This window comes from Halorubrum sodomense, from assembly GCF_900111935.1.
Classification (GTDB): domain Archaea; phylum Halobacteriota; class Halobacteria; order Halobacteriales; family Haloferacaceae; genus Halorubrum; species Halorubrum sodomense.
This window is the reverse complement of record NZ_FOYN01000004.1, coordinates 56,044-113,714: the sequence shown is the minus strand read 5'-3', so window position 1 is coordinate 113,714 and position 57,671 is coordinate 56,044. Positions and strand designations below refer to the sequence as shown.

The window sequence follows — 57,671 nt, the reverse complement described above, 5'->3', positions numbered from 1 at the left end:
ACTCACTGGTCGACGTGATGTAGATTTCTTTCCGTTGTCGCTTTGCACGAATGTGCTGAGGAAGATTCCTCAGATAAGTGTCATCAATCTCATAGCTAGAGAACGTCTCGTCAAAGGATGCAACAATACGGCCCCGCTGCGTAGAGAGAGTGAAGTAATCGCTTTCATACGCCTCCAACCACCGGTCACGGCCAATATCATACTCCCACTCGGCTGGCTTCCGTGGGAAATAGTCTGGCACGTCGTGAGCTGACTCGTTGAACAGTTCTAAAAATACTTCTCGAACTGGGGCAAGTAGGTCGTCCCGGCTGGAGTCTTCGTCACGGAGGTCGGTTACGTCAAATGGCGTTGCGAGGAAGCGATGCGCGAACCACTTGAACAGAGGATTCTCCTTCTCGATTATCTCACGAGCACGGAGGCGCGCTTCCGAAGTCCCTTCGAACATCATTTTGAAGTGAACCATCTTGGCCCGGTTCATAAACCAGTCCTTGGGCTTGTTCTCGTTGCTGGTCAGGACGAACGTCGGGAACCGGTTGTTCTCCCACTCGTCCCAGTAGTTGCGGAGTCCACCTAGCGAGTCGAACTTCTGTCGTTCAACGTCGTCAAGGACGACTGGGAAAGAAGACTGGGGCTCCCGGGCAGCATCTGGCAGTCCAGCCCCGATTCTATCGCCGTCAATCGGCTGTGTGACCGTGTTATCCGAAATGAGCCGCATCGCAAACTCGATGAAAGTGCCCTTCCCGGCGTTCGATTCCCCGTGAATGTAGAGGAACGGCAGGCTCTTTTCGACGCCGTTCACTTCACCGGCACCGAACGCACGGGCGAATCGGTTCACGAACGGTGCGTAGAAGAAGTACAATAATGCCTCGAACATATGAGCTTGCGCGGCTTCCGTGTCATCGGTCTTGGCGTAGTTCTCAACGGTCTGGAAGTAGGCCTTGAGGTTTGAGAGTGCTTCATCGAGGACATCTTGGCTGGGGACGGGTTCTGAAAGTTGGATGTGAGAGCCTTCCGGTGTAAGCATCCGAACCCGGTCCTCCTCAACGACCATCTTTGGGAAGTCGTAGTACGTGTTCACCGCCTGTCCGTATTCGCTAAGGGGTGTCCGAATCGACGTACCGGTTATCTGGGCATCGTAGCTCTGGAAGGCATCTTCCAATTCATCACGCGTCTTCTCCTCGTACTTAGCGAGGTCTTCAGAGATTGTGACGTCCGAGTCAACGTCGGGGTCAAGGTCAGTGATGGCCTCGGTGAACTCCTCGTGGACCTGCCGGGTTTCGTTTCTATCTGGACTGTCGTTGACGGCTACCCACCGCTCGATGATGTCATCTTCATCTTCTTCTGGGTCGGCCTCATCAAGTGCCTGCGTCAACGAGTCGGTGAAGGGCTCGTCGTCACACTCCTCCAAATGTGTGTGATACGCGTCGATTGCTTCCTCGAATCTTGAACTACCAATCTCGGTGTGGAACTCGTCGACCAGATTGATTTGGTAGTAGCTTGACCACGCCGTCTCGGTAAAATTCGGTGACCCGTTGAGGATGGTAGCCTCTCCGTCTGGATACTCGATGATGTAGAGTTTCGAATGGAGGTCCCGGTCTGGAGCGAGGAATATCCGCAGGTCTCCTTCCTGTTTGAACTGCTCCAACTTCCGTGCAACTCCGACTGACTTGATTTCTTCCCGAAAGTCTGTCTTCTCCCCGACGACCACCTCCATCTCGTCCACGTTGTACTCCTCAAACAGTTCAAGCAGAACCTTCGGCGAGGTACAGTACGTAACCGCCCGGACGCGGACAGCGTCGGTGAAGTATTTCTCGAACGACTCATAGCTACGAATCAGTTGAAACGCGGAGAGGTCATCTGATGCGGTAGTGTCGCTCATGTCTCTCATCACCCCCTATACAGAGAAACGTCCCTGATGACCGGAACGGGCTGGCTGTCAGTCATGGTTCACCGTACAGTACCCCAACGTCCTGATTTCGGTCGGGCGAACCCCGGGAGACTCGATGACGCCCTGCCCCTGTTCGAACTTGATTACGTCGTCCTCGTACCCGGCAGGAACCGAGGAGAGGTCTGCGTCGCTCTCCATCTCCAGATACAGACCGGTTCTGGTCTGCCCGAGAATCTCCCCGTCAATATCACTCGGGTCCTGCGTAATCATACACAGTCCCAGACCGTACTTGCGGCCGCGCTTGGCGATGCGGCGAAATCGAGAGACGACCTCACGTTCGTGTAGAGAGTCCGCTCCGCTCAGGTACTCGTGAGCTTCGTCAACCACAAGCATGAGGGGAGTTTCGTCGACGTTCGGGTCAGGGTCGTTCCCGCCGAGCTTGTTTTGTACGATGTACGAGAGGAGTGCCATCACAACGAGCGTGCCACGGTCTGCTTCCTCGCCACCGATGAGATGTCTCGTCGGGATGACGGTAACGCGACCGGGCCTGAACAGCTCGTTCGTGATTTCGGTCATCTGGTGGGTGCCGGAGTCGAACACCTGATGGAACACACCGCTGTCGACGCGGCTCATCATCGCATCCCACGACTGGGAAGCTATGTTGTGTTGGGCTTGTAGTTGGTCCCCGTTGTTACGGAGGAAGCGGAGATACTCTTCGTAGGAGGGATTGGACGCACCGGGACCGTCGAAGTACGTCCCGATACACTCCTTGATAGCGTTCTCCGTGGCACTAGGTGGTTTGTAGCCCATCACCAGCTCTGGACGGTTCTCGACCAACTCGAAGGGGATTCCAAACTCGCGTGCTCCGTCGATTGCTGGTGTGGAAATCCCGTCAGCAACAGGGACGTAGGTCTGAAGGTCGTGGGAGCCGCAATTCGGCGTGTCGATGCCTCCAACCTCAATGCCGCGACTTTCCAAGTCGGACCATACGTCGTCTGAGAGGTCGGGGTCATCGCCCAGCCCGCTGTATTCGTTCTCTGGGTCGATGACGACGATACCGAGGGGCCGCTCACGCGTTTCGGCATCACCGTCATCAGTCCGAACTTCGACTTCGTAGCCTGTGTCCGTCGCCAGTTGGCGTAGGATGTTTTTTGTGGTGAATGTCTTCCCGGCGTCGGTCGCCCCTGCAATCAGCATATGTGTCCAGATGGCCGGCGTACCCTGTACCGTCGGCAGACGGTAAGCGAGCGGGTCGTCTGGCGGATGGGGCTCGCCGCTGACAGCGAGGTCTCCGATGTAGGGCCCTTCAGCCGGCAGATTCAGTCCGGTACGGAGGAACGCCTCATCACTCGCCTCGTACACCAGCGTGAACGGCTTGAGAACTCGGTCAACTGTTGTCCGAGTCAGGTCATCTGGGTCCGTGCCCTCAACGATAGCGATTGGGTCAACGTCTGCCACCTGTACGTACTGTCGCTCGTCGATGGTCGTATCCTGAATCCCCCGTCGGACATCCGACTTATCGTCGATGTCTGCTCTCTGTTCGTACCCAATGCGGGTCACTTCTCCCAGTAACTCTGAATGCGGGTCATCGGGACGATTCGGGTACGGGACTTGGATAAAGTCGCCCAGTCGGAGTTCGTCTCTGGTGTCACTCCGGATGTAGCTGTGAATCGTACTGTCGCCGCGGCTGATGTCCAGTCCTTCACTGGCCGTGATGTGCCCCAGCGGAGTTCCATCCGCCGTTGTGGGCATCGCGTTGTCTGTTGACTCCGGCGTAGTCGGGATACTCTCGCCGGCCTCGCTGTCGAGGACATTCTCGATTCGGTCTTCGAAGTCGTCGAATTCGTCTGAGTCACTCATGATTATGCGTAATGGGTGTCGTTGGAGTCGAAGTCGAAATCGAACCGTTCGTCGCGGTTGTAGTCTTGTACCGGTTCAGTGATGTCCAGAACATCTGTGAGGTAGTCCCGAACGTCGTTGGGAACCCGGGCAAGTTCGTCGGCCCGGTCAACGACCATCGGGGCACCGTTGGCCTCAGCGATGGCACCAAGCGCAAACATCTGCATCTCTGCGCGCTTCGAGGGGGTATCGACTTGGCCGTATGGTGCCTCCACACGGAAGACGATACCTCGTGGGAGTCGGACGAAAAAGAACGCCCGTCTGAAGTCAGCCGGCTCGTACCCAGCGGGAATGTCGAACCCGCCAAGTGGCTCAACCTGTTCGCCTCGGGCTCCGGGGTCGCGGTGCGTCCGAACCAGCCACGAAGTAAATGAGAATTGCCGCGGCTCATCGTGGTACAGCACATCGGCGAGGAACTGCGAGTCCTCAGCCCATGGGAGGAGCGGAGGGTTTTCGCTCGTCCGAACCTTTTGTCGGAGAGCATCGACCACCCGACTCGTGCTAATGGTTTTGACGATACCGACCACCGGTAGGTCACGCTCCATTAGGGTCCCAATCGCATTCACCCGAGACTGAATCGCCTTCGCAGCCGTTCCCAGCTGTTCTGTCTCAACCAGTTGACTCGTCGACCGTTGTTGATTGATTGCCCGTGCGAACTGTACGTTCGGGAGGACTGACATAGGGTAGAGACTCCCATCCAAGAAGAGCGGACCGTCGATTCGGTCGGCTACGCGCTCGCTGTGTCGGCACTCTGCCGGGACTCGGGCCGTGGCTCCGACCCAGCGACGCAGTTCCCGGGGTGAGACAGTCGCTCGAACGGTTTCGAGTTCGACCATCACGTCGCCGGCCTGTAACTCCTGCTCCGAGAACTCTACCCCGTCAATATCACAGTAGACCGCTCCGACGATTGACCGCTCGGCCTCAATCGCTGTGTCACCATCACCGAGCATCGCACAGATGGCGGTCGCAGCACTCGTGATGAGCCCGTTTTGGAAGTCTTGTGGGCGCACCGTACTGGCGTCTATCCCGTACCAACTATCGAAGCGTCCACGGTACTGGACCAGCTCTGACTCCGAGCGGCGGTAGACTTCGGGCGAATCAAGTACAGTGATTTCCCCACCGTCTGTCCCTATCCATTCACGGAAGATGTCGCGAGCACTCTGTCCATCTTCCTCATCGGCGACGGTCTCGGCGATGTGTTCGAATATCGCCTCAAGAGCCTCGAAGTCTGAGTGTCCGACCATTAGTCATCACCCGCGGCTTCGTCACAGTGACTACTGGTGTAGTCAGGGTTGAGGGTCGACGTGTCGGTCGCTTCATCTTTCGTCACTTCTATCTCGTGTGGTGCGTCGTGGACGAGGCCATTTCGGTGGCTGACGACGATGACCTGCGGAACATCCCACGTCTGTATGTTCTCGATGACGCCCTCGATTTGGTCGACGTGCGTGTCATCGAGGTGGCTCGTTGGCTCGTCGAGCACCAACGGCGGGAGACCTTCACCCCCTTCGGCGTGTTGGTCGGCCAAGACGTGGTAGACCGCGGCCCGGAGCGCGATGGTTGCGAGAACAGATTCCCCACCGCTGGCCTTCTTTGGGTCACGGGTCGTGTCATCGGCTCGGATTAGCTCCAAACTGTAGTCCTCGCCGATACGGAGGCCGTTGTACGACTCACTCTGGTAGAGGTCGCCGAAGATGTCGTTCGCGTACTTGTTGAGTCGGCCCAGCACCCGGTTCCGCATCTCGGTCTGGACCTCTTCGTAGGTCGCTTCGACCCCAGTGAGCTCGTTCTCGATATCCTCGGCCCATTCCGCCTTCTCGTCGAGCGACTGGATGGTTGCGCGCCTCTCACGCAGGTCTTCGAGGTTTTGCTCGACTCGTTCCTGCTTCCGGTCTTTTTCTCGAATCTCCTCCCGGACATTTGCGCGTTCAGTCTCGACCTGTTGCCTCAGTTTCTCGGCTTTCGCGTTCTGCTCCTGTAGCTCATCAAGAGAAGTCCCCTCGGTTACCTCCTCTGCGTCGGTGAGGTCGTCCTGAAAACTCGCAACGTCTGATTGCAGGTCGTCTATCTGCCCTTCCCGGGTCTCGATGGCTTCCCGCTGGGTCTCTTTCTCTCCCTCACGGTCGCTAATGGATTCGTGACACTCGACTGCTTTGTCAGCTATTCGTTCGTTTGCCTCCTTAGATTCGAGCGTCGTCTCAGCTTTCTCGTGGTCGTCGATTGCGCCTTCCAGTTCTTCACGGGCTTCAGACAGCTCGTCATGTTTTTCACCGACGGCGTCTGCCGCCTCGCTAATCTCTTCGACCACATCGTCCGCCGCCTCCTCGGCATTATGGAGCTCCTCCCTTCTATTCTGAAGCTTCTCCGCGGCTCCCTCTGCGCGCTCAACAGCTTCGGCGACCGATTCCCCAGTCCGCAACTGTTGACGGACTGTGTCGAGTTCCTCCCGAACTCCGGTGAGTTGCTCGGCTAGTTCGTCCCTGTCCCTCTTCCGCTCTTCTAGCTCACTCTCGTATGCCTCAATGTCAGCTGTGACACCGGCAAGCGCACGGAAGCTGGCGGCGGTCAGGAGGCACTCAGTCAGCTCGTCGAGTGTAGTGAGTTGTGACCGGGCGTCTTCTTGTGCCTTCGAGGCGGAATCAGTCGCTTGCTCGCTTTCTTCGACGACGCGGCGGAGGTCATCGAGCGCATCGGAGTAGTCGTGTGTTGCTCCGATATCTCCGCCATCGATGGGCCACTCGCCGCCTTCCAGAGCTTCGAGGTCTTCTATGCGCGTTTCGGCCCGAGCCTGCTCGATACACCCTGACAGCTCGTCATCGAACGCATCAGCCAGTTCGTCGAGGACCTCGCTACGTGTTTCTGGGAGTTCTCCGGTGAGGGTACTGTCGAGGGTCTCAGGAGCAACGTCTATATCGAATCCGTCACCGAGGTCGTCAGCGCGACTGAGTGCCTCCTCAAACGCTGTTTCCGGGTCGTCAACGTCGGTATCGAGCCGTTCCCGGATAGTCTGACGCTCCTCACGGGCAGTCTCCAGCTCACGTTCGATGCGCGCGATGTCCGTCTCGGCCTGCTCTTGCTTCTGTTCCAGTTCGTTCTCCTCCAGTTCGAGGTCTTGCCGTCGCTTATCGAGTGACTCCCGTTTAGCGTCCACAGCGTCGCCGATGTCTTCGACCTCCGATATCGCCGTGTCGAGGAACTCACCAGCGGCTTCATCACGCTCGGCCTCCCGTTCAGATAGCTCATCTTTCGCCTGTTCGGCTTCGTCTCGTGCGTCGGCGACCGTGTCGAGCTTCTGCTTGTGGTCAAGACAGGCGGTCCGAAGCTCATCTCGGTGGCTATCGAGTTCCTCCTCTAGGCGGGAGACTTCATTCCGGGCTTGGTCGACAGCCGCCGCCTTTCTCTCGACCGCTGCCGCGGCCTCTTCCCGAGCCGTCTCGAACTCGTTGAGTGCTTCGGCCGCTTCACTCTCGTCGGTCAGGTCGTATTCGGGGACGTCTTCGTTAAGCTCCTGTAGTCGCTCTCGTTTCCTCTCGATGACCTCCTCGCACTCGTTGATGGTAGCCTGACAGTCATCTATCTCCCCGCGAAGCTCCCTGATACGCTCCTTCTTGTCCCGAATTTTGTCTTCCAACTCTCCCTGTCGCTCCTTGGCCTCACGGTACTCGTCGATACGTTGGTCGAGTTTCTGAACCTGCTCTTGGGCATCTGCCACGGCCTCGTCGAGTTCGCCCTCTCGTTCCTGTAGGTCGCCAATAGTCTCTTGAAGCGACTGAAGTTCGCTCTGTAATTCGCTTTCGTCGACATCGCTAATCTCGTCCGAGAGCTGTCGCCGTCGCGCCTGTAGGTCTTCTTGGAAGTCCTCGATGGGCGATGTGACGTCACCAAGTCTGTCAGCATACGTCTCCGGCGCATCAAGTCCGAGGAGGTTGTCCAGAATGGACTCACGCTGGCTGTCCGTGGCTTCGATGAGCCGCGTGAGTCGGGCTTGCTGGGCGTACGTACTGTTCGCGTACGCCTCTGCGTCCATATCGAGTAAATCCTCTATGACATCTCGGACGTCACTCGGACCACTATATTCGGTGTCGAGTGCTGGACTGCTCAGAGTCGTGCGGTTGGACCGTGTCCGTCCGACGGGTCCGTCGTCACCTTCCTGTTTGGCAATCACCCACGTCACGGTGTATGGGTCCCCCTCGTAGCGGAAGGTGAGTTCAACCTCAGCCTCCTCCTCGCCGTCCTTGATGAAGTCAAGGAGTTCGTACCCGGTCCCAATCTCAGACTTCGCCTGCCCCTGAAACAGAGCCATATAGATAGCGCGGATAAGCGTCGTCTTCCCCGCCCCGTTGTCGCCGTGAACGAGCGTGAGGCCGTCCTCGAACTCGATAGCCGCTTGGTCGTACGATTGGAAGTTCTTGAGTCGAAGCTTCTCGAATTTCATGTCTGACCCTCCTCGAAGTAGCTGTCTCCCTCGAATTCATCCCTGACGAGGTCACCCAGCAAGTCTGCTGCTTCCCCCTCGACTTTGGTCGGACCGGTGTCGAGGTCCCGAGCGACTCGTTCGAGAGACGCCGCCGGACCACTCAGATTCAGTTCATCGACGGCTCCTGCGATGGCCGGGTCGACCGATATGTCGGCACCTCCCTCTGCTATCTCGTCCTCGAAGTCAGGGGTCGCCCGTTCATCGGTGACCTTGGCCTTGACGACGTTCTTGTCGCGGAGATACTCGATGACCTGTCTCTTGGTGACGCTGTTATCCTCTCCATCGAGGTCAACGAAGGTCACAGTTCCCTCAACCGGTCCAGAATCGGCGACGCGTTCTTCGACCAGCTCGAATCCATCGCCACGTCCGAAGTCGACCTCAACCCCGACGAACGGCCGTGTGTCCAAGACGACGCGGTCACGCTGGAATTCGGTCTCGGCATCAACGTCGAATGTCAGGAGGTCCACCGACCGGTTGGGACGTTCGTCTCGCTTGTTCCGCTCCGTGGACCCCGGATACCAAACTGGGATGCCGTTACAATTGGCACTCTGTCGTTCGTGGACATCTCCGAGTGCCACGCCATCGATATCGATTCCGAATCGGTCGATGGCGGGCTCAAGCTCATACGCGTGCGGGTACGAGTCCTCTGGTGGCGAAAAGAACTCGTGCATCGCGACGACTCGAAGAAGTGACTCATCAGTCGGCTCTGCGAGCGAGAACTCTGCCGTCTCCCACTCCCGGTCGCGCACAGCGTCGATACCATAGAGGGCAACGTCCTCCAGCTCGGTGGGTTCACGTTCGAGTCGTTCCGCGAGCCCAGCAGACTCGTAAACCTCAACGAAGTCGATTCCTCGCCGCTGCTCGTGGTCTCCGACGATGATGTAGAATGGTATATCGGCTTCAGCGAGTTCGGCGAGTGCCTGCTGGCAGTAGAATATGTCATCGAAACTCGTCCGCTGGTCATCAAACAGGTCACCCGTGTGAAGGACGGCATCGACGGGCCCAACATCATGGTCAGGATGCTGACCCGTAGCAATGTCGATGACTTGCTGAAACGCTGCGAAAAAGTCTCGACGTCGTTGTTCGCTACGATACTGTTGATACCCAAGGTGGGTATCGCTGACGTGGAGGACACGGGTCGTCATCTAACCACCTCTCCAACACGAACCGACAGGGCATCGGGGGATACCATGGCTCGTGACATCGTAACTCACAATTCCACAGCCTTTTACTTAATTCTTGTGCTAAGGACACACTGGTGTCCCTAACATATTCTGTAGCGGGGCTGGAGAGTAGAAAGAGAAACAAATAGCTGCGTATTGAGGTCCTCAATCAGAAATGGTAAGGCCACGGGTGAGGATATCGCACATATTCAGACACCAGCGTCGAGATAATTATGAGCGCGTTAGACGACCTCCAACAGAACCACAATCCGTGGTGGGAGTCAGGAACGGCTGAGAGCGCAGAACCGTACGTGTCGAGACAGCGTTCTGATTTCACATATAAGCGGGACGCGGTGCTTGAAAACCGTTTCGTGGCGTACGCGGGGCCTGCCGGTATCGGGAAGACGACGATTATACACCAAATTATTGATAGCCTCGTTTCTGAGCACGACACGCATCCACGAAACGTCCTATACCTGCCACTGGGGAATCCACAGTATCAGATTGGCTCTGGAGTGATAGCAGAGTCCATCGAAGAGTTTACGACGTATGTACGGGCAGAACAGGGGAAAGAAGATGAGGCATACGTGTTCATTGACGATGTACACGCCAGCCCCGATTGGGCACGGCAAGTCGCTTCCGCACTCGATTCATACTCGGACCTGACAGTCGCCGTCTCCTTACCAACCATCGACCAAGCCGACTTCGGCTTGCTCGAAGAGTTTCAGCCCGAGGCCGAGGATTTTGACGAAATCATCCTTCCGCAGAAGTTCTACGACTCTATCCGGAACGACTCCGCCCCGGACGAGTTACTCGAAGTGGGCGACACGCGATACGACGTCCGGCAATCGCTAAAACGAGCAACTACCGACGGTGACCCTGCGGAACTTTCGAGTTCATTATCCGATTTGTCCAAGAGCCTTGAGGGGGCCGAGCGCGATATCAAGCGACGAGTTCGACACTATATCACGAGAGGAGGGCGGGCGGAAAATCAAGCGTCAGAAGTGGCCCGTAACTTGGAGCTGACCGTCTACCGAGATATCCCACGGTTCCAGCAGTTCGAGCAGCGAAGCGACTTACACGCGCTGTGCGCAATCAGTGCCACCTCACCGGGTGAGACATTCCAGCTCACGGAGCTTAGCGACCGACTGGACTGCGACCGTCGCACACTCCAGCGATATCTCGATGTCCTCCGTGATTTCTTCATCGTAACGCCAGCGTATCAGTACAAGCACCAGCGACGGCGGACAGTCCGTCTACAACCACGTGACCCACAGTACATCGTCGCACTATCTGAAATCTCTCCGGATTCGATACTGGATGTGGAGGACGAGCGTCGACTTGTAACGGTCAGTATTTTCGACCACCTCAAGCGGCTTTCATACTACTATAACGGAGGCGATGAACCGGTTCCGTACTGGGAGAAAACAGCGGCGACTGTAGACCATATCGTCTCGACGGAGGGAGCTCCTCTGCCGTTCGCCCTTGCGTTCACTCGAAGCGAGGAAGACGCTAAACAATCGCTGCGTCGATTTATGCAAGAGTTTGATGCCGAACATGGCGTCGTCATAACCCGGGACACGGACTGGAGTGTTACAGAGGATTTCAGCGTTATTCCATTATGGTTGCTACTCACTATTTGTTGAACGAACAATCGATTTCCCTTCTCACCAGATGTGAAACAGTTTGAGACAACTAGTTTAACTCCAACCAATCACGAACGGTCCTCTTCGCCTCGGAGACGCTGAGTAGGGACGTTCCTTCCGGTAAATCAGCAGGCCCATCGTCATCAACAGCCGGTAAGACCACAGTCGCTTCGTCGGTTGCCTCGTATGTTGACTCTGCCACAACACGTTCAGACCCCTCCTTCTCACCGTATCCACAGACAAAGACGATATCACCACTACTAGCTTGGGCCGTGGTAGAAACAAGCGCATCAAAGAGTGGGTCACCCGGAAGCAGCAGACGGATAGATGGGAATTCCTCCGCAACTGGAGGGTCAAACGTAACCACCACGTCATCTCCATTCCGGAGCTCAGCCTGCGCAGTCGCAGTTGCGCTTTCGGGGATTTCAACGTCTATCTCCTCAGGCCCCTCCAGAACGTACGCACCTCTAGCTGTTCCGGGATACTCATCAGCCCGGTCGTGGTTCCGTAGCGCAGTGAATTCCCAGCCAGCTGCGTCTAATTCTCGGCTCTGTGTGAGAAGAGTCTCCATTAGTTCAAGACTCACGGTTGGCTCATATGGACGGTTACGCTGGCCGACACCCTCTAAGGCTGGATGGTGAGTATCACCCCAACCAATCAGTCCTGAATTACGTATGAGCGATTCTCGCGTTACCTCTTCTTCCTCATCCTCGTCAAGGCCTGCATTTTCCGCTTCTCTTTGAGCCGCCTCGGCGCGCTCCTCGGCTTGTTCAGTTATCTGTTCGCCCGTATCTCCGAAGTTATCGTCCATGACCGCGGTCTTGATGTCGCTTTCAAGACTGTTAAGAACGGGACGCATCGGCCCAACAACGTCCTCGAAGAGGTCAAGCCGCTTCTCTAACTCTTCGTAGATGTCACCGTCGACGCTATCCTCGTAGGCGTAGTTGATGATTTTGACTACTGGATTGGTCTGTCCGATTCGGTCGATACGACCGATACGCTGCTCAACGCGCATCGGATTCCACGGCAAGTCGTAGTTGATGAGGGCGTCTGCTGTCTGAAGATTTAGCCCTTCACTCGCGCTGTCCGTACAGATTAGGATATTCGTCCCACCCGTGCTGGTGAATTCCTGCTTGATTGTTTCTTTCCCAACTATTTCCCACGAGTTAGTCTCAGCGTCGTACCGACTTCCACCCGACCCGCTGTAGGTGCCGACATTCGGGTGTGTATCGGTCAGTGTGTGTCGAATGTGGTCAAGGGTATCCTGATACTGAGTGAAGATGACAATGTTGTCACGAGCGTCCTGTCGGAGGCTCTTGATGTCGTTCCGCAGGTGGACAATCTTCGGGTCGGTGATTGCACGGTTTAGTTCGTCAATGAAGTCACGGAGTTCTTCGAGCTCACGGCTTACGATGCTCAGGTCCCCGGTCGGCCGGTACGCGTCAAGCGATGTCTGCCCGACGACCTCGTCAATCGTCGCTTCAGTTACTCCCGTATCCTGACTGAGCTGCGAAACCTCCTCGGTCATATCCTCAACTTCTTCGTCCAGTTTGTCGATGCGGCGGCCGAGGCTCTCCTTGATAGCGTAGAGACTGCTCGTGAGCCTCTGACGGTAGGTCGTCATCACGAATCCAAGTGCGAGCTTCTCTTTTCCGGTGAGAGCCTTCTGCGATGCCTCGTAGGTGTCGTCGATGTAGTCTTCGACCCGGTCGTACAGCGGCTTTGCCTCTCCGAGGTCGATTCGCTTCGTCTCGACTGACCGCTTTGGGACGGTGTCTTCTAACAGACCCAGTTCCTTACACTGTTCCAAGACCGACCGAGTGTTCCGGAAGATGCGGGACTGGACGGGTGTCGCCCATTCGGCCGCCTCAACGAGTGCTTCCCAGCCTTCGACGCCACAGTCGAACGCAAGACGGCGGGGGTTGTCGAACCGCGAGGATGTCTCTCTGAGTCCAACCAACTTTTCAAGCGACTTGCGCTGTTTCAGTCCAAGCGAGTCGGTGCTGTCCACGACCTCCTGTGCTCGGCCGTCGTAGCCGAGATGGGCGTCGATGTGGTCGTGGAGCATCTCGGCGAACGTTTCGATGCGGCTCTGAGCGAGCTGCTTTCCTTCCTTGTCATCGCTGAGCTCCAGTTCTTTCCGGACAGAATCAAGAACTGTCTGTTCGGCAAGGGCCGACCCCGGAGAGCCCGTGTCCACTTCATCGAGGCTCTCTTCAAGCACTCGGCGCGTTTCGAAGAACTCCTCGAACTGTTCTTTGTCGTCCCACGATTCAGGGAGGTCGACCAACCGAAGTAGGTCGTACAGCTCTCCCACGTTCAGCTGCATCGGGGTCGCTGTGAGAGCGTAGAGACATTCCGAGACCGATTCGACTCTAGTGAGTAGGTCGTATAGCTGTGTCTCCTCTCGTGCGCTGTGGGCCTCGTCGACGACCGTGAGGTCCCAGAGTGTGTCATCGCGCTTAGGAGCGACGTGGGGCTGGTTGTTCTCCCGACGAGCGGTATGCCACGACTGGATAATGACGCTCGGCTCGTCGCGGTCACGGACGTACCCTCCAATAGGGGTATTGCTCCACGTATCAGCTTGCCGCCAGCCATCCAGCTTGACTCGATGGTCGCTTGGACCACCGAATGGCCCGACGAGATAGTCCCCGTCGTACGCCCTGTCGTGGTAGTAAGCGTGGATATTGAATCGGTTGAGCAGCTCGTCCTGCCACTGCTGTACCAATCCAGCCGGGACGAGCAGGAGCGCATTCTCAACCTGACCGGTGTGTACGAGTCGAGAGAGCGTCAATCCGATTTCGATGGTCTTCCCCAGTCCGACCTCGTCACAGAATAGGAGATTGTTCGGGTAGATGGAAACTGCCGTGTCGGAAATCGTCCGCTGATGGGGCCATATCTGTTCGAGCGTACTGATATCTTCGGCAAGGTGTAGTCCACCCGGGGTGCGCCCGGCGGCGGCGACAACTTCCCCAGCGGCAGTTTCCGAGACTATCGCTTCGGGTGAGTGTTCGCGAACGCGTTCGACGTGTTGGTCGAGGTCGCGGTCTGTTTCCGTCCAGTCGATGATATCTTGCTGGGCAGCCTCGTCGAGCTCGTACACATCGACAGAGGGGTGAGAATCCTCCCAGAGCCGCTGGAAGGTGTTAACATCTTCTTCGACGTACTTGCGCTCGCCGTCCATCCACGAGCGGTGGACCTTGAACCGCTCGTAGTTGTGTTGCCACGCACTCAACGTCTCGTTGACGCTACCCTCAAAAGATAGCTTGTTCGGCTCCTCAGCATCGTCGATTCCGATACCAAGCTTCGGGTGGAATATCCCGCCACCGGGAGCAGGGTCACCGACTCGGATTTCGAGGTCTCCCCGGTCAAGTAGCGTTCCAATGATGGCGAGTTGGGACTCGACCCACGGTGAGAGTGGTTCGTCGCTGTCGGGGAACAGGGCACCTTTTTCGCGTTCCTGTAGGTCGGCTCCAGCGATGACACGTACTTGACCCTCGGTTTCTAATAGTGAGTCGACGCCTTCGAGAGCATTGGCGAGACTGCGGAGGCTCAAGTAGCCTGCGAGACGGTCATACCGAACAACCTCACTAAGGAAGGGTCGATAGAACGCGTCCATCAACGTCTCGTCGCGGCCGAAGCCACTCTCATACACCGGTCGCCACGAGACATCGTGGAGTGTCATTCTGCGTGGTCACCAAGAGAGGTCTGTCGGTCAACGCCTGACATATCGATGTGGTCGACGTTGATGTCGAGGTACTCACCTGTTTCGCCGGAGATGAGATTGACGAGCGTTTCGTACATATCGTTCTCTTCGGGGAGAACCTCAAGTAGTGCGGTTACGGCGACCTCGAATGCGTCGTCAGATTTGAGATTCCGCTCGGTCAGCCAGTCCCACGCTGCCCTCGCGCCCTCTCGCTCGTAGACGTGGATAGCGGAGTGTACAGCATCAATTGTATACGTGAATCTGGTATCCGTCGGGTCAACCGGGTACTTTCTCGAAGAGGGATTGTCGACTGAGTCGTCCCTGAGCAGAACTATATCTTGAACCCGGTCATCGTAGTCCTTTAGCTGAATATCGCCGCGGCTCTTCCCCCAGATTTTGGTCGGCTGTTTTATATCGTTAATGTCCACACCAGCAGCCACACCCAGCTGATTTCCTTCGTCATATGGGAAGGTATCATTCTCGTAGATGAGCCATGCGAGAATGTACCAGCGTGTCAAGGTGTCCAAATTGTCTATCCCTCGGGTGTTAAGGAAGGTTTTAGCGATGACTTCTGTGACCGCTTCTCTTGCTTCAGAGAGTGCCTCCCGGGGGCGAACCGGCTCACCTTTCTTATCAACGACCGGATACTCTTGTGCGAATTTCTGGAGAGTCGGACCATACGCGGCAATCGCCATGTCGGTTTTAGAGATATTATACCCAGATTCGATGATACTCCGTGCTTCTTGCTCCGCCACCTCCGCAATGTCTCGCTTAATATCCTCCCATAACGTGGATTCTGACCCTCTACCTACAGCCTGCTTCCGCCCTACGAGGAATATTGAACTGTCTGCGCTTGCTTTGCCTTGCATTCCGACTCTATCTGATTGCTCGGTTTTTATTGGGTGGGTTGCCGAGATTGTGAATCCAGCTTCAATAAATGCAGTCGTGAGCGTATCCCAAGCATCCATGTCTCGGTGGGTGAACATCACGGTTATTACTCCTGTATCCGAGAGAAGAGAGTTCACCTCCTCGAAAATTGAGGTCATCTTTTTCTCGTAATCTTGTTTTGCTAACTCTGATTGGGATTTCTCATCACCCGCTATCTCATTGAAGCGAGAAGGATTAGCAACAGCTTCGTCATCCTTGTTTGTCAGTCTTGAAGAGAACATGTCCGAATGAATATCCTTGAGATACTCCTTCTGAAGAACATAGAAAACATCGGAGAGTTCAGCATACATTATGCTACTGTAGTATGGGGGGTCCACAACTGCCACATCAACCGAATCTTCATCCCACCTCTCTGAAAGTTGGGCTGCATCCATCTGTGCTATTTCAGCAGGGTTAGAGCCCTCAACATATGAGGCGAGGTCCTCATACGACTCCAACACCTGTTCAATTCGTTGTAAATAACCTCTTCTTGGCGCAGAAAGATTATTATCTGTGAACATTTTCTTTGGAGAGAAATTATTGTCTGTGAATATTTTATCAGGACAGCCAATTTCGTCATACCACTGACTGAGCCGCGTATTAAAACTCAAAGCACGGCTTGAAGCTAAAGCAAGGAGAGTCAGGATGGCATCGGCTACTCTGGAGTCGTATTGGTCGCGTACTTCTGATTTATATTTATCAAATGACTGTAAATACTCATAATGAACAACGAGTTGCCGGGGAGTGAATATGTCCCTCCACTCGTTCATTCCATGTCTCGGTAGCCGCTCCGTCTCCTGTCCCTCTGGAATTGGTTCCGAGAGGAAGTCCATCATCCCAAAGTCTGTCTCAACGCGCTCCGCTGCCTTCTCCATTCCGCGCATATCAACCTCCGACCCTGCACGGAATTTCCACTCTCCCTGACCGTCTTCGTAGTTCACTCCATATACGCTGTACTCGAACTCTCCGTCCTTGATTTTCTCTCGAACCTCGTCGCTCTCAGTCACGACCCCACAGTGTGGACACTCAGCACTCCCGCGCGTGACCGGACCGTCCTGAGGGTCATAGTCACTATCCGTATTTTGAACCTTTACGTGTTCATAGTGAACTTCGCCTGAATCATAGATTGGCTTCACCGCATCACCGCCGTTACTTGTCTTGTTCAACCACCACTTCATCACGAGCGGAATGTCCCCTTCGCATGAATCACACTTGATGAGATAGGTTACCGACGAATTCAGAATCTCATGGTCGGAGTTCTCAGTTGGGTAGTATTCCTCAATATTGCTCTTAGCTTCCGCGTGTATCTTCTCTTTCCACGTTTTGACCTCACTCTCAAGGGAGCCAATTTCAGGAGCGTACTCCAATGCCACTTTCATAATGAGCGAGGCAACAGGATTTAGCTCGCTAGCCTTCGCCGGAAGACCGTACCTGACTGCCTCAAACGGGATGATTCCTCTACCAGCAGTTGGGTCCAGAACCGTTGGGAGTTCTCCTCCCCATGCCTCCGCCACTTGTTTGTGAAGTTGTTCTAACTCTGTAGTCGTCGGAGATTGCGTGTTTGGATTCGGATATCCGTAATGGTCGTCAAGTCCGCCGCTCCCTTTGGGTTCGGAGAACTTTCTCTCGACGTATTCGGCTCGCCCGGACTGGAGCTCCTTTGGGCCGATTTGCATTAATTTCAATAATTCGTCGTCATCAACCTCGGCGGGCAGGACAGACCCAAGTACAGAGAGTCTGGAAGCAGGCGTGGGCCGCGCAGCGAACCATTTGTGAAGGCTTCGGAGAGAGTGATACCGGCGAGCCTTCATGTCTTTCTGACTCTCTATGTCAATGGCAGTCAACGGAAGCTTCCTCTCAATTACCACCTTGTCTGGGGAGTCTTGTTCCGTCGTCTCGGTCTCATCAGTGACTTTCTCGCTCATGGATTAGTAGTTACTCGATATTGTCGGCAAGCAGCGTTCGTAGTGCCTTCACTCCGTTTGGGGAGGTCGGAGACCGTGCCTTGGCGTGCCAGTAGTAGCACTCTCCGAGGCTCATCTGTGAGATACCATCGGCGATTGCCCGCAGGCGGTCGCGCCGTTGGACGTGCTTCATCGCCCGGAACGCTATTGACAACCGCACGCCAGCGGCTTCCGGGAGGGAGAGGCTCGCCGGCGCACCCGTACAGACGGTCTCAGGCTCCAGCCCAGCTTCGCGAAGCGTCGACTGGATGAGATAGCTCACCTCGTTGAACCGCTTCCCACGGAGTGTGGCGATTTTGATTGCACACCAATTTGCCCAGTCGTGCCCGAGCTTGTCACCGTTGAGGTCAGCGGGAGTCTCTCCCCCGACGATGGCTTCGCCTAGCTCGACGGTCGTCACCTGAGTCGATTTGTGAACTTGGTCGAACCGCTCCTGTCGTGCCGTGGCGATTTCTTTCGGTGCGAGTTCGTACAGTGTGATTTCCGCTCGGTCGTCCACGCGGTTCCGAGTGAGGATGAACGTCGGCCGGTCGCCGTAGACACCGCTTGTGAATGCGAACGACTCACCCTCGATGAAGCCCTGACCCTTGCTCATAGTTACGAGTCTCCTTGGTCGCGGGTTCGTATTTCAACCTCCGTTTCCATCGTTACCGTGAACGCATTGTCCACGGCGAGCAAGTCGTCAAGGGCCTCGAAAGTCTCCCCGTAGAGCATCGGGTCGTCTAACTCGTTGAATTCGATACTGAAGTCTGCCTCGGCCGTCCGCTCACCGTTTGGCGTGGAGAAATCTTCTGGTTCCATGTTGAATCGGAAGTGGTCAGCGAACGCTGACGGGTCACCCCGGTAAGTGATATCCACCGTCGACCTGCCCTCATCGTAAGCGGTGTAGTCGAAGTTGACGAGCGTGTGGTCTGCGAACTCGTCGGAGTCACCCAGCTTATTCGCCGTGAACCACGCGCCCTTCCATCCGTCAGCACCCTCTATCCGAATCCAAACGCCCTCAACTGTCGTTATTATCTCGTCGGGGTGCCCCGAGTATTCTGACCGAGCTTGTTCAATGGCCGTGTCGATGTCCGCTCGCATCTCCTTCAGAGCCCGAGGCACGTGATATGGAGATGAGGTTGACGCACTCGCCGACATTGGAAGTGGGCCGTCGTCGTCCGGGCATGGAAGGTGGTCTTGATACGCAGGCTGGCTGGCGAAGGTCTCTCCACATTCGTCGCAAGTTACTTTCTCGGGCGAATCACACTCGTGCTCGTCGTACGCCTCCTGCGAGTCGAAGGTCTGACCACAATCAGAACAGGTAATCGTCGTGTCCCAGTCGACATCGACCTCCTCAATGAGTCCTTCAAGCGAGTCGTACACGCGGTGGGACTTGGCCAGCTTCACGTCTCGGTAGCCGAGCCCGGTCTTGAGGTTGTTCGCTTCGCTGAGGTCGTTGCTGTGAGCATGGATGGTCGTACCCTCGCTGTAATACCCCGTATTGGTCTCCCCATTCCAATACGCGTATTCGCCTTCGGAGACCATCCGAGCTATCGTCTTCCGCAGCGGGATTGGAGAGAGCAGTATCTCGACATCGTGGACGTTTCCAGAGTCGTCCTTCACGCTCGTTCGTTTGCCGAACTGCTCTTCGAGGGCCCGCGTGGTCATCGAGTCGGCTCCTTTGTTCCAGAGCGTCTTCTCGAACCACTCGACACCATAGGCTCCCTCACCCTCTGGGATGATTTTCCCGGATTCTTCCAGCTTGTCGATGACAGCCTGATGGATGGTCGTGTCTGTGGTAATCCGACGATGAGCTAACCCACCGTCGCTGGGATAGTACAGGTGGGTATACGCCTTTTTGATGTCTTGGTCGAGCGTTCCTTTGGATTTATCGAGACGCTCAATCAGCTCATCCTGCTGTCTCTCATTCAGGTCGAACTCCTCGCCGAGCTTAGTCTGTATGTGCTTGATAGCAGCCACACGCTTTGCAGTGCGCTCGGCATCGCGTATCGCGTCACCGGTAGCAGCGAGGAATACGATGTTATTCTTGTACACGCGCGGGGAGAACTGTCCGCCACTAGATGATGCGGTGTTCTCGTGAAGCGTCTGGATGACACTGGGAACGTCTTCCGGGTCATGAACGCTCACCGTATCGAAGTCCATGACGCAGAGGTGAGCTTCGTCCGCCACGTCGGGAACGTTGTGTGGCTCTTCGGGACCGACGATGACGTTGAGGGTTCCTTCTCCCAACGCGGATTCAAGTGCCTCCTCCAGATGCCGACGGGCTAGTCCCTCTTTCAGCCGGTCGACGACCGAGTCGATGGTCTTGGTGAGATTTGCTTCCGATTTGAATTGGATTTTCTCACCAGCGTCACCGTGGAGGAAGAAGCACGCCGACTGCCGACCTCCACCGAGAAGGTTGGTCAATGCGTCGTCGTAGTGCGCGAGCTCCACGTCGAGATGAGCAACGGCATGTCGGATTGGACGACGTGTTGTCCCACGTCCGTCTGCCCCCTTGACGATGCTTTTCCAGAGGATAGTGGTCGTCAGATGAGTACCAAGAGGTGGGTGTCCCTTCGTTGTCCACTTTCGGTCTTCCTCTTCGGCATGAGCCGTCCCATCGTCAGAGTAGATGTCGTTCTTGATGGCCGCCTCGAAGTCCATGTCGACAGAACTGAACAGTCGGAGGAGCGTCGTGAACACGTCACTATCAGACGGATGAAGGTCGAACAGCCGAACGTAGTGGCGTTCATCCTCCCTATCCTCAGAATTCCATAACTGGTGGATTCCCCGGGAGAGGAGCCGAAGGGCCCCACGTGTTTTTTGGAAGGAAGGTAGTGAGTCAAGCTCCTCGGTGAGTGTGTCGATTACCGTCGGATGAATCGGGTAACTGTCTGCCAGCCGCTCTTGATGTTCGATGGAACTCGCGTGTTCCGGGAAAGATTCCCGGTCACTATTGTAGAACGAGGCGTAGGCATCGGCGGTAGCCTCACGAGCAGTTTCCGAAACGTCCTCAAACAGTCTGTGTCCAAGAACAGACGCCACCTCCTCGTCCTCAGTTGGTGTAATCGACCCTTCAGTACGGTCAGTGATACTGTTGAATTCGGAGATAGTCTCGGCAACCAGTCCCCGAACATCCTCAGCACGGTCGTGGAACGCAGTGTCGGCGATACTCAACACGACCGTGAGTTGGTCGGTGTTCTGTGTTGCCGACAGCAGGGACATAAGGAATGTATTTGTCTGTTTGGCGAGTGTCGAGTCACCAACTTCGACTGCAGCGGCCTGCTCAAGATACGCTGCAATTTCGTCGATAAGGATTAGAGATGGGTTTTCGTGTCGGTCGAACAGCCGTTCGAGTTTCTGGCTTCCGGGCGGAGACCGTTGCTCGTCGTTTTCGCGAAGGAACTCATAGCCTTCTTGTCCAAACAACTGGTAGGCAAGCTCCCCCCACATGGTCTTCGTCTTGGGAGCATCGGGGTCAGTATAGTCACATCGGGCATTCGTCGCATCGACGTGCGTTCCGACGAATACTCCGGTATTGACGCTCAGTCCAAGCGCGGCAGCCTCGGTGTATGCGTCCGCGAGTTCATCATCAGCAAGGAAATCAGAGAGTTCTGGGACGGCCGAAGGCTGCTCTGCCAAATGGTAAGCGGCAATCTGATTGTGCGTCTTCCCACCTCCGAAAGAGGTGTCAAGCCGTAGGACACCGTTCGTACCACTGTATTCTCCACGGTTATCGGCCACAAACCGCGTCGTGAGTCTGTTGAGGAGGTCTCGGAGCCCATCAGTTGGATATGTTTTTTCGAAGAACAGCGATGGCTTGCTGTAAACCGCTGGTGCGTCGTCGGAATGGGCTACGGCCGCAAGACTCGCAGCAAATTGGTCTTCTGCGAGTTCCCCGATGAGAACATCTTGGCGGGGCTCGCAAGCCTCAAATATACTTGGAGGGTCTTGTTCCCAACCCGCTGAGTCGGGTGACACATCACTCATTTGGTTATTGTGAACGTGGGCTGAACATAAAAGATGAGGGTGATTCTGTTCGCCGATTAGAACGCCTGCCGTCAGTAGTTATCTATGCTTGACTGCGACTGAAGTGATGGTCCGGAGTCGTCTTCCTCAGAGTCTACCCATTTGCTAAGTCCCTCGACTGTGTCGTCACTGACGCGAACCTGCGCCGCGGTCTCTTCAGAGTCAGGACCCCAGAGCCCGAAGACGCGCTTACCATCTTGATATTCACTGTACTCTTCGGGCAGAAGATACACCCAGCCAGCAGCTTCGTGTTCTTCTCTACCACACATCAGTGCCGTGTCGGGATAGCCGACCGGTTTTACCGCAATTGAATAGCGGTTCGTTCGAGGGGGATGGTCTTGACAGCGAACTATTGCCATAATATACCCAGCAACGTGCTGTCAATAAGTTCCTTCGACAGAGTTCGGGCCACCCTCCATTTGAGAATCGCCTGCCCACGGTTGAGATTGACAGCATCAAATTTGGTGAGCGGAGGCGAGGTACGTATCGAGGGTATCTGAACTCCTGACGACATTGTCCAGAAGCCGAACTTCCTAGTTCTCAACGTCTCAGCCGTAGAAGGCTGAGACCCAAATCTAAAGTGCCGAATTCGGGCGTTAGAAGCTTAGGTCCGGGTGCGAGAATCGAACCCGCGTCTCAGCCTCCACAAGGCTGAAGGATAGTCCACTACCCTAACCCGGACACGCGTCGCAAAGTACCCCGCTTCGGTAAATAACGGTTACGACTCCCGGACGGGCGTGGCATCGAGTGGCGTCCGGGGCGGCGCGGCCGAACGACGCGTCGCTCGCCTTCCCGATCACCGCGCCGCTTTTCAGGATCCCCGGCGTATCGGAGCGTAACCGTGGCCTTTACCGACAAGATCTACGTGAAGAACCACCGCCAGCTCGCCTCCCAGCTGGAGACGAACATCCCGAAGGGAGCGTTCGCCGGCGCCACGCTCGATCTGCTTTTCACCGGCGACGGTCTCTCGAAGCTCGACGAGACGACCCGCGACCGCGTCCTCGACTTCGCCGAGGACTTCCTCGACTGCGACTGCGACGCGAACCCCTACTGCGGCTGTCCCGAGGAGAAGTTCATGCGCTACGTCCTCGAACTGCGCGCGGAGGGGTTGGGCCCGCAGGCCATCGTCGACGTGATGACCGACGACTACATGGTGTACGCGTACACCGGCGACGTGCTCTCCTTCCTCGACGACTCCGTCAGGAAGCTCGAGGCCGTCGAGACGCTCGCCGACGTCGACGGCAACGAGGAGATGTCCGAGCGAGCGCGGACGGCGAAGCGAGAGCTTTCGGGATAGCGCGGCGCGAAGCCGGCGCGCTCGGTCCCCGACACCGCCGCTCCTGTCAGTCGTTGTCGGGCGACGCGACGCCGGATCCGATCTCCTCGGCCGCCGGCTCCTCCTCGGTGAGGTTCCCGTCGCGCCAGGTGTCGCGTTTAAACCAGAGGTACGCGACGATCCCGCCGACGACGTTCGAGATCGGGAACGAGATCCACAGCCCCATCGCGCCGAGGGAACCGGCAGCGACCCACGCGACCGGGAGGCGGACGAAACCGAGCGTGATCAGCGAGATGACGGCCGCGATCATCGTGTGGCCGGCGCCGCGGAAGCCGCCGGTGTACGCGCGCATGGCGCCGATGAATCCGAACGAGAGGCCGCTCACGCGGAGGAACGTCGTCGCGTGGTCGACCACGGCCGGGTCCGGGGAGAAGACGCCGGCGATCGGCCGCGCGGCGAGGACGATGATCCCGCCGCCGGCCGTGAGCAGGACGAGCATGGCGCGCGCGCCGAAGTGGTTCGTCTCGGCGGCGCGGTCCAGCTCCTCCGCGCCGATGTTCTGTCCGGTCATCGTCTCGATCCCCTGCGAGACGGCGAGCGCCGGCAGGAAGATCACCGAGAAGATCCGCGTCCCGATGCCGTACGCCCCGCTGACCGCGTTCGGGAAGTTCGCGACCACGACGAGCAGCGCGGTGATGGACACCGACCGCGCCGCCCCCTCCGCGGAAGCCGGCAGGCCGATACCGAGGACGGTCTTGCCGAACTCCGGGTCCGGAAGCATCTCCGAGAGCCGGATCCGAACGCCCCGGTCGCCGCGGAACATGATCTGAAGTCCGACGAGGAGCGCGAGCGCCCGCGAGCCGACGGTCGCGATCGCGGCGCCGGCGATCCCCCAGCCGGCGAACCCGGTCGCGTCGAACGCCGCGGCCTCCAGCCCGCCGAGTCCGAGGAAGCCGAACAGCGGGTTCGCGTCGAACCCGAAGATGAAGATCGGGTCGAGGAGGATGTTGAGGACCACCGACCCGGCCATGACGTACATCGGGGTCACCGTGTCGCCGTAGCCGCGCATCAGCGACATGAACACCGCGAACCCGAAGACGGCGAAGAGGCCGACGGCGTAGACGCGCATGTACTCGACCACGAGCGGCGCCACGGTCTCGTTCACCCCGAGGAGCGCGGTGACGTCGTCGACGAAGACGTATCCCAACACGCCCAGCACGACGGAGATGACGGCCGCGTACGCCATCGTCTGCGAGGCGGCGTACGCGGCGCGCTCCTCGTTGCCGGCGCCGGTGTGTTGCGCGACGAGGACGCTCCCCGCGACGGAGACGCCGAGCGCCAGCGAGATCATCAGGAAGACGACGGGGAACGCGAACGTGATCGCGGACAGCGCCTCGGTGCTGTAGCGGCCGAGCCAGAAGGTGTCGGCCAGGTTGTACAGCACCTGAAAGAGGTTCTGGACGACGATCGGCAAGGAGAGGAAGAACAGCGGCCACCCGATGTCGCCCGAGGTGAGGTCGAGCTCGTCGGCTCCCTTGAACAGCGAGTCGACCGAATCGCGGAGCCCCATCAGCGGCTCACCGCCGAAGGGGTCGCGTCGTCGCGTTCGCGGAGGGGGCTGTACGCGGCGTCGGGGAGCGGTCGTTCCGTGTCGTCCATTCGGTACCTGCCAATACTGACTGACTGGTCAGTCAAAAGCGTTCGGAAGCCGGCGGGCGAGACGCGCGCTTCCCGGGAGCGAGGGGCATTCGAGCTTCCCGGTCACGGGGAGCGGCCGAACGGTCTAAGTGCGCGCGCACCCGAATTCGGCCAATGAGTCTTCGGCCCGCGTGGCTAACGTTCAGGCGATACGCGGCGGCGACGACGGGGATGACGCTCGTCCTCTTCTCGCTCGGCGTCTACACCGCGGCGACCGGCTCCGGGCTGGCGTGCCAGGCCCAGTGGCCGCTGTGTTCCGACCAGCTCATCCCGGCGCTGACGATCAACCCCGACTTCATCGAGTGGTTCCACCGGGCGTGGGCGATGGTGACCGGGTTCCTTATCGTCGGCGTCGCCGGGTGGACGTGGCTCGGCTCCGGGTTCGAGCGCCGGACTCGGCTGGCGGCGACGCTGGCGGTCGCGATACTCCCGATTCAGATCACCGTCGGCGCCATCACCGTCACCCTCGGCGGACTCGTTCCCGGCGGGTACACGGTGTCGACCCACGCCGCGCACTTGATCGTGGCGCTGACCATCTTCACGCTGCTCGGGCTGGCGACCATCTGGGGCGGCGGCCGAGGGAACGCTCGGCTACTACGGGCCGCCGCGGGCGTCGCGGTCGCGGGGATCGTCGCCAGCGCGGTGTTCTCGCGCGCGGTGCCGTTCCTCACCTACGCGCCGCCCGCGCAGGCCGCCTTCTACGCCACCGGGCTCGCCGGCCACCTCGGGCTCGTCGCGACGGTGGCGTACGCGACGGAGGCGGTCCGGTCGGGGTACCCCGGCCTCGACGCCGACACCGCGGGCACCGTCCGCGCGCTCGCCGCCGGGTCCATGACCGCGCTCGTCGGCACGCTGCTGCTCGGCCGCGACCTCGTCCTCTACACCGTCGTCTGGCAGCAGATCAACCTCGTCGCGCTGGGCGTGGCGGTCGCGCTGGCCGCGGGCGCGGCGTGGACCCTCCGCGGAGCCGACGGGATGCGCGACGGCTCCGTCCCGATCGGCGGCGACTGACCGGCGCCGCGCGGCCGAGCTTTTGTGAGCCACCTCGGCAAAGGCGATGTCCGACCCCCAGAGACGGGTTGACCCTGCCCGAGGGAGGAAAGGTTGAAATCGCTCGCCGTACTCGCACGGGTATGACACGCCGTACCCAAGGCGACGTGAGCCGTCGGACGTACCTGAAACTGACCGGCGGATCGGCCGCCGTCGGACTGACCGGCCTCGCCGGCTGCCTCGGCGAGAGCGAGGGCAGCATGACGATCACCCCCGGCACCGCGCCCGGCTTCCCGCCGTTCGAGATGCGGCGGGACGGCGAGCTGGTCGGGTTCGACATCGACCTGCTGGAGGCGGTCGTCGCCGAGACCGACTACGAGCTCGGCGAGTGGGCCACCTTCGACTTCGACGGGCTGATCCCCGCGCTCACGCAGAACGAGGAGATCGACGTCATCGCCGCCGCGATGACCATCAACGAGGAGCGCCGGCAGACGATCGCCTTCTCGGACCCCTACTGGGAGTCCGATCAGGCGATCCTCGTCCGCGAGGGCGGCGACTTCCAGCCGTCGGGGTGGGCGGACTTCGAGGGCGTCCGCGTGGGCGCCCAGTCCGGGACCACCGGCGCCGATCAGGTACAGTCGAACCTCGTCGGGGAGGGGATCATCCCGGAGAGCAACTTCTCGACGTACGACAGCTACGTCCTCGCGGTCGAGGACCTCGTGAACGGGAACATCGACGCCGTCGTCGTCGACAACCCGGTCGCGGAGACGTTCGCCGCGAACCGCGACGTGACGGTCGCGTTCGTCGAGGAGACGGGCGAGCGGTTCGGCTTCGGCCTCCGGCAGGGCGAGTCCGAGTTACAGTCCGCGCTCAACGACGGGCTCGCGACCGTCCGCGACGACGGGACGTACCAGGAGATAACCAACACCTGGTTCGGGCAGGAGTAGGATGTCGGCCCCGGGGTCGCTCGCGCTCGCCGCGGCGGACAGCCTCGGCGCTCTCGCCCCGAGTACTGCCGCCGGTGAGACGCCGCTGACGGCCGCTACAGTCGGGTCCGTGAGCGAGTCGATCGACTGGTGGCTCGTCGGCGACCCCGCCGACTGGTGGTTCGTCCTCCGGAACGTCGACTACCTCGGCGGCGGCCTCCTGTTGACCGTCGGGCTCACCGTCGCGTCGATCCTGCTCGGATTCCTCGTCGGCTTCCCGGCCGGCGCGGTGGAGGTGTACGGCGACGGGCGCTGGAAGCGGCTCGTGGAGACGGTCGGCGTCGTCCTCCGCGGGACGCCCATCGTCGTCATCCTCCTCGTGATCTACTTTGTCGTCGGCGTCCCGCAGGTGAACCTCGGTATCGGGTCGATCTCGCCGGCGGTCTCGGCGGGGATCGCGGGGCTGGGGCTGCGGAGCGCGGCGTACCAGTCGCAGATCTTCCGCGCGGCGCTCGGGAGCGTCGACGACGGCCAGCTGGAGGCGGGCCGGGCCGTCGGGCTCTCGCGGTTCGAGTCGATTCGATACGTCGTCGTCCCGCAGGCGCTCCGGCGGTCGATTCCGGGGTTCCAAAACGAGTTCACCATCGTGTTGAAGGACACGAGTATCGTCTTCGCGATCGGGCTCGCGGAGCTTCTGACCCGCGGGTACGACCTGTTCACGCAGCAGACGACCGCGGTCCTCGAAGTCATCCTGTTCATCAGTGGCATCTACTTCGTCCTCACGTTCACGACGAACCGCGCGCTCGATTACCTCGGTACCCGGTACGCGATCCCGGAGGGTGAGTCGACGTGAGTGACGACGTCTTCCTCCGCGTGAACGACGTCTCGAAGTGGTACGGCGACGAGCAGGTGCTCGACGAGGTCTCCTTCGAGATGGACCGCAGCGACGTGACCGTGCTGATCGGCCCGTCCGGCTCCGGGAAGTCCACGATGCTGCGCTGTGTCAACCGGCTCGCGGAGGCGCAGGAGGGGTCGATCACCCTCGACGGCGAGGAGGTGCTCTCGCCCGACACCGATGTCGACAGGCTCCGGCGCGAGGTCGGCATGGTGTTCCAGAGTTTCAACCTGTTCGCGCACCTGAGCGCGCTCGGGAACGTCGCGCTCGGGCCGCGCCGCGTGCTCGGACTCTCAGCGGCCGAGGCCCGCGAGCGTGCGACCTCGCAGCTCGAGCGCGTCGGCCTCGCCGACCAGCTCGAGTCGTACCCGGCGGAGCTGTCGGGCGGCCAACAGCAGCGCGTCGGGATCGCCCGCGCGTTGGCGATGGAGCCGAAGCTCATGCTGTTCGACGAACCGACGAGCGCGCTCGACCCCGAGCTCATCGGCGAGGTGTTGGAGGTGATGCGCGCGTTGGTCGACGAGGGGATGACGATGCTCGTCGTCACCCACGAGATGAGCTTCGCGCGGGCGGTCGCCGACGAGGTCGTGTTCTTGGACGACGGGCGGGTCGTCGAGCGCGGCCCGCCGGAGCAGCTGTTCGAACGCCCCGAGAAGGAGCGAACCGGTCGCTTCCTCGAACGCATCGCGAGCCACGACTGATGGCGGGGGCGACGCGACCGCGGACGGTCGGCGAGCGCGTGGCCGATACGGACCCGTCTGTCGGTCGAATCCTCCTCGTCGCCGCCGGGGCGCTGTTCTGGGGCTGGCTCGTCGTCAGCTGGGTCAACCGATGGCTCGGCGGCGTGATCGCCCCGGTCGGCGAGCCGCTCGTCGCGCCGGACGCCGTCGAGGGCGCGCTCGCCGCGGTGCCGGGGCTCGCCGCGGTTGCGCCCGACGTCGCGTTCGTGGTCGGGCTCACGCCGACCCTCGCACAGGGGACGTGGCTCACGGTGGTCATCACCGGCGCGAGCCTCGTCTGCGGCTTCTTCATCGCCGTGCCGCTGGCGGTCGCGCGGGTGTACGGCCGGTTCTCGGCGTGGCTCTCGCTGGGGTACACCGAGCTGTTGCGCGGGACGCCGCTGCTCGCGCAGCTGTTCGTGCTCTACTACGGGCTGAACCTCGCGGCGTCCGTGCCCGCGGCGTTGTCGGGCGTGTTTCCCCGCGACGTGGTCTGGGTCGCGATCCTCGGGTTCACCCTCAACGGGGCCGCCTACCAGGCCGAGTACATCCGCGGGGCGGTCGAGAGCGTCGACGAGGGACAGATCACCGCGGGGCGGGCGATCGGGCTCTCGAAGCTCGAGTCGATATACTACGTGGTGCTTCCGCAGGCGCTCCGGTACGCGATCCCCTCGTGGACGAACGAGTTCGTCTACCTGATCAAGTACTCGTCGCTCGCGGGCTTTATCACGGTCCCGGAGCTGTACTACTTGGCGAACCGGGTCGCGACGGAGACCTTCCGGTACACCACCGTCTTCCTCGTGCTCGGCGCGATGTACCTCGCGCTCGTGCTCACGGCGTCGAAGTTCATGGAGCGCGTCGACGACCGGGTCGCGATCCCCGGACTCGGCGCGGATCGGGAGCGCTGACGGTCAGCCGCCGAAGTCGGTGACGACCTCGACGCCCCGCACGTCGTACTCGTCCATGGCGGCTATCCGGTCCGAGACCTCCGACAGCGACAGTTCGCGGGCGACGAGCGCGCCGGGGTCGATCCCCGTCGCCTCGATCAGCGCGAACAGGTCCGGGTAGCTCGTCGGCGGCATCCCCCGCGACCCGAGGAAGGAGATCTCCCACCGCGTCATCCAGTCCGTCGGCAGCGACACCTCGCCGCGCTCGGCGTCCGTCGTGAGCCCGACCTGGACGTGCGTGCCGCGCGGCCGCAGCGACCGGACGGAGTTACGGCAGGTCTCCGCGATCCCCAGGGCGTCGAGCGAGACGTCTGCGCCGCCGTCGGTAAGCGCGCGGACGCGCTCGGGGACGGAGCTCTCTTCCGGGAGCGACGCCGGGTTCACGGCGGCGTCCGCGCCGAACTCGGTCGCGAGCGCGAGGGCGTCGTCGTCGACATCGACCGCGACGACGCGCGCGCCGAGCGCCGCGGCGATCTGGACCGCGGAGAGCCCGACGCCCCCGCAGCCGTGGACCGCGACGGCGTCGCCGCCGCCGACGGTCGCCCGCTCCGCGAGCGCGTGATACGCGGTCATGTACCGGCAGCCGAGCGCCGCCGCCGCGGTCGCGTCGAGCCACTCGGGGCGCTCAACGAGGTTGTAGTCGGCCGTCGGGACGGCCACGCGCTCCGCGAACGCGCCCGGCGCCTCCGGCTCGAACCCCAACGCGCGGCCGTCCTCGCACACGTTCCCGGCCCCGCGACGGCAGTACTGGCAGGTACCGTCGCCGAGCGAGAAGGGGACGACAACCCGGTCGCCCGCTCGGAATCGCTCGACCTCGCGGCCGACGGCGACGACCTCGCCGGCCGGCTCGTGGCCGAGTATCTGTCCGCGCGGCACCCGATCGTCCGCCCACTCGCCGTGGCCGGCCCAGGCGTGCCAGTCGCTGCGGCAGACGCCGCAGGCGTCGACGCGGACGACGGCGCCGTCGGGCTCGGGTTCGGGGTCGGGAACCGTCCGAATCTCGAGCGGTTCGCCGTACTCCCGCAGGATCGCTGCGCGCATGCGACGATCGATCGGCGGACGCGACAAAGTTCTCCCGGCGATCCCGCCCGCTATCGATTATTTCGCGAGCTGGGAACTTTATCTCAGCGTCTGACAAGTGATAGCCGAGTAAGATTTATGCTGGCCGAGTCGCCTCGGTGACACGTGCCGCGACCCATGGAACGGCGCCCCGGGATAGCGTACCGTCGCCCCGAGGGCGACCCGTCCCGGTTGGTGGTCGAGGCGTCCGGGGAGCCGGGGCTCGACGCACCGCAACGGCCGGACGGCGGGTGGTTCGACTGCGTGGTCGACGAGGACTGCGACCGGCTCCGAGAGGCGCTGGAAGCGGGCCCGGTCGACGTCGTGTATCGGGTCGGGCCCCACGGGGAGCCGCAGTGGGTCCACGAGCGCGGGCGGACGACCGAGGGCGGCGACGTGGTCGGATACCTCTTCCTCGCGGACGACCGCGTGGAGCGACGGCGGCGGCTGGAGCGACAGCGGGAACGGCTCGAGGAGTTCGCGAGCGTCGTGAGCCACGACCTCCGGAACCCACTCTCCGTCGCGGTCGGGAACGTCGAGCTGGCCGACGAGCTCGACGGCGAGGCGTCGAGCGAGCGGTTGGACCGCGCCCTCGACGCGCTCGACCGCATGGACGACCTCGTCGGCGACCTCCTGACGCTGGCCCGGGAGGGGCAGACGGTCCAGTCGACGGAGCCGACCGACCTGCGATCGGTCGTCGAGAGCGCGTGGGGGACCGCCGGCGAACCGGCCGACGCCGCGCTCGTCGTCGACGGGGCGCTCCCGACGGTCCCGTGCGACGCCGACAGGCTCCGACAGGCCCTCGAGAACCTCTTCCGGAACGCGATCGAACACGGCGTGCCCGACGGGGACGAACCGGCGGACGCCGGTATCGACGACGAGTCGGCGCCCGGAGACGGCGTCGCGCCCGGCACGTTCGCGCCGCGTGCGGGACCGGACGCGGACGGCGCCCCGACGGAACCCGACGACGCCGCGGTCCGCGTCCGGGTCGGGCGGACGGACGACGGGTTCTACGTCGCGGACGACGGCCCGGGGATCGACCCCGAGCAGCGGGAGGCCGTCTTCGACCCGGGGCACACGACCGCGCCCGACGGCACCGGCTTCGGACTGGCGATCGTCGAGCGGATCGCGGAGGCGCACGACTGGACGGTGTCGGTGGCGGAGGGCCGCGAGGGCGGCGCGCGGTTCGAGTTCGTCGTCGGCGATTCGCTCGACGCCCCCGAGGCGAGCGAACGCGACTCTGACCCGAACTCGGCTCCGGTCAGCGGCGGCGGAGAGCGGTAGCCGGCGGCCGCGCCCGACTCACATGAAGTCGGTGAGTCCGGCCTGGTCGTCGTCGTCCTCCTCGTTCGACGCGCCGGTCTCGGCGTCGGATTCCGCGTCCGAGTCGCCTCCGTCGCTTCCGGCAGAAGTCGCCTCGGATCCGCCCCGGTCCGTCTCGTCGGTCGCGGCCGCGTCGCCTTCCTCGCCTTCCCGAGCCGCGCCGTCGAACGCGAAGGCGCCGTCCGCGTGTTCCTCGATCAGCTCGTCGCGCCGTGCCTGCGCGTCTTCGACGATAGAGGCGACCTTGTTCGTCGACTCGCCGGAGCCGGTGACGAAGGCGACGGCGGCCTCGTCGAGGTCGTAGGCGGCCGCCATCGCGACGGTCAGCTCGCGGGGCTTACAGTGGTGGGTGACCGCTTGGAGGAACGGCAATACCTCGCGGCGGGCGGTCGCGACGCTACAGCCGCTCGCGGCCGCGACCTTGTCGACGACCTCGTCCGCCGTCGCGTCCGACGACGACCAGAACTGCGGCCGGCCGTACCGCGTCCAGCCGCCCTTCTCGCCGTCGCGGGCCGCCGCGACGCCCGCGGCCGCGTTGTCGGTCGCGTACCGCCAGTAGGTGTAGTTCTGCGTGGCGCGGACCCGGCCGAGCCACACGTCCGCGTTGGCGAGGAAGTCGTACGCGCGGACCGCCTCTGCCGGTTCGTACACGTCGAGGAGGTTGTTCTCGATCCACCGCGTCAGGTCGTCCGGCGTCTCGTCGACGGCGTACGCCGACTGGAGCGCCTCCTCCGCGGACTCCTCTTTCAACACGGCGTCGAGGAACGGGAACAGCCCCAGCGCCTTGTCGCGGTCGCCGGTGACCACGTCCTCGACCGCGATCGAGTCGCGGCCCTGCGTCGCGGCCTGAAGGTCGTTGATCGCGCCCCGCAGGTCACCGCGGTTCCCCTCCGCGATCCGCTGGAGGGCGTCGGACTCGAACTCGATCCCCTCCTTGCGACAGACGTCGCGGAGGACGGGGACGATCGAGCGCGCGGAGACGTCGCGGAACTCGATCTCCTGGGTCGCGTTCCGGAGCCCCCGCGACATGTCGTAGTAGTCGTTGGCGATGAGCACGATCGGCTGGCCGGACCCCTTGACCAGCTCCGTGATCGCGCTCGCGCCGCCGCGGTCGTAGTTGCCGTGGATGTTGTCCGCCTCGTCGAGGATGACGAGCTGCCGGGAGGCGGTGTCGCCGCCGGCCGCCCCGCCGCCGGCCGCGCTCCCGCCGAGGGTGGCGTTGCGCGCGGCCCGCCCCGCGGACCGTTCGATGACGTCGGCGGTGCGCTGGTCGGAGGCGTTGAGCTCGACGGTCTCCCATCCCATGTCGTTCGCGAGCGCGTGCGCCGCGCTCGTCTTCCCGACGCCCGGGCTCCCGTGGAGGACGACCGCCTCGCGGTGGTCGTCCCACGAGCGGGCCCACTCCGCGAACGCGTCGCGGGCCTTGTCGTTGCCGCGCACCTCCGAGAGCGTGCTCGGGCGGTACTTCTCCGTCCAGTCGGCCATTACCGGAGCAAGGAGCGAGCCGCGTTTAGTGGTTGCGGAGCGACCGGCCGAAGGTGGTCAGCGGCTTTGTGAATCGAACCGATCTCGTCTACAGCTTCGGGGAGCGACGCGTCCGTCCGTGTGACTTCCACGCTCTCTGCCCGGAGCTGTGCGTCGAAGCTCGCGTCCGTACCGGGGCAAGATGGGCAACGTGCAAAAACTCGATGACTGTCTTCCACGCGGGGTCGCTCGCGCCCCCCGCTCCCGTCCGCCGAACAGCAGTTCGAAGACGAGCTCGGCGTGGACGTGACCCGCGCTGTCGTTCGAAGCCGATATAAAAACGGTGCGAGACTGTTCAAATCCCCCAGTACAAGCCAGCTACAGCGTGATGACCTGGTCGACGCCGACCTCGCCGAGCGCCTCGTAGAGGTCGGGGAAGCAGCCGACCGTGGCGCCTTCGACGGTGTTCGTCGGCTCGTAGCGGTCGCGGCCGTGCTCGTCGGTGCGGTCGTACTCCGCGAGCCCGCGGCGGGTCGCACACTGGTCACAGAGCATGAGCAGGATCTCCTGCTCGGCGGCGACGTCCGCCAGGCGCTGACCGAGCGGGTCGTCCTCGCGGAGCGCGTACGTGTTGTCGTGGAAGAAGAACATGCCGACCACGTCTGCGCCGTGCGCGCCGGCCTCCAGCTGCGGCAGGATCATGTCCCCGAGCACGTAGTCGATGGTCTGTCCGGCCGTCGCGAAGACGTATGCGACCTTCATACAGCGGGGACGGCGAACGGGGAGATTACGGCGGCGACTCCGGCAGGGTTCCCCGCGGTCTGTGACGCGTCAGACCACGACCGCGCCGAACGGGTACGCCGGCGTGTCGGCGGTCCAGACGGTCCCGTCCGCGACGTCGACGAGCGAGATCCGGTCGTCGTCGTAGTGAGACACGAGGAGCCGGCCGCCGCCCACCGGGGCCGCGACGAGCCCCGGTGCGCTCGTGTCGACGACCGCGCCGTCGAGCGACCGCAGCCGGGCGGCCTCGGCGTCGAGCACCCACCACCGACCGTTCGTCTTGAACAGGTCGACCGGGCGGGAGAACCCCTCGTGAACCGCTTCGAGCGTCAGGTCCGGCGAGAACTCGTGGACCGTCCCGTCGGCTCTCCCCGGGACGAACACGCGATCGGCGGTGACGACGAGGTCGTACGGGTCCGCGCCGACCGCGGCCGCGTTGCGAACGTGGCCGACTCGGGTCGCGGGCGCGTCCGGCTCTTCGCCTCCGTGACCAGCCGGCTCGAAGACGACGATCCGGCTCCCGTCCTGGTCGACGGCGTACCCGCGGTGCCCGTCGGGCGCGAGCGCGACGCCTTGTACCCTCGCCTCCGGACCCGCGTCGACCGTCCCGAGCCGCTCGCGAGTCGCGGTATCGACGACGTCGACGACGCCGTCGCGGCGGCTGCCGCTGTAGAGACGTCGTTCGTCGGGACCGACGGCGAGTTCGTGCGGTTCCGCGCCGACGCCGACCCGGCCAGTGAGTGTCAGTTCCACCGGGTCGATCACCGCGAGCGCGTCGCCGGCCGAACAGGAGACGTACAGGTCGCCGTTCGCGCTCGCGAAGTGCGAGGGGCCCAAGACGCCGGTGTCGACGCGGGTCACCTCGCCGCCGGGGTCGACCGCCGTCACCGATCGCTCGCCCATGGTCGCGACGAGCGTCCGGTCGGCAGTCGTCGTCGCGTGGACCGGGTGGCTGCCGACCGGGACCGAACCGAGCGGCTCGCCCGTGGCGAGCGCGAACAGCGCCAAGACGTCCGCGCCCTCGCAGGGGACCGCGACGACGCGACCGGGTGCGTCGCCCGCGTCCCCGTCGATCGGGCCGTCGCGGCTCATCTCATCCAGTACAGGAGAAGTCGCCGCTGTTGTCGTCGCCGCCGACGCTCCCCTCGGTCTCGACCACGACGTTCGTCGCCGTCTCGACCGGGTGTCGCCCCCGGTCGTCCGCGTTCGCCCACTCGCTGAAACCGCCGTCGTAGACGCGGACGTCCTCGAAGCCGATCGCCCGCAGCGTGAGCCACGTCGAGGTCGGGTCCACGTTGTCGTCGCCGTACACGACGACCGTCTCGCTCCGGTCGAGCCCCGCCTCGCCCTCGTACAGCTGGACGAGCCGTCCCGGCTCCGTCATCCGGCGGCCGGAGACGTTCCCCACCCAGTGGACGTCGATCGCGCCCGGGATGTGGCCGTGGCGCTCGTGGTCGTCGTTCAGCGCGGCGGAGCCGGCCGCGGCCAGGTACGCCTCGGGCACCCGTACGTCGACCAGCCCGGGGCCGCCGTCGTTGAACGAGCCGACCCGCTCGGCGAGCCACTCGCGAGTGACCCACGCCGACGGCGCGGGGTCGGCCTCGTAGTCAGTCGTCGAGACCTCCCGCCTCGTCCCCGTCCCGAGCCGACCGTTCCAGCCGTCGAGCCCGCCGTTCAACGCCTTGATCGCGCCGGAGTGCCCGATCGCCGCGAGGGCGAACGCGGTCCGGGTGACCCGGGAGCCGACGCTCGCCCCGTACACGAGCACGTCGTCGTCCGGCGCGACGCCGACCGACCCGAACGCGGCCGCGACGGCGTCGGCGTCCGGAACCGCGCCGTCGTCGGTGCTACGCTGACTCGTGATCGCGTCGAAGGGGACGCGGCGGGCGCCGTAGATGCGCTCCTCGCGGAACCGCTCGGCGTTCCGCGCGTCGAGGACGACGGCGTCGTCGCGGTGCTCGGCCGGCCAGCTCGGGCCGACGAAGTGGGCGACGTTGCCCGTCACCGCGTACTCCGCCGCCACGTCGGCCGGCGTTGTGACGCTCAGGCAGCCGGCCGTGCTCGCCGCGCCGGCGACCGTCGCGCCGGCCGCGGCGCGGAGCAGCCCGCGACGCGTCGCGTCGCCGCTTCCGTCGTCGTCGGTCTCCGGGGTTTTTTCGACCATTAGCCGCAGTAACAGTGGTCGTCCATACACCACGACGCCTCCATGTCGCCGAACGTGACGCCGAGCGAGGCGAGCGACGCCTGGAGGCTCGACACCGCGTCGCTCTCGGGGCGAACGGTCCCCGCGGCGGCGCCCGTCGGCGCCTCACCGACGCCGATCGTCGTCGCGACCTCGCGGTTCGCGTGGTCGATCACCGCGACCTGATTGGCGTCCTGGACCGGGACGTACAGCTTCTCGCGGTTCGGTCCCCACGCGCCGGCGATGCTGCTCCCGCCGACGTCGAGCGTCGTCGCGTACTCGTTCGCCTCGAGGTCGATCACGCCGACGCCCTCGCCCGGGATGAACAGGTACGCCGCCGAGTTGTCCGGGGCGACCTCGCTCGTGATCGGCGCGCCCGGGAGCCCCTCGTCGCGGGTGATCTTCGCGATCTCCTCGGGGTTCTCCGGGTCGGAGATGTCCCAGACGCTCTCGGAGCCCTCGCGCGGCACCTCGGGGTCGCCGCCGAGCGTCCCCTCGCCGTTCTCGACGAGGAGCAGCTCGCCGTCGAAGGAGGCCGTGCACATGAACGGGAGGACGTTCCCCTCGGTGACCGGCTCGCCGGCGTCGACCCGAGTCACCGTCTCGAACGGGTCGACGCTCAGCACGCGGATCGCCTCGTCGGCGACGTCGACGACGAACGCGTAGTCGCCGTTCGGGCCGAGCGTCATGTCGCAGGGGCCGACGTAGCCGGTCTCGATCTCGGCGGTCACCTCGCCGAAGGTGTCGCTCTCGCGGTTCGCGTCGACGCGGAAGATCGCGTGGTTCGCGTCCCCTTCGGGCGCCATCCCGGTCGTGCCGCCGGAGGCGATAAGCAGGTGTTCGCCGTCGGGCGTCAGGTTCGGGTAGTTCGGACCGAACCCGGTCTCAATGTACGCCAGCTCCTCGAGGGTGCGCTGGTCGACCGCGCGGACGCCGCCGGCGACGTTGAGCCAGAGCACGTCGTGGTCGGAGTCGACGCCGGTGGTGTACTGGTTGGCCGGGAACGAGGCGGTGGTCCCGAGGAACGCCGAGGTGACCAGCTCGTCGGACTCGGCGTCGATGACGCTCAGCGTCCGGTCCCCGTTGTTGAACACGAACATCGTCGGGACGGCCTCGCCGCCGCCGTCGCCGCCGCCACCGCCGGAACACCCGGCGAGGGCGGCCGTCGCGCCGACGGTCCCGGAGGCCTGAAGCAGGCGCCGCCGGTCGACGCCGTCCGCGAAGGGGTTCCGACGGGCGTCGTTCGCCAGCTCCTCGCCTTTGGCGGGTCGCGGGGACTGCGCCGTCCCCTCCTCGGCGGTGTCGGTCGTCCCGCAGCCGCAGTCATCGCTCATGCCACACCCCAACGGCTTCGCGGCAAAAGCCTCGCCGGCCTGCCGGGTCGTTGCCCCGTGTCCGTCTTCGCGGCAATAATTGTGTCGTCCCGTGATCGAGGGGCGTCGTTACCGTGTCCGGCGTCGTTTTACCCGTGAAGCGGGTACCGAGGAGCAATGATACTCTCGCCGAGCGGCTACATCGGCGTCTCGATCGCGGTCGGTCTCGCCTTCGGAATTCTGCTTCAGAAGGCGCGCTTCTGTTTCGTCAGCGCCTTCCGCGACTTCGTCGCGTTCAAGGACACTCGCGTGCTGAAGGGACTGCTCGCCGGGATCGCCGTGATGACCGTCTTCTGGAGCCTCCAGGCGACGTTCGGCTACTTCCGCGGCTTCTGGACCCCCGCGTGGGGGCTGGGGTCGGTGTTCGGCGGCTTCGTCTTCGGGCTCGGGATGACGCTGGCCGGCGGCTGCGCGTCGGGGACGCTGTACCGCGCGGGACAGGGGTACCTCCAGTTCTGGCTCGTCCTCCTGTTCATGTTCGTCGGCTACGTCCTCTTCGCGTTCGCGTTCCCGGTCGCGGAGACGTACTACTTCCAGACGCTGAACCCGTTCGAGGGGCAGACGCTGTACCTCGCGCTCCCCTTCTCGCCGGCGGTCACGGGCGCGCTCGCGGTCGCCGTGGGGACGGTCGCCTACGCGTTCGTGAAGGGACGTAGCCAGCTCCCGGACGACCCGTCCGGCGGCACCGGCGTCGCCGCCGACGCACGGGCGCAGGCCGCGCTCGGCGGCTCGCGGCTGCTCTCGTCGGTGGCGATCGGCCTGCGCGGCATCGCCGACGGCACCGTCGAGTACGTGCGCGGCCTCCGCGACGACGACCGCCCGGTGACGGTCCGCCTCCGCGACTCGTGGGACGCCCGGACCGCGGGCGTCGCGATGGCGCTCGTCGCGAGCCTCTGGTTCTCGGTCCACGGCCACTGGGCGATCACCGGCAGCGAGGCGCGCTGGGCCGGCTACCTCCTCGCCGGGGCGGGGTTCGACGTCGCGAGCGTCGAGTACTGGGGGTCGATCCTGTTCCGCGACGGGAACATCTCGCTCACCATCGACATGCTGATGATCGCGTCGCTGATCGTCGGCTCCTTCATCGCCGCGTACGCCTCCGGCGACTTCCGGATCCGGAAGCCGAAGCTGAACCGCGTGCCGAACTACGCGGTCGGCGGCCTGCTGATGGGCGTCGGCTCGCGGCTCGCCGCCGGCTGCAACATCGCGAACCTCTTCTCCGGGGTCGCGCTGCTGTCCGTCCACTCCTTCCTCGCCGGCGCGGGCATCATCCTCGGGGTCTACGTGATGACCCACTACATGTACCGCGAGGTCGGCTGCGCGATTTAGGTGGAATCCGCGGTCCAGTTCGGACTCCTCGACTGAGCTAGTGACTCACCGGGATTCGGCGGAGTGACCACCACCAGATCGACGTGGAGCTCCTCCAAAGCCCCACCCCGTACCGCTCCGCACAGCGCCTCACGCCTCCCCAGCCTCGTCGGCCTCCCTCCGCTTCGCTCCGGTCGGCCGACTCCCTCGCGCGTGCGACTTCGCGCCCTGTGGGCGCTCGTCGGCACGCGCCACCGCCCCGCCGTATCCAGTATTATGTAAAAATCGACATTACGTGCCCGAGAAATCACTCCGAGGCGAGGGGAACTGCGAGGAAATCTGACCGTCCGCTCAGGCGTCCGCCGACGCGCCGGTCTCCAGCTCGAACGTCCACTCCTGATAGCCGCCGGCCATGCTCGCGACGACCACGTCGTCCTCGACGCCCTCGTAGCTGCTGATCAGCATCGCGGCCTGCTTCGAGGACTCGCCGACGGGGCAGGCGCAGACGACGTCGGTGTCGTCCCAGTCGATGTCGGGGACCCGAGAGGGGAGGTCGCCGAGCGGGACGTTGATCGAGCCGGGAATGTGGCCCTGCTCGTACTCGGACGCCGGTCGCGTGTCGATGACGCGGATGTCGCCCTGCTGGACGCGCTCGTTGATTTCCTCGGGGGTGAGCTCCTCGACCATGGTTACTCCTTCCGCATGAAGATGCGGTAGCGGCCGTTACCGGACTTCCACACCTTGGCGGTCGCGTCCTCGCCGACCGCCTTCGGGACGTTCTCCGTGCTGGGCACGTGGTCCGTCTCCTGAACGAGCACGTCGCCGGGCGAGAGCCCCGCGATCGCCTTCTTCGCCTCGACCTGCGGGTAGGGACAGACCTCGCCGGTCATGTCCTGTACCTCGGTCGCGTCCTCGAAGAGCGCCTCGGCGGTCTCGTCGTCGAGCTCGTCGGGCATCTCGACGACGTCGTCCCACGATAGTTCACTCATGGCCACCCGTACGTCTCCCGTCGTGGAACGGCTTTCGTGACCGGCAGGTTTCTCCCGTATCACGGACGGGCGTCTGCCGCGCACGACCGCGACGTGGCCCGAAACCGCCGTTTTCGTCGGACTCTTATTCGGGAGCGGCGAACGGGAGGTATGACCGGACACGCCGTCGACGAGTCGACGATCTTCGAGACGCCGCTCGTCGAACTCGACCTCGACCTGGAGAGCGACGCGGCGGTGTACGCGAAGGCCGAGTGGTTCAACCTCTACGAGGCGCCCCACGGCGGCGGGTCGATCAAATCGCGGATCGCGAAGGGGATGCTCGACGGCGCGGAGGAGCGCGGGGACCTCGAACCCGGCGTCACCGTGATCGAGCCGACCTCGGGGAACACCGGCAGCGAGGTCGCCCGCCTCGCGGCCGCACGCGGCTACGACGTGGAGATCGTCATGCCCGACAACGCCGCCGGCGGGAAGGTCGAGGCCGTCCGCGACGCCGGCGCCGAGATCCACTTCGTCGACGCCGACCTCGGGTACGACGCCGTCATCGAGCGCTGCGAGGAGATCGTCGCCGCGGACCCCGACGCTTACTACCGGCCGAACCAGTACGAGAACCCGGACAACCCCGGGACCCACGAGCGGACGACCGCGCGCGAGATATACGAGGCCACGGACGGCGGGGTGACCCACTTCGTCGCCGGCGCCGGGACGGGCGGCACGATCACCGGAACGGGCCGGGGGCTGACCGACCTGAGCGACGGGGCCGTCGAGATCGTCGGGTTCGAGCCGGAGGAGCCGCTCCACGCCATCGACGGGCTGAAATACCTCCGCACGGGCGACCACTACCACCCGGAGACGTACGACGAGTCGGTGCTCGACCGGAAGCTGTACGTCACGACCGACGACGCCTACGAGCGGGCCCGGGCGCTCCGCGAGCGGTACGCCGACGAGCCCGTCCCGATCGCGGACGCCGGGCAGTACGACCCGGAGACGGTACGCGAGCACCTCCGCGTCGACGGGCAGTTCGTCGTGGGGACCTCGGCCGGCGCGGGCGCGGCCGCCGTCGCGGCCCTCGACGAGGCCGGCGACCTCGCGGACGACGACGCGGTCGTGTTCATGCTGTGCGACCGCGGCGACAAGTACGCGGACATCCCGCTGTGGGAAGAGTACCTATAAGCGCCGGAGGAGAGCCGAGAAGCGTCGACCGCGTTACCGCCCGCCGCTCGCCGCGGGGATGACCCGCACCTGCGCGTCGTCCGGGACTTCGGCGTCGAGTCCGTCCACCGGTGCCCCGTCCACGTAGACGTTGATGAACTCTTTGATCTCGCCGTCCTCGATCACGCTGTCGCGCAGCTCGTCGCCGTGTTCCGCGGCGTGGTTGTCGAACAGTTCCGCCACCGTCTCGCCGGCGACCTCGACTTTCGAAGTCGCCGACCCGCCGACCAGCGCGGCCGGGAGTTTGATCGTGGCCATACCCTCCCTTCGACGCTCGTCCTCAAAAGGGGCGTGTCGACGGCAACGTCGACCACGGTCTGACACGGTCGCCGGCGGCGTCGGAATGGATTCCCGCGTGTCCGGCCGACGGGTACCCTCTCGACGGCGATGACACCGGCAGGTACGGGAGTTCCGCCGCGGCGACGAGGCGTCACGCGCCGCCCGTGCGTCCGCGACGCACCTCCGAGATGGCGGCAGCACCCACCGGTGGACGGCCGGCTTAACCGTCCGCGGACGTTACGTGCGGCCGAATGAGTGACCTCGACCTCGATCCGACGCAGCTCGACCGCTACTCCAGACACATCATCCTCGACGACGTGGGGCCGGAGGGGCAGAAGGACCTGCTGGACGCGGAGGTGCTGGTCCTCGGCGCCGGCGGGCTCGGCGCGCCGATCATCCAGTACCTCGCCGCCGCCGGCGTCGGCACGCTCGGGATCGCGGACGACGACGAGGTCGAGCTGTCGAACCTCCAGCGACAGGTGATCCACGGCGACGACGACGTGGGCCGGAAGAAGGTCGACTCGGCCGCGGAGTTCGTCGCCGACCTCAACCCCGACGTCGACGTCCGGAAACACGAGATGCGGGTGACACCCGACAACATCGAGGAGCTGATCGACGGGTACGACTTCGTCGTCGACGGCACCGATAACTTCGAGACGCGCTACCTCGTCAACGACGCCTGTACCCTCGCCGGGATCCCCTTCTCGCACGGGTCCATCTTCCGGTTCGAGGGCCAGGTGACGACGTTCGCGGGCGACGACGACTCGCCGTGTTACCGCTGCCTGTTCCCCGAGGCGCCGCCGGCCGGGATGGTCCCGAACTGCGCGACCGCCGGCGTGCTCGGCGTGCTCCCGGGCACCGTCGGCTGCCTCCAGGCGACCGAGACGGTCAAACACATCATGGGCAAAGGCGAGACCCTCGACGGCTCGATGCTGTTCTTCGACGCGCTCGACATGGAGTTCGACAAGGTCGAGATCCCCAAGCAGGACGACTGCCCGGTGTGCGGCGACGACCCCGCCATCGACTCCGTCCACGACGTGGAGTACACCGCCTCCTGTGCGATCGACGTCGGCGGCGACGCCGAACCGGAAATCGAAGCGAGCGACTGAGGCCCGACACTCGGAGCGGTTCCACTTTTCAATTCGACCGCTGACCGCGGTGCGTCGGTGCGTATTTAAAAATGCGCGAGCCGGCGATGGTAATTTATAAACAGGCGATGCGGTGGCGCGTGCCTGCGAGCGGCCGGAGCGAAGCGGAGGCCGCGAGTCAGCACGCGCGAGGTCGTCGGGCTTCGCCCGACTGCCAGAGGGACCTTCGGTCCCTCGCTGGAGTCAGTCGCCGGAGCGAAGCGGAGGTGACTGACAGGGCGAGAGCGAAGCTCTCGCTTGCAGCCGGACGTAGTCCGGCGACGAGGCTGGGGAGGTGTGAGGTGCTGTGCGGGGCGGGACTCAAAGGGGCAGCTGCGAGGGCGAAGCCCACCGACGTAAGCACCACAGCGAGTGAGCGGAGCGAACGAGCGAGGAGCGCAACGAGGTGCGCGAGTCCTCGCGGCTGGGGCTTTGGAGGTGGTCACCACCGATCCGGAGTCGATGATTTACAAATAGACCTATCACTCGACCCCGTCCTATCGCTCGCTCCGGACCGACACCGTCTCCTGTTCGAACGCGTCCGCGTCGTCGCGCCAGCGCCACGACCCGACGAACGGGTAGCCGTCGAGCGCGCAGATGACGTACGAGCGGTCGGGCCACGTCGCCCGCGCGGCGTCCGTCTCGCTCGGGTGGGTCGGGCCGGTCGGGTGCGAGTGGTAGAAGCCGACCACGTCGAGGCCGGCCTCCTCGACGGTCTCGATCAGCTCGAACTGCTCTTCGGGGTCGATCAGGTACCGGATCTCGGGTGTCTCCGCCACGTTCTCGGCCGCGTACGTCTCCGTCACGACGCTCGGGTCACCGTCGTCGCCGTGTTCGCCGGCGAGCACGCCGCAGATCTCCGCTTCGCCGCCCTCGTACGCCCGGTACACGACCTCGTCGTACGCCGCCCGCGTGAGTTCGATCATGTCGGGAGATGGCGCGACGCCGTCATAAGTCCGTCCGGACCGGCAACGGGCACGGCGCGTCGGAGGTAACGGCAGTTGTCGGGGGTGCGATCCGACACGGACGACCGCGTCCACGTCAAGCACGCCTCGACGACGGAGGCGATCCGGGACTTGGGCTGCGCGCCAGCCGACTCGGACGAGGCGGTAAGGGACTTGGTCGCGAAGACAGGCGAGCCGATAGCCGTCGTTCGGGCGAACATCGAAGAAGACGGTCGAAAGTAACGGGCACCGCCGCGCCGATCGTCCGGGTTAGAACGTGATGATCTCGTAGTCGTCGACGACCGGGCGGCCGTCGAGCGTCCCCCCGACGAGCGCGGGATCGAGACGCTCCCCACGAACGGGCTCGATTTCCGCGACCCGTGGGAAACAGGCTACAGATAGTCGCGTACGAGGAGGTTCAGTTCACGAAAGCCGACCACGTTCGCGGGGGATGGGGCTGTCCGACCTCGGGAAGTCGCCGGCCGCACTCGCGGAACTCGCCGAGAAGGGGATGGCGCCCGAGGAGCGACGCGCCGAACGTACTCTCAAACGCCGAACGTCGTCACGAGGACGATCGCCCCGACGATCCCGAAGACGACGCCGAGCCCGCGCTCCATGAGCCCGCTTGGGACGTGCTTGCCGACGCGGGCGCCTATCGTTCCGCCGACGATTACGCCGGGAATCGACCAGACCACCACGTACCAGACCGGCGTCGCGGCCAGCGCGTGGACGGCGGCCCCGGCGACCGCGGCGATCGCGAGCACGAACACCGACGTGGCGACGGCGACTCGCGGCGGCATCCGACACCGCGCCACGAGCTGGGTCGTCACGATCTCGGGGAGACCGGCGCTGATCAACCCAGTGATCGCCCCGCCGAGCGCCGCGAGGGCGACGCCCGGCGGGCGCCAGCACGTCGGGTAGACGAACCGGCCGCCGTCGCTGGCGTTGACAACGGTGGTACCGCACTCCGCGTTCTTCTTTTCGAGGAACTCGCCTTCGCGCTCGCCGGGTTCGGTCTCCTCGGGGGAGTCGGAGTACAACAGGAACCCGCCGAGCACGAACAGCCCGACGCCGAACCCGCCGCGCAACAGCGTGTCGGGGACGTAATGGGCCGCGAACGAGCCGATCACGATCGCCGGCAGCGCGCCGACCAACAGCCACTTCGCAGTCGCGTAGTCGACGACGCCCTGCTTGACGTACGACCGGAGACCGTTCCCCATCCCGAACACTTCAGTCATCAGGCCCGCGCCGACCGCCTGCGCGGGACCGAGCCCGACGGCCAACAGGAAGAACGGGCTGAAGAAGAGCGCGCCCGAGACGCCGGCTGCGATGGCGACCATCGAGAACAGTATCGACGCGGGGAACACCCACCAGTGATCGAGGATTCGATCGAGCGACACCGTCGAGAGCAGCGGCAGCGGGTCGACCCCGGTCGCTAGTGCGAGTGCGCCTGACATTGCTTACTCCGGATGGTGAGCGCCGTGTCCGACCCACAGCAACAGCAGATGCGTCGCGATCGCGAGCGGGAGCCAGCCGACCGGCAGCGCCGCCGCGACGGGATCGACCGCTCCGACGACGTACGCCGTCGGAAACGCGATCGCCGTCCAGAACGCGGCGCGTCGAACGGTCGCTTCTATTCCGCGACCGACCGCCGATCCGGCCGCCGCGGTACAGCTGCGGACCGGGCGGTCGTCGCGCAGGCATCCCGGGCGAGGACCGTCCGCGTTCGTGTTCGTGCCCACGTCTTACACCGGGAGTAGCGCGATTCCCGCGCCCAGTACGACGCCGTAGACGACGTGGAAGAAGCCGAACGCAGCCATCGTCTTCGGGTCGGGTTCCATTGCGAGGACGATTCGCATCCAGAACATCATTCCGCCGACCATCAGGACGAGCCCGAAGGCGAGCCCCCACAGGACGCTCCCGACGAGGGCTCCGGTGCCGACAGCGAGCCCGAGTGCGGTCGCACCGACCGCGAAGGCGGCCCCCGCGCCGACCCCGTACAGCATGTGGAGCAGCATGCCCTGTTTCATGTACGCCTCGGGCCCCTCGTCGCCGACGTACTTCGCCCAGAGGGCAGCAGTCGGCGGCGGCGAGTCGTCTCCCATCGTCATCATGAACATCGTCATGACGACGGTCGCGATCAGTCCAGCGATCAGTCCGGTGAGTATGCTTACCATGATGTGTAATACGCGCCGGCGAGCCGACGCAGGTTACCTCTAGTAACCCAGATGCGAGACTATCGGATAAAGACGCGCGAACGGACGGGTAACCGAGTTACTGGTCGGTAATGGCTGTCAGCAGTTGCGCTCACAGGTACGACTTCCCGTCCGGCAGTTCGCACTCGTCACCGTGACACCGCGCGGCGTGTTCGACGGCTTCAAGATCCGGTTCGTCGTCGGTCTCCTCGCTTCGCCACGCGTACTGGACGGTGCGGTCCGGATCGACCACGAAGACCGCCGAACGCGCGACCCCGCGGTGGTCGTCGATCGCGTCGGCGCGCACGCCGTACGCCTCGGCGACACGGCCGTCGCTGTCTGAGAGCAGCGGGAAGTCGATGCGATGCTGTTCGGCGAACGCACGGTGACTGTAGACGCTGTCGGTGGAGATCCCGAGGACGACGGTGTTCTCCAGCAGCGACAGCGCCTCGCTGTCCCGCAGCGTACACATCTGGCTGGTACACACCGGGTGGAAGTCGAACGGGTAAAACACCACCACGACCGCCCACCCGTTATCGGCGTACTCGGCGAGGCCATGCGTGTCGATCCGTCCGCCGCCCGCACCCGGGAGTTCGAACGTCGGCGCCGTCTGTCCGGTTTGGAGCATACTTGAATAACGACGGCCGACGGGTATGAGCCTCGGCCGATCGTGCGGAGTGATTGCACACACCACATCACGCGTCCGACCACCCGAGCGCCGCCGTCGGAACACGGCCGACCTCGCGCCTGTGTCATGGCACTACACAGTCAGCGGTTATTTATGAATAACCGCGTCATCTCAGGCGTATGACGCTCGCGCTCTCGGTCGAACTGGCGGCAACGATCGCCGTCGTGGTCGGGGTCGCGGGCGCCGTCAACGGGGTCGCAGGGTTCGGATTCGCCGTCGTCGGGACGATGGTACTCGCCGCGACACTCGATCCCGCGACCGCCGTCACGTTCATGATCATTCCGATGTTCGCCGTCAATCTCGCGCTCGTCGGCGATCTCACCCGCGAGGAGCTCCGCACGTGCGGAACCCGATTCGCGCCGCTGCTCGTCGCCGCTCTCATCGGCACTCTCCTCGGGATGGCGCTCCTCGACCGGCTCCCGGAAGCCCCGCTCCGGATCCTGCTCGGGTTCGTCTCGCTCGGCTTCGTCGCGACGAATCAGCACGCCGTCCCGTTACCGTCACTCCCTGTCGTGAGCGAGCGGGAGTTCGCCGATACGCCGCTCGTCATGGCGGTCGTCGGCGTCGTCTCCGGCGTCCTGTTCGGCGCGACAAACGTCGGAGTCCAGCTCGTCGCGTTCGTGCGGAGCTTCGACCTCTCACACGGGCTGTTCGTCGGGGTCGTCGCGCTCGTGTTCGTCGGCATCAACGGCCTCCGAGTCGGCGCTGCTGGAGCGCTCGGACTGTACCCGGATCTCGGTCTCGTCCTCGCGTCGGTCGCCGCCGCGGTCCCCGCCGTCGCGGGGGTCGCGGTCGGAAAACGCCTCCGCGAGCGCGTGAGCGAACGCCTCCGGCGCGGGGTCGTCCTCGGACTGTTGACGGTCATCGGTGTCCGGCTGATCCTCGGCGGCGCGGGGATCGCCTGAGAGGCGCTCCGACTTCCGGCGGAGGCGACTCGGAGCACTCAGTTACGCAGGGCGGCCAGCGTCCGGTCCCGGACCGCTTGCCGGTCGGGAAGCGGCGGAAGCGTCGCCGAGAGCGCGCCGACGAGTCCGCCCCAGAGGAGGTGACCGACAAGAGAGGCCGGGCTGAGGTTCGGGAGCGGGGTCGCGATCCCCACGACGTTCAACCAGAGGCTCATAACCACCCCTGCCATGACGAACCACAGGAAGAGCCCGTACCCGACCCCCGCGGCGACGCTGGCTCCGAGGGATTCACCGAGCAGCCTGCCGGGCACCTCGGAGCGGACCACGGTGAACACGGTCGCGAACACGGCGCTGTGGAACAGGTGCGCGACCCACCCTACCGACGAGACGGACGCCCCGTACAGCGCGCCGATCACCGGCAGCGTTCCGGTGGTCGCCTGAAAGAACGCGCCCATCGCGACGCCGGCCGCCAGCCCGATGCCGAGCGTCCGCCACAGCGTCCCGCTCGCGAGTCCCGGCGTGTCGCCGGCCGTGCCGGTTCGACCGGTCCGCGGGAGCCGCACCCGGAGGCTCGTCGCTTCGCCGGTGTCGTCGACGCCGATATCTCCGCCGTATCTCCCGACAAGAAGCCGGAGGACCGGGACGCCGTAGTCCACGTCGTTCCGCTCCTGTTCGGGAATCCCCTCGACGAGCACGTCGCGCTCGCGAGCGCTGAGCCACGCTCCGGGGGCCGTGACGGACAGTTCGACGTATCGGTCCCCGACGTCGACGGCGAGGGGATCGGCGCCGGTGTCCGCCCAGTCAGGGAGTGCGACGAGTTCGTCGAGCAGCCGGTCAACGTATCGGTCCGCTCTGATCGTCACCGACGGAACCGCCACCGCCGACGCGTCTCGATCGGTGCGCTCCGCATGCCTCCGGATCGCTTCGTCGAGCCGTATCGGCTCTAGCCCGCTGCCGCCGTCGACGGTGCCGACCGTGAGAAAGCGCGTCTCGTCTACCGCCCGTTCGATCCGCGCGATCGCGTCGGTGATCGCCGTCTTGCTCCGATCGGCGGTCCCTTCGCGCTTCTCGAACAGGATCTCCGAGTGGCCCCGGAGGATCGTGACGGAGTTGCGGACCTCGTGTCTGAGGATCCGATTGAGGAGCCGCGCCTGCTCGATCTGCCGGTCGACCGTGGCCTGCCGTCGGTCCGTCTCCGCGCTGCGGACCCCGACGAGCAGTCCCGCGCCGCCGCCGACGATCCCGACGGCGGCAGCTGTGGCGGTGGCGTCTCCCGACGACGACGCGATCAGCAACGGTCCGAGCACGAGTCCGACCGCAGCGGCGCCGCCGAGGAACCAGCCGAGGACGGTCCGGGTGTACGTCCGGTCTCGGGCGCTGACGGTGAGGTTGATCCCGTACAGGACGACGCCGAATCCGACCGCTAACACCAGTACCGCGCTCATCTCCATCGCGAACCCCCGCTCTGTCACCAACAGGTCGGCGACCGTCCCCCGCGTCAGCGCGAACGCGACGACCGCTATCACGACGCCCTCGAATTTAAATGCGAGACGGTCGTTCGGAGACGGCCGGTCCATACGTTCGATTACTGTCCGTTTGTAAAGAGTTGTACTGGTTGTGTGACTCGACCGCGCTACCTCGTGAGGAGTCGCATCTGTCTGATGTCTGTCGACCACCGACGACTAACGTGTGGAAAGACGCCGCGTAGCCGAGTTCTCTTACGACGCTGCCCCTACTCCGCCGCCGCCAGCCGCTCGACCACGTCGTCGGTCTCGGCGGTCTCGTGGGCGATGAACCCGTAGTTCGTGAGCGCCGCCTGAAGCGCCTCCTCGCCGGCGGCCGCCGTGGCGTCGGTCACGGTCAGCACCTCGAAACCGTTCTCGACGGCGTCGCGCAGGTGTGACTCCACGCAGAGATTCGCACACATCCCTGCGAGCACGATCGTATCAATGCCGCGCTGCCGGAGCTGGATCTGCGCGTCGTTGCTCCAGAACCCGGAGAGCTGCTTGTGTGGCGAGAGGACGAACGTGTTGTCGTCCGGTTTGAGTTCCGGGACAAAGTTGGCGCCGTCGCCGGCGACGTCGAACATTCGCGTGTCGAACATGATCTGATCGATGGTGTTCAGGTGTTCCCAGCTCTCGTACTCGGCCTCCTCGTACTCGTGCGGCGAGTAGAATACGGGCACGTCGCCCTCGCGGGCGGCATCGCGGAGTCGTCGGATCTTGTCGACGACGGCGTTCTCTTCGACGGTCTCGCCGACCTTGTCCCACACCACGCTCTCCGGTTTCAGGAAGTCGATTTGCGGGTCGGTGATCAGGACGGCCGTGCTGTCGGCATCAATTTCGAGTTCGCTCATGGTTACCTACAGTAACTTAGTATGGATAGGTAATTGAAAAGCTCACGCGAACGGACGGGTAACCGGGTAACCGATTGGTATCCTTGGTTTCGTTTCCTCATCTGGTTACCAAACGTATCTTTATTTTCGTGGCGACCGTGGACCCGGTATGAGTACCGATTCCGAACCGTTAGAGGTGTGGTGTGCGGGCAGCGAGTGGTGTCCGATCACGACGACCGCGACGCTGATCGGTAAGAAGTGGCATCCCGTCGTCATTCACCGACTCTTGGAGAATGGACCGCTGGGATTCAACGCGCTCAAAGAGGAGGTAGACGGGATCTCAGGGAAGGTCCAGTCGGACGTCCTCGAAGACCTCGAGGAACACGGGTTCATCGACCGGACCGTCGTCAGCGAGAAGCCGTTCCGCGTGGAGTATTCTCTGACGGACCGCGGGCGGTCGCTCGAACCCGTGATCATCGCCATGCGCGACTGGGGGCGAGAACACCTCTCCGCTCCGGAAGACCAGTGAACGACTCGAACGAGTCGGTTATGAACGTGATTTCAGTCCTTCCGAAGGACGCGATCCCGAGCATCGACGACCCGACCTTCGGCGACGAGTACTTCGGTGAGCCCGACGACGAGGTACTCGTCGTCGAGCCGGGCGACAAGGGGGCGCCCGCCCGCGCCTACCCGATTCGGATCCTCAACTACCACGAGGTCATCAACGACGCCGTCGAGACCGCCGACGGCGACGCCGATCCGATCGCCGTCACCTGGTGCCCGATCTGCGGGAGCGGCGTCGTCTACGACGCGGCCGTCGACGGCCGCCGGCTCACCTTCGGCGTCTCGGGGAAGCTGGCCGACGACGACCTCGTGCTGTACGACCGCGAGACCGACTCCGAGTGGAAGCAGTCCACCGGCGAGTGTATCGCGGGCGAACTTGCCGGCGATCGACTCCGCGTTCGGCCGGGGCCGATGACGACGTACGCGGCCTTCCGCGAGGCGCATCCGGACGGGGTCGTACTCCAACCGGAGTCTGAGGGATCGGCCGCCGCGAACGGGTATGACACCTCCGGATACGAGACGTACGAAGAGCGCGAGGCGTTCGGCCTCCGCGGGATGCGTGGCGAGGGCCCGGAGCGCGAATGGAATCGGGATGACCTCGACCCGAAGACGGTCGTTCTCGGCGTGACGCCGGCCGACGGCGGCGCGCTTGGCTTTCCGCGTCCGATCGTTGAGGCGGCCGGCGGCGTCGTGGAGGCAACGGTGGGTGAAGCTGCTGTCGTTGTCCTTGCGACCGACGACGGCCTCCACGCCTTCGAGCAGCCGGAATTCGAACTCCGACTTGAAGACGGCTCGGTCAGCGGTGATGGCGTGACGTGGGCACTCACAACGGGCGAAAGTAACGACGGTCGCCGGCTCCGGCGCGTCGAAACCCGCCGTCTCTACGCGTTTGCGTGGCAGGACGACCATGGACCGCGTTCGTTCTACTCGTTGTGAGCGTATCGCGATGCGTAATCGTCGGACTGTCGCGGGTGGCGCATTTACACGCCATATGTAATATCGGTTAAATCGTAGTTTTTGATAGAGGAATCAGGGGCACACGCTTCCCTCCTCTCCCCCATGACCAATAATCCACCCTCGCTTGGTCATTGTCCTACCTACCCGAATGCGACGATTGAACCGCTCATCGTAGTGGTGTCCGAAAACGGCGCCTGGAGGAACACCGTTTCCGACGGCCTGCTGAAACCGCCTCAGGCGTACGTGTTCTCGAGATAGGCGACGATGTCGTCGCTCTCTGCCAGCCCCTCGATTCCGTGTTCGGGGTCGACGAGCACCGGTACCCCGGACTGACCGCTCACCGATTTCACCTCGAATCGGAGAAACCGAAAGGGGAGTACGTTATGCGGCTCGTATTCCAGATCTAGTTCGTCGAGCTTGTTTTCGACCTTCGCACAGTACGGACAGCCGGGAAGCCGATAGAGTTCCAACATTCGATCTTGGTATAGAGTGATCGCAGCGTTTTAAACAGTCTTGGCGGATGTGAAACGAGTTCGCACGAGCGCTCCGGCTGTCAGAACAAACAGCTCAGAACGGTGTGTTCGACGTTTGTTTTGGAGATCGCTACTCGATACAACAGCTCATCTTCGACGTATCTCTCCGGAACGCCTGACAGGCCTGTTTGAACGCTTCGCTGAACGTCGGGAACGGGTGGACGGTGTCGATGATGTCGCCGACGGTGAGACCGAACTTCACCGCCAGCGTCGCTTCCACGATCATGTCGGCGGCACGGGGGCCGACCGTGTGGACGCCGACGATCTCGTCGGTCTCGTGGTGCTTGACTACTTGAACGAGACCATCGGTGTCCTTGACGGCTTTCGCCCGTGGTACATCCTCCATCTGAACAGTCCGGCACGAACATGTCCCGTGCTCCTCCGTGTGCTCCAGTTCGGTCGTGCCGACAGCAGCGACCTCGGGGCTGGTGAAGACGACTGCGGGAACCGCGTCATAGTCGATGCTGACGGCCTCGTTACCGAACGCGTTCCTGACGGAGTGATTGCCCTCCTTGGCAGCAACTGTCTCGAGTTCAGGCTCGCCGATCACGTCGCCGGCCGCGTAGATGTGGGAATTCGTCGTCTGGAAGTGCTCGTCGACGTGAATCCTTCCGTTGTTGTCCGTTTCCACCCCTACTGATGCGAGACCGATCCCATCGCTGTTGGGCTGGACGCCGGTCGCGACGAACAGCGCGTCGCCAGTGATCGTTCGTTCGGTGCCGTCGACGGCCGTCTCGACGGCGACGCCCGACTGTCTCGTTTTGATTCCACCGGCGGCTGCTGGCGTCCGGACGCGCTGGAAGTCGTTGCCAGTAATTACCTCGATGCCTTCCTCCTCGAACGCGCGCAGCATCTCACGCCCGAGTTGTCCTTCCATCCCGGAGAGGACGTGCTCGGAGCGCTGGAGGATGGTCACGCCGACGCCGACACGGTGGAGGATCTGGCCCCACTCCAGCGCGATGTAGCCGCCACCGAGTATTACGATACTCTCGGGGAGATCGCGCTCTTCGAGAATCGTCTCGCTCGTGTAGTAGTCGACGTCGTCGAGGCCATCGATGGGCGGTGCCCACGGTGAGCTTCCGGTCGCGACGAGCGCCTTTTTTCCGGTGATGCGTGCGCCCTCGTCGGCGCCGTCGACGACCTCGATAGTCGTGTCGTCACCGGACTGCGTCCGGTTGCCCGAGGGACTGCGTCCCTCGCTGTCGACTAACTGGCCGTACCCCTCGTAGATGTCGGTCTCGAAGTGCTCGGCGACATCGACGTAGTTCTCCTGCCGGAACCGTTCGACAAGTGCGTCGGTGCCGTCGAGTGCGTCGGCCCAGTCGACGGTCGGCTCCTCAAGGTATCGAACGGCGTCGAAGGGATTCTCTGCCGCGGCAGCACCGTTCTCAGCGACGGCAAGCAGATGCTTACTCGGGACACAGCCGACGTTCACGCAGGTCCCGCCGATAGGCAGGCCGGTGTTCACCATTGCCGTCGTGAGGTCCCGTCGACTCGCTTCGGTGATCGCAGCGAAAGCTGCGGCGCCACCGCCGAGAATCACGAGGTCGTATTGGGGGTCGCTAGTCACGTGTACCCTTACTTTACAACAGGAAGCGTTTATACTTCGGAGTCCAAAGCTATGGAGTAAGTTGGAGGCTACAAAGCTATGGCAGATACCACCGCAGACGCTCCCGCCTGTGATGTTGACGGCACGTGCTACTGTCCGCTCACGGGTGTTATCAGCACACTGAGTCAGAAATACGCGATACAGCTCGTCAGCATCATCGGGGCGCACGATTCGCTTCGCTTCGCGGAGATCGAAGCACACCTTCCGACGGCGAGTACTTCAACCATCTCGAAACGACTCGACGAATTCGAGGAGGCTGGTCTCGTCTCTCGAACCCAGTATAACGAGATCCCGCCTCGCGTCGAGTATGCCCTCACTAAGGACGGTGACGAGCTACGGGCGCGGCTTGAACCGCTCCTGGAGTGGGCAGCGTCGACGGAGTGAGACAAACCGCGTCGGTCGCGGTGCTCACCTGTGTGAATTGATCGCACAAACGCTCGAAGATTAAGACGTTCGTCCGGCTATCTCCACCTGTGATGCCGGACGACACCACGATTTCGGCGCGGTCGGCGCCCCCGGAACTCCTCGACCTCTCGCCCAGCGCCAAGCTGGTCGCGAAGACCCTCGAGTACGAGGGCGAGAGCACGCAGTCGGCCCTTGCCGAGTCGACGCTTCTCCCCCCGCGGACCGTTCGGTATGCGCTCGATCAGCTCGAAGAGGCCGAAATCGTTTCGTCACGAATCTCGTTTGCCGACGCCCGAAAGCGGATCTACTCGCTCGAACTATAGGCCTGAGCGATTCGGCCGCGCCCTATTTACAGTCGGTTTCGCAGTCGTAGGTCCTGCTGTACACCCAGTATCCGCTCTCGGACGGAGGCGTCAGGGCCGCGAGATCGAGCGACACCCGGAGGTCGTCCGGGGCGTCGTGCGTCTCGACGAACCGCCAAGCGCCGTCCGGTTCCTCGAGATCGACGCGATACTGCCACACGTCGACGCCTCGAGCGTCGACGTGGATCGCGTAGGAATCGGGGACGGCGGTGTCGCGGTTCGGGACGGGCCTCTCCCGAGCAGTGTCAGTTCCCATGCCCGATACTCTCTCACTAAAAATTAATACGTATCGCGTCCGGTCACCGGCCGAACACGCGAGCGGTGGATTTATTTATCGAATCCAGGCGTCTCGGAGACCGCAGCTACGTATCGAGACGGGCGTTCACACCGGATCGGCATCGGTGAGGATCTCGACGAGCGCGGGACCGTCGTGGGCGATTGCGGTTTCGAGTGCGTCGTCGAGGTCGGCGGGGTCGTCGACGAAGAGACCGAGGCCCCCGCAGTTCTCCGCGAACGCCGCGAACTCGGGGTTGACGAGGTCGGTCTGCCAGACATCCCAGCCCCCGGTCCGCTGCTCCTTACTGATTTTCCCGAGTTCGTCGTCGTTCAACAAGACGTGGGTAACGTCCATATCGTACTTCACCGCGGTCGTGAACTCGCTCATGTACTGGCCGAAGCCGCCGTCGCTGGACACCGAGACCACCTTACGACCGCTGAACTCCGACTCCGGCTCCTGGGTGGCTGCCCACGCGCCTAGGGCCGCTGGGAACGCGAATCCGATCGATCCGAGGTACCCCGACATGAGCACGGACTGGTGTTCCGGCTCGAAGTACCGGCCGAACGCGTAGGTGTTGTTCCCCACGTCAACGGGGATGATTGCGTCGTCGGGAACGAGCCGGGTCATCGCCTCGAAGGCCGTGGCGTAGTTGACGCCGTGTTCCGGTATCCCCGCTCGCCGGCTGGCCTTCTCCTCACGCCAAATTGCCCAGCGGTCGGTGATCTCTTCGCGCTGGCTCTCCGCCTCAATTTCGTCAAGTCGCTCGTGGAGTTCGTCGACGGTGACGCCGATCTCGCCCCACACCGGCACGTCGATACTGTGGAACTTCCCGAGCGTCATCGCGTCGTAGTCGACGTGGATCGTCGGCTTGTACTCCGCGATGCCGGTGTGGTTCGAAAAGCTCGCGCCGAAGACGGCCAGTAAATCCGCCTCGTTCATGAAGTGGCTCGCAATAGGTGTCCCACTCCGGCCAAGGACGCCACCCGCAAGCGGATGTGAGTCGGGGATCTGTCCCTTCGCTTTGAACGTCGTCAGCACGGGACACTGTAGCCGCTCGGCCAGGTCGACGATCCCGTCCATCTCGAATCGGGCCCCGTGACCGACGACAATCACTGGCCGCTCGGCGTTCGCGAGGAGATCGGTCGCGTCAGCGAGCGCGCTTTCCGGTGGCGTGATGTCGCGGTCCGTGATCCGTCCCTCCGGGTCCCCGGGATCGACGCCCTCGGCCGACTGGGTCTGGATCTCGTCGGGGAAGACCAGATGCGAGACTCCACGGTCAAGAATCGCGGTCTTGGCCGCCCGCGTCGCGAGTTCGGCGTGGTCGCTGTCGGGGAGGACGGTCGCCTCGAACTCAGCGACGTCGCCGTAGGCCGCCTCCAGATCGACTTCCTGGAAGTTCCCTGTGCCGAGCACCTGCGACTCGACCTGTCCGGTGAGCGCGATCGTCGGCGAGCGGTCAACGTTCGCGTCCCACAGTCCGGTGAGCATGTTCGTCGCACCGGGGCCGGCGATGGAGAAGCACGCCGCCGGGCGGCCGGTGAGCTTCCCGTACGCGGAGGCAGCGAACGCGGCAGCCCCCTCGTGGCGGACGCCATAATATGCGAGGTTTCCCCCGGCCGCTTCGCGGCGGAGCGCGTCGGCGAGCCCGAGATTCGAGTGTCCGACGATCCCCCACACTTGCCGGACCCCCCAGTTGACCAGCGTCTCGGCGATCACGTCCGACACCGTCCGCTCGTGCGGCTCCTCTTCGGGGAATCCGACGTAGATCCCATCGTCGCGCACTTCTACCGGGAACGTCTCGACACAGTCGTCGTGGGATCCGGGTGTTTTCCCCGTCAGCGGGTCGAAGTCCCAGCCGTGCCACGGACAGCGGAGCAGTCCAGTCTCGATAGATCCTTCGCCCAACGGCCCACCTTGGTGGGGACAGCGATTGTCGAGCGCGGCGTACTCACCATTCTGGTGCGTCATCGCGACTGTCGTGTCGCCGCAGCTCACCGCCTTCACCCGTCCCTCCGGCAGCTCGTCCGGGTCGAGCGCTTTGTACCAATTCGTGTCGCCTGCCGCCCCGGTCGAAGTCGAGTCTCTACTCATGACGTCATCCGGCGCGCCGCAGTAAATTAAGTGTGCGGCGGCTGTTCGGTTCCATTATCCACACGCGGTATATCATTTGTATGTGCCGAATGGCCGAACAAAAGTCGTTTTCAGCGGCGTACCGCCCCGAGGAGGTTTCTAATTCGCCTCCCGCCGTTCCCGCCAGTACGGGGCTTCCGGAGGACTCTGGTTCAGGGAAGTAAAACAACCTCACCGGTCGCGGCCGCGACGATTATAAGATAGAACGTCGTCCCGAATGCCGCGCTTGCGGCGACAACCTGGTCCGAGTCGCGGTGTGGCAGCGTCCGCCGGATGACCGGCAGGTCGCGGAGCTCCGGCCGGGTCAGAATGTGGTTCATCGCGACGCCGAACGCGGCGACCAGCGGCGGGCCGAACGCGATGCTGTTAGCGAGCCGGAGCAGCCATTCAGTGGTCACGTCCGTGAGCGACACCGTCGCGACGGGGCCGAGGACCGATGCCGGGGCCGGGAGGAAGGAGATCGCGCCCCCGTAAGTCGCGTAAATGAACACGGCCCCGCCGGCGGCGATCGCGAGGAGTTTGGCGGCTGAGCGGTACCGCGGCGACAGTACGCGCGGAAGCACGAAAATCCCGACGAGGAGGACGGCGTTCATCCCGACCCACGGCCCGAAGTTCTGAATCGCGAGTGGAAGCCCAGTCGCGAGGATACCCAGACTGACCCAGTCGAGACTCATCAGCTCCGTTGTCGGACACGATCCCGAAAGCACCTGTGCCCGATGGACGGGATGAGCGAGGTGAACGGTCAGTCTCGTAAGCAAGAACACCGGCACGAGAAGCACGTACGCGAAGAGACGAATCTGGAGTCCGGCCGTCGTAGCGACTGCGCCGACGGCGGCCGCGGTCGAGAAGTCGAGCACGCCGTTGACGAACCAGAAAGTCAGGATCGACGGCGCAAACAGACACCCGTGTAAGATCGCGGCGAGGTGCCCCGAGGAATACGAGAACTCCTGTGAGAGGAGGTCGTCGAGACTCGAGCGGAGCCGCCGCCCGATGTCGACGAACCGAGCGGCTCGACTCGACGCGTCGGCGTCGCTCACCGTCGGCACCCGCTCGGTTTTTGTGGCGCTGTCTCTGAGTCCATGGCCGACCAGTCACTGGAAGCGGTTCCCGGGCCGCGTTCTTGGATGCCGTCTCGGCCACCTTGCTCGGCATCGGAAGCGCGTGAATGGCGCCGGCCACGTCGTTGACGGCCTCGCCGGTCCGCGTCGAGCCGTGCGAGCTCTCGCATTAGCGGTCGATCCCGTCGATCTCGAACCTTGCGCCGCCGTCCGCAGACTCCTCGACGCCGATCTCCCAGCCGTGTGCCTCCGCGATTTCGGCGACGATGGCCAGCCCGAACCCGGTTCCGTCCCCCGTCGTCGTGTGACCCCATTCGAAGACGTCGTCCTCGTCGTCAGTCGGGACTCCCGCCCCGTCGTCCGCGACGTAGAAGCCGTTCAGTTCCGGCCCGTCGAGTACACCGACCCGAACGGTCACCGACGGTCCGCCGTGGTCGCGGGCGTTCTCGAAGAGGTTCACGAGCAGTTCGTGAAGGCGGTCTCGGTCGGC

At 63.4% G+C, this 57,671-nt stretch carries 50 protein-coding genes and 1 tRNA gene (2 of these 51 only partly in view); 17 read left to right on the top strand and 34 right to left on the bottom strand.

All coding sequences use genetic code 11. The features are described 5' to 3' along the window. The 5 genes in view from BM286_RS13705 to BM286_RS13685 are tightly spaced (at most 57 nt apart) and all read right to left on the bottom strand, a layout consistent with a single transcriptional unit that may run on beyond the window. Positions 1-1,879 carry the 5' portion of a phospholipase D family protein gene (locus BM286_RS13705; RefSeq protein WP_092923598.1) on the bottom strand. The gene continues 74 nt to the left of window position 1, outside the view, so only the first 1,879 of its 1,953 coding nucleotides appear in the window; its start codon is at positions 1,877-1,879; the stop codon falls past the left edge of the window. Positions 1,880-1,936: 57 nt separating this feature from the next. Further along, positions 1,937-3,748: an ATP-binding protein gene (locus BM286_RS13700; RefSeq protein WP_092923595.1), complete on the bottom strand. Its 1,812-nt coding sequence runs from the start codon at positions 3,746-3,748 to the stop codon at positions 1,937-1,939. Between the two features lie 2 nt (positions 3,749-3,750). Beyond that, the gene (locus BM286_RS13695) at positions 3,751-5,031 is read right to left on the bottom strand and encodes a DNA double-strand break repair nuclease NurA (protein ID WP_092923592.1); all 1,281 of its coding nucleotides are present in this window, start codon (positions 5,029-5,031) and stop codon (positions 3,751-3,753) included. Continuing rightward, entirely contained in the window at positions 5,031-8,219 is a 3,189-nt protein-coding gene (locus BM286_RS13690) for an AAA family ATPase (protein WP_092923589.1), read from the bottom strand. Before BM286_RS13690 ends, BM286_RS13695 begins: the two co-directional genes overlap by 1 nt. Continuing rightward, complete coding sequence (locus BM286_RS13685) at positions 8,216-9,406, bottom strand: DNA repair exonuclease (protein WP_092923585.1); 1,191 nt, start codon at positions 9,404-9,406, stop codon at positions 8,216-8,218. The genes BM286_RS13690 and BM286_RS13685 overlap by 4 nt, the downstream gene beginning before the upstream one ends. Positions 9,407-9,657: 251 nt before the next feature. On the opposite strand from BM286_RS13685, the gene BM286_RS13680 reads away from it, so the two are divergent. Then, positions 9,658-11,070, top strand: a complete 1,413-nt coding sequence (locus BM286_RS13680) for an AAA family ATPase (RefSeq protein WP_092923582.1) — start codon at positions 9,658-9,660, stop codon at positions 11,068-11,070. A gap of 49 nt (positions 11,071-11,119) precedes the next feature. Here BM286_RS13680 and BM286_RS13675 read toward each other — a convergent pair whose 3' ends face one another. From BM286_RS13675 to BM286_RS13655, 6 genes are all read right to left on the bottom strand, one after another. Continuing rightward, positions 11,120-14,755, bottom strand: coding sequence for a DEAD/DEAH box helicase (locus BM286_RS13675; protein WP_092923578.1), 3,636 nt, complete (start codon positions 14,753-14,755; stop codon positions 11,120-11,122). After that, complete coding sequence (locus BM286_RS13670; RefSeq protein WP_092923575.1) at positions 14,752-17,628, bottom strand: DUF1156 domain-containing protein; 2,877 nt, start codon at positions 17,626-17,628, stop codon at positions 14,752-14,754. Before BM286_RS13670 ends, BM286_RS13675 begins: the two co-directional genes overlap by 4 nt. A 10-nt stretch (positions 17,629-17,638) precedes the next feature. Continuing rightward, the gene (locus tag BM286_RS13665) at positions 17,639-18,262 is read right to left on the bottom strand and encodes a DUF7680 family protein (RefSeq protein ID WP_092923572.1); all 624 of its coding nucleotides are present in this window, start codon (positions 18,260-18,262) and stop codon (positions 17,639-17,641) included. A 2-nt stretch (positions 18,263-18,264) separates the two neighbouring features. Beyond that, on the bottom strand, positions 18,265-21,639 hold the full coding sequence (locus BM286_RS13660) for an ATP-binding protein (protein ID WP_092923569.1): 3,375 nt from the start codon (positions 21,637-21,639) through the stop codon (positions 18,265-18,267). 71 nt (positions 21,640-21,710) lie between these two features. Beyond that, the gene (locus BM286_RS15270; RefSeq protein WP_143103879.1) at positions 21,711-22,037 is read right to left on the bottom strand and encodes a hypothetical protein; all 327 of its coding nucleotides are present in this window, start codon (positions 22,035-22,037) and stop codon (positions 21,711-21,713) included. A gap of 249 nt (positions 22,038-22,286) precedes the next feature. Beyond that, a tRNA-His gene (locus tag BM286_RS13655) sits at positions 22,287-22,359 on the bottom strand. 160 nt (positions 22,360-22,519) lie between these two features. Between BM286_RS13655 and BM286_RS13650 the strand changes: the two genes are divergently transcribed. Next, positions 22,520-22,975 (top strand): DUF5814 domain-containing protein, encoded by a 456-nt coding sequence (locus BM286_RS13650; protein WP_092923566.1) that lies wholly within the window; start codon positions 22,520-22,522, stop codon positions 22,973-22,975. A 46-nt stretch (positions 22,976-23,021) separates the two neighbouring features. Here BM286_RS13650 and BM286_RS13645 read toward each other — a convergent pair whose 3' ends face one another. Continuing rightward, the gene (locus tag BM286_RS13645) at positions 23,022-24,524 is read right to left on the bottom strand and encodes an MATE family efflux transporter (protein ID WP_092923563.1); all 1,503 of its coding nucleotides are present in this window, start codon (positions 24,522-24,524) and stop codon (positions 23,022-23,024) included. A 242-nt stretch (positions 24,525-24,766) separates the two neighbouring features. On the opposite strand from BM286_RS13645, the gene BM286_RS13640 reads away from it, so the two are divergent. The 5 genes from BM286_RS13640 to BM286_RS13620 all read left to right on the top strand — a co-directional run bounded on the left by BM286_RS13640 (position 24,767) and on the right by BM286_RS13620 (position 29,090). Then, positions 24,767-25,663: a COX15/CtaA family protein gene (locus BM286_RS13640; RefSeq protein ID WP_255510142.1), complete on the top strand. Its 897-nt coding sequence runs from the start codon at positions 24,767-24,769 to the stop codon at positions 25,661-25,663. 122 nt (positions 25,664-25,785) lie between these two features. Next, entirely contained in the window at positions 25,786-26,589 is an 804-nt protein-coding gene (locus BM286_RS13635; RefSeq protein WP_092923557.1) for a basic amino acid ABC transporter substrate-binding protein, read from the top strand. Position 26,590: 1 nt separating this feature from the next. Continuing rightward, entirely contained in the window at positions 26,591-27,421 is an 831-nt protein-coding gene (locus tag BM286_RS13630) for an amino acid ABC transporter permease (protein ID WP_092923554.1), read from the top strand. Next, entirely contained in the window at positions 27,418-28,164 is a 747-nt protein-coding gene (locus BM286_RS13625) for an amino acid ABC transporter ATP-binding protein (protein WP_092923551.1), read from the top strand. Before BM286_RS13630 ends, BM286_RS13625 begins: the two co-directional genes overlap by 4 nt. Continuing rightward, positions 28,164-29,090, top strand: coding sequence for an amino acid ABC transporter permease (locus BM286_RS13620; RefSeq protein ID WP_092923548.1), 927 nt, complete (start codon positions 28,164-28,166; stop codon positions 29,088-29,090). Before BM286_RS13625 ends, BM286_RS13620 begins: the two co-directional genes overlap by 1 nt. A gap of 3 nt (positions 29,091-29,093) precedes the next feature. Here the strand turns inward: BM286_RS13620 and BM286_RS13615 are convergent, their stop codons facing one another. Beyond that, positions 29,094-30,170 carry a zinc-dependent alcohol dehydrogenase family protein gene (locus BM286_RS13615; protein ID WP_092923545.1) on the bottom strand — a complete coding sequence of 359 codons (1,077 nt, stop codon included), beginning with the start codon at positions 30,168-30,170 and terminating at the stop codon, positions 29,094-29,096. A gap of 144 nt (positions 30,171-30,314) precedes the next feature. Between BM286_RS13615 and BM286_RS13610 the strand changes: the two genes are divergently transcribed. Continuing rightward, positions 30,315-31,472: a sensor histidine kinase gene (locus tag BM286_RS13610; RefSeq protein WP_092923542.1), complete on the top strand. Its 1,158-nt coding sequence runs from the start codon at positions 30,315-30,317 to the stop codon at positions 31,470-31,472. 18 nt (positions 31,473-31,490) lie between these two features. On the opposite strand, the gene BM286_RS13605 is transcribed toward BM286_RS13610, so the two are convergent. The 5 genes from BM286_RS13605 to BM286_RS13585 form a co-directional block, all read right to left on the bottom strand. Beyond that, positions 31,491-32,996, bottom strand: coding sequence for a replication factor C large subunit (locus tag BM286_RS13605; RefSeq protein WP_092923540.1), 1,506 nt, complete (start codon positions 32,994-32,996; stop codon positions 31,491-31,493). A 357-nt stretch (positions 32,997-33,353) separates the two neighbouring features. After that, positions 33,354-33,737, bottom strand: coding sequence for a SaoD/DsrE family protein (locus BM286_RS13600; RefSeq protein ID WP_092923537.1), 384 nt, complete (start codon positions 33,735-33,737; stop codon positions 33,354-33,356). Between the two features lie 69 nt (positions 33,738-33,806). Beyond that, a complete protein-coding gene (locus tag BM286_RS13595) occupies positions 33,807-34,847 on the bottom strand; it encodes a YncE family protein (RefSeq protein WP_092923534.1) in 1,041 nt (346 codons plus the stop codon). A 1-nt stretch (position 34,848) separates the two neighbouring features. Continuing rightward, positions 34,849-35,919, bottom strand: coding sequence for a sulfurtransferase (locus BM286_RS13590; protein WP_092923531.1), 1,071 nt, complete (start codon positions 35,917-35,919; stop codon positions 34,849-34,851). Next, entirely contained in the window at positions 35,919-37,271 is a 1,353-nt protein-coding gene (locus tag BM286_RS13585; RefSeq protein ID WP_092923528.1) for a beta-propeller fold lactonase family protein, read from the bottom strand. The genes BM286_RS13590 and BM286_RS13585 overlap by 1 nt, the downstream gene beginning before the upstream one ends. Before the next feature lie 156 nt (positions 37,272-37,427). On the opposite strand from BM286_RS13585, the gene BM286_RS13580 reads away from it, so the two are divergent. Continuing rightward, the gene (locus BM286_RS13580) at positions 37,428-38,636 is read left to right on the top strand and encodes a YeeE/YedE family protein (RefSeq protein ID WP_092923525.1); all 1,209 of its coding nucleotides are present in this window, start codon (positions 37,428-37,430) and stop codon (positions 38,634-38,636) included. A 330-nt stretch (positions 38,637-38,966) separates the two neighbouring features. Here BM286_RS13580 and BM286_RS13575 read toward each other — a convergent pair whose 3' ends face one another. Both BM286_RS13575 and BM286_RS13570 read right to left on the bottom strand, forming a co-directional pair. Next, on the bottom strand, positions 38,967-39,302 hold the full coding sequence (locus BM286_RS13575) for a rhodanese-like domain-containing protein (protein ID WP_092923522.1): 336 nt from the start codon (positions 39,300-39,302) through the stop codon (positions 38,967-38,969). Between the two features lie 2 nt (positions 39,303-39,304). After that, positions 39,305-39,604: a sulfurtransferase TusA family protein gene (locus BM286_RS13570; RefSeq protein ID WP_092923519.1), complete on the bottom strand. Its 300-nt coding sequence runs from the start codon at positions 39,602-39,604 to the stop codon at positions 39,305-39,307. Between the two features lie 150 nt (positions 39,605-39,754). On the opposite strand from BM286_RS13570, the gene BM286_RS13565 reads away from it, so the two are divergent. Next, positions 39,755-40,774 carry a PLP-dependent cysteine synthase family protein gene (locus tag BM286_RS13565; protein WP_092923516.1) on the top strand — a complete coding sequence of 340 codons (1,020 nt, stop codon included), beginning with the start codon at positions 39,755-39,757 and terminating at the stop codon, positions 40,772-40,774. Positions 40,775-40,807: 33 nt separating this feature from the next. Here BM286_RS13565 and BM286_RS13560 read toward each other — a convergent pair whose 3' ends face one another. Then, complete coding sequence (locus BM286_RS13560) at positions 40,808-41,071, bottom strand: MoaD/ThiS family protein (RefSeq protein ID WP_092923513.1); 264 nt, start codon at positions 41,069-41,071, stop codon at positions 40,808-40,810. A 272-nt stretch (positions 41,072-41,343) separates the two neighbouring features. Here BM286_RS13560 and ubaA point away from each other — a divergent pair, with 272 nt between their 5' ends. Next, the gene (gene ubaA / locus BM286_RS13555) at positions 41,344-42,201 is read left to right on the top strand and encodes an SAMP-activating enzyme E1 (protein WP_092923510.1); all 858 of its coding nucleotides are present in this window, start codon (positions 41,344-41,346) and stop codon (positions 42,199-42,201) included. 515 nt (positions 42,202-42,716) lie between these two features. Here the strand turns inward: ubaA and BM286_RS13550 are convergent. Beyond that, positions 42,717-43,145: a desampylase gene (locus BM286_RS13550; protein WP_092923507.1), complete on the bottom strand. Its 429-nt coding sequence runs from the start codon at positions 43,143-43,145 to the stop codon at positions 42,717-42,719. A gap of 84 nt (positions 43,146-43,229) precedes the next feature. On the opposite strand from BM286_RS13550, the gene BM286_RS15690 reads away from it, so the two are divergent. Continuing rightward, a complete protein-coding gene (locus BM286_RS15690) occupies positions 43,230-43,406 on the top strand; it encodes a hypothetical protein (protein WP_158293689.1) in 177 nt (58 codons plus the stop codon). Positions 43,407-43,708: 302 nt separating this feature from the next. Here the strand turns inward: BM286_RS15690 and BM286_RS13545 are convergent, their stop codons facing one another. The 4 genes from BM286_RS13545 to BM286_RS13530 form a co-directional block, all read right to left on the bottom strand. Then, the gene (locus BM286_RS13545) at positions 43,709-44,620 is read right to left on the bottom strand and encodes a sulfite exporter TauE/SafE family protein (RefSeq protein WP_092923504.1); all 912 of its coding nucleotides are present in this window, start codon (positions 44,618-44,620) and stop codon (positions 43,709-43,711) included. A gap of 3 nt (positions 44,621-44,623) precedes the next feature. Then, positions 44,624-44,905: a hypothetical protein gene (locus BM286_RS13540; RefSeq protein ID WP_092923499.1), complete on the bottom strand. Its 282-nt coding sequence runs from the start codon at positions 44,903-44,905 to the stop codon at positions 44,624-44,626. Between the two features lie 3 nt (positions 44,906-44,908). Further along, a complete protein-coding gene (locus tag BM286_RS13535) occupies positions 44,909-45,340 on the bottom strand; it encodes a hypothetical protein (RefSeq protein WP_167603411.1) in 432 nt (143 codons plus the stop codon). Positions 45,341-45,470: 130 nt separating this feature from the next. Further along, positions 45,471-45,986: a redoxin domain-containing protein gene (locus tag BM286_RS13530; protein ID WP_092923497.1), complete on the bottom strand. Its 516-nt coding sequence runs from the start codon at positions 45,984-45,986 to the stop codon at positions 45,471-45,473. Positions 45,987-46,165: 179 nt separating this feature from the next. Here BM286_RS13530 and BM286_RS13525 point away from each other — a divergent pair, with 179 nt between their 5' ends. After that, on the top strand, positions 46,166-46,951 hold the full coding sequence (locus BM286_RS13525) for a TSUP family transporter (RefSeq protein WP_092923494.1): 786 nt from the start codon (positions 46,166-46,168) through the stop codon (positions 46,949-46,951). A 38-nt stretch (positions 46,952-46,989) separates the two neighbouring features. Here the strand turns inward: BM286_RS13525 and BM286_RS13520 are convergent, their stop codons facing one another. Together BM286_RS13520 and BM286_RS13515 are read right to left on the bottom strand one after the other, a co-directional pair. Continuing rightward, a complete protein-coding gene (locus BM286_RS13520) occupies positions 46,990-48,528 on the bottom strand; it encodes an ATP-binding protein (RefSeq protein WP_092923490.1) in 1,539 nt (512 codons plus the stop codon). Between the two features lie 155 nt (positions 48,529-48,683). Beyond that, positions 48,684-49,307 (bottom strand): cysteine hydrolase family protein, encoded by a 624-nt coding sequence (locus BM286_RS13515; RefSeq protein WP_092923486.1) that lies wholly within the window; start codon positions 49,305-49,307, stop codon positions 48,684-48,686. Positions 49,308-49,455: 148 nt separating this feature from the next. Here BM286_RS13515 and BM286_RS13510 point away from each other — a divergent pair, with 148 nt between their 5' ends. Both BM286_RS13510 and BM286_RS13505 read left to right on the top strand, forming a co-directional pair. After that, positions 49,456-49,815, top strand: coding sequence for a winged helix-turn-helix transcriptional regulator (locus tag BM286_RS13510; protein WP_092923483.1), 360 nt, complete (start codon positions 49,456-49,458; stop codon positions 49,813-49,815). Next, positions 49,812-50,786, top strand: a complete 975-nt coding sequence (locus BM286_RS13505; protein ID WP_321166304.1) for a DUF3179 domain-containing (seleno)protein — start codon at positions 49,812-49,814, stop codon at positions 50,784-50,786. The genes BM286_RS13510 and BM286_RS13505 overlap by 4 nt, the downstream gene beginning before the upstream one ends. A 254-nt stretch (positions 50,787-51,040) precedes the next feature. Here BM286_RS13505 and BM286_RS13500 read toward each other — a convergent pair whose 3' ends face one another. Together BM286_RS13500 and merA are read right to left on the bottom strand one after the other, a co-directional pair. Next, the gene (locus tag BM286_RS13500; RefSeq protein ID WP_092923481.1) at positions 51,041-51,280 is read right to left on the bottom strand and encodes a glutathione S-transferase N-terminal domain-containing protein; all 240 of its coding nucleotides are present in this window, start codon (positions 51,278-51,280) and stop codon (positions 51,041-51,043) included. Between the two features lie 130 nt (positions 51,281-51,410). After that, positions 51,411-52,910, bottom strand: a complete 1,500-nt coding sequence (gene merA, locus BM286_RS13495; protein WP_092923478.1) for a mercury(II) reductase — start codon at positions 52,908-52,910, stop codon at positions 51,411-51,413. A 78-nt stretch (positions 52,911-52,988) separates the two neighbouring features. On the opposite strand from merA, the gene BM286_RS13490 reads away from it, so the two are divergent. Next, on the top strand, positions 52,989-53,333 hold the full coding sequence (locus BM286_RS13490) for a winged helix-turn-helix transcriptional regulator (RefSeq protein ID WP_092923475.1): 345 nt from the start codon (positions 52,989-52,991) through the stop codon (positions 53,331-53,333). Between the two features lie 92 nt (positions 53,334-53,425). Beyond that, a complete protein-coding gene (locus tag BM286_RS13485) occupies positions 53,426-53,677 on the top strand; it encodes a MarR family winged helix-turn-helix transcriptional regulator (protein ID WP_092923472.1) in 252 nt (83 codons plus the stop codon). A gap of 22 nt (positions 53,678-53,699) precedes the next feature. On the opposite strand, the gene BM286_RS13480 is transcribed toward BM286_RS13485, so the two are convergent. The 4 genes from BM286_RS13480 to BM286_RS13465 all read right to left on the bottom strand — a co-directional run. Beyond that, complete coding sequence (locus tag BM286_RS13480; RefSeq protein ID WP_092923469.1) at positions 53,700-53,972, bottom strand: hypothetical protein; 273 nt, start codon at positions 53,970-53,972, stop codon at positions 53,700-53,702. A gap of 126 nt (positions 53,973-54,098) precedes the next feature. Then, on the bottom strand, positions 54,099-56,084 hold the full coding sequence (locus BM286_RS13475; RefSeq protein ID WP_092923466.1) for a thiamine pyrophosphate-binding protein: 1,986 nt from the start codon (positions 56,082-56,084) through the stop codon (positions 54,099-54,101). A 191-nt stretch (positions 56,085-56,275) separates the two neighbouring features. Beyond that, entirely contained in the window at positions 56,276-57,160 is an 885-nt protein-coding gene (locus tag BM286_RS13470; protein ID WP_092923853.1) for a hypothetical protein, read from the bottom strand. Positions 57,161-57,350: 190 nt separating this feature from the next. Further along, on the bottom strand, positions 57,351-57,671 hold the 3' end of the coding sequence (locus BM286_RS13465; protein ID WP_092923463.1) for a PAS domain S-box protein. Its footprint extends 765 nt past the window's final position; only the last 321 of its 1,086 coding nucleotides appear in the window; the start codon falls outside the window, past its right edge; its stop codon occupies positions 57,351-57,353.

Excerpts from the sequence above, each read along its gene's own strand:
- BM286_RS13690 (WP_092923589.1), bottom strand. The coding sequence starts at position 8,219 with ATGAAATTCGAGAAGCTTCGACTCAAGAACTTCCAATCGTACGACCAA.
- BM286_RS13680 (WP_092923582.1), top strand. The coding sequence starts at position 9,658 with ATGAGCGCGTTAGACGACCTCCAACAGAACCACAATCCGTGGTGGGAG.
- BM286_RS13485 (WP_092923472.1), top strand. The coding sequence starts at position 53,426 with ATGCCGGACGACACCACGATTTCGGCGCGGTCGGCGCCCCCGGAACTC.
- BM286_RS13585 (WP_092923528.1), bottom strand. The coding sequence starts at position 37,271 with ATGAGCGATGACTGCGGCTGCGGGACGACCGACACCGCCGAGGAGGGG.
- BM286_RS13510 (WP_092923483.1), top strand. The coding sequence starts at position 49,456 with ATGAGTACCGATTCCGAACCGTTAGAGGTGTGGTGTGCGGGCAGCGAG.
- BM286_RS13580 (WP_092923525.1), top strand. The coding sequence starts at position 37,428 with ATGATACTCTCGCCGAGCGGCTACATCGGCGTCTCGATCGCGGTCGGT.
- BM286_RS13620 (WP_092923548.1), top strand. The coding sequence starts at position 28,164 with ATGGCGGGGGCGACGCGACCGCGGACGGTCGGCGAGCGCGTGGCCGAT.
- BM286_RS13525 (WP_092923494.1), top strand. The coding sequence starts at position 46,166 with ATGACGCTCGCGCTCTCGGTCGAACTGGCGGCAACGATCGCCGTCGTG.
- BM286_RS13615 (WP_092923545.1), bottom strand. The coding sequence starts at position 30,170 with ATGCGCGCAGCGATCCTGCGGGAGTACGGCGAACCGCTCGAGATTCGG.
- BM286_RS13520 (WP_092923490.1), bottom strand. The coding sequence starts at position 48,528 with ATGGACCGGCCGTCTCCGAACGACCGTCTCGCATTTAAATTCGAGGGC.
- BM286_RS13550 (WP_092923507.1), bottom strand. The coding sequence starts at position 43,145 with ATGATCGAACTCACGCGGGCGGCGTACGACGAGGTCGTGTACCGGGCG.
- BM286_RS13590 (WP_092923531.1), bottom strand. The coding sequence starts at position 35,919 with ATGGTCGAAAAAACCCCGGAGACCGACGACGACGGAAGCGGCGACGCG.
- BM286_RS13660 (WP_092923569.1), bottom strand. The coding sequence starts at position 21,639 with ATGAGTGATGTGTCACCCGACTCAGCGGGTTGGGAACAAGACCCTCCA.
- BM286_RS13570 (WP_092923519.1), bottom strand. The coding sequence starts at position 39,604 with ATGAGTGAACTATCGTGGGACGACGTCGTCGAGATGCCCGACGAGCTC.
- BM286_RS13500 (WP_092923481.1), bottom strand. The coding sequence starts at position 51,280 with ATGTTGGAACTCTATCGGCTTCCCGGCTGTCCGTACTGTGCGAAGGTC.
- BM286_RS13635 (WP_092923557.1), top strand. The coding sequence starts at position 25,786 with ATGACACGCCGTACCCAAGGCGACGTGAGCCGTCGGACGTACCTGAAA.
- BM286_RS13675 (WP_092923578.1), bottom strand. The coding sequence starts at position 14,755 with ATGACACTCCACGATGTCTCGTGGCGACCGGTGTATGAGAGTGGCTTC.
- BM286_RS13630 (WP_092923554.1), top strand. The coding sequence starts at position 26,591 with ATGTCGGCCCCGGGGTCGCTCGCGCTCGCCGCGGCGGACAGCCTCGGC.
- BM286_RS13490 (WP_092923475.1), top strand. The coding sequence starts at position 52,989 with ATGGCAGATACCACCGCAGACGCTCCCGCCTGTGATGTTGACGGCACG.
- BM286_RS13665 (WP_092923572.1), bottom strand. The coding sequence starts at position 18,262 with ATGAGCAAGGGTCAGGGCTTCATCGAGGGTGAGTCGTTCGCATTCACA.
- BM286_RS13560 (WP_092923513.1), bottom strand. The coding sequence starts at position 41,071 with ATGGCCACGATCAAACTCCCGGCCGCGCTGGTCGGCGGGTCGGCGACT.
- BM286_RS13475 (WP_092923466.1), bottom strand. The coding sequence starts at position 56,084 with ATGAGTAGAGACTCGACTTCGACCGGGGCGGCAGGCGACACGAATTGG.
- ubaA (WP_092923510.1), top strand. The coding sequence starts at position 41,344 with ATGAGTGACCTCGACCTCGATCCGACGCAGCTCGACCGCTACTCCAGA.
- BM286_RS13640 (WP_255510142.1), top strand. The coding sequence starts at position 24,767 with ATGAGTCTTCGGCCCGCGTGGCTAACGTTCAGGCGATACGCGGCGGCG.
- BM286_RS13605 (WP_092923540.1), bottom strand. The coding sequence starts at position 32,996 with ATGGCCGACTGGACGGAGAAGTACCGCCCGAGCACGCTCTCGGAGGTG.
- BM286_RS13685 (WP_092923585.1), bottom strand. The coding sequence starts at position 9,406 with ATGACGACCCGTGTCCTCCACGTCAGCGATACCCACCTTGGGTATCAA.
- BM286_RS13695 (WP_092923592.1), bottom strand. The coding sequence starts at position 5,031 with ATGGTCGGACACTCAGACTTCGAGGCTCTTGAGGCGATATTCGAACAC.
- BM286_RS13575 (WP_092923522.1), bottom strand. The coding sequence starts at position 39,302 with ATGGTCGAGGAGCTCACCCCCGAGGAAATCAACGAGCGCGTCCAGCAG.
- BM286_RS13565 (WP_092923516.1), top strand. The coding sequence starts at position 39,755 with ATGACCGGACACGCCGTCGACGAGTCGACGATCTTCGAGACGCCGCTC.
- BM286_RS13600 (WP_092923537.1), bottom strand. The coding sequence starts at position 33,737 with ATGAAGGTCGCATACGTCTTCGCGACGGCCGGACAGACCATCGACTAC.
- BM286_RS13515 (WP_092923486.1), bottom strand. The coding sequence starts at position 49,307 with ATGAGCGAACTCGAAATTGATGCCGACAGCACGGCCGTCCTGATCACC.
- BM286_RS13670 (WP_092923575.1), bottom strand. The coding sequence starts at position 17,628 with ATGAGCGAGAAAGTCACTGATGAGACCGAGACGACGGAACAAGACTCC.
- BM286_RS13645 (WP_092923563.1), bottom strand. The coding sequence starts at position 24,524 with ATGGGGCTCCGCGATTCGGTCGACTCGCTGTTCAAGGGAGCCGACGAG.
- BM286_RS15270 (WP_143103879.1), bottom strand. The coding sequence starts at position 22,037 with ATGGCAATAGTTCGCTGTCAAGACCATCCCCCTCGAACGAACCGCTAT.
- BM286_RS13530 (WP_092923497.1), bottom strand. The coding sequence starts at position 45,986 with ATGCTCCAAACCGGACAGACGGCGCCGACGTTCGAACTCCCGGGTGCG.
- BM286_RS13535 (WP_167603411.1), bottom strand. The coding sequence starts at position 45,340 with ATGGTAAGCATACTCACCGGACTGATCGCTGGACTGATCGCGACCGTC.
- BM286_RS13545 (WP_092923504.1), bottom strand. The coding sequence starts at position 44,620 with ATGTCAGGCGCACTCGCACTAGCGACCGGGGTCGACCCGCTGCCGCTG.
- BM286_RS13595 (WP_092923534.1), bottom strand. The coding sequence starts at position 34,847 with ATGAGCCGCGACGGCCCGATCGACGGGGACGCGGGCGACGCACCCGGT.
- BM286_RS13480 (WP_092923469.1), bottom strand. The coding sequence starts at position 53,972 with ATGGGAACTGACACTGCTCGGGAGAGGCCCGTCCCGAACCGCGACACC.
- BM286_RS13700 (WP_092923595.1), bottom strand. The coding sequence starts at position 3,748 with ATGAGTGACTCAGACGAATTCGACGACTTCGAAGACCGAATCGAGAAT.